General features: G+C 69.0%; 54 protein-coding genes, 1 tRNA gene and 2 pseudogenes (1 of these 57 only partly in view). 31 read left to right on the forward strand and 26 right to left on the reverse strand.

Annotated elements, in window-relative coordinates:
- Positions 1-126 precede the first annotated feature (126 nt).
- The 3 genes and pseudogenes from ACZ7IB_RS11795 to ACZ7IB_RS11805 all read left to right on the forward strand — a co-directional run.
- Positions 127-495 (forward strand): annotated as a pseudogene (locus tag ACZ7IB_RS11795) (pyruvate formate lyase family protein); the annotation flags it as partial.
- A 193-nt stretch (positions 496-688) separates the two neighbouring features.
- Positions 689-1,483, forward strand: a complete 795-nt coding sequence (gene pflA / locus ACZ7IB_RS11800; RefSeq protein WP_470911660.1) for a pyruvate formate-lyase-activating protein — start codon at positions 689-691, stop codon at positions 1,481-1,483.
- Between the two features lie 261 nt (positions 1,484-1,744).
- Positions 1,745-1,954: a hypothetical protein gene (locus ACZ7IB_RS11805; RefSeq protein ID WP_470911662.1), complete on the forward strand. Its 210-nt coding sequence runs from the start codon at positions 1,745-1,747 to the stop codon at positions 1,952-1,954.
- A 185-nt stretch (positions 1,955-2,139) separates the two neighbouring features.
- On the opposite strand, the gene ACZ7IB_RS11810 is transcribed toward ACZ7IB_RS11805, so the two are convergent.
- The 5 genes from ACZ7IB_RS11810 to ACZ7IB_RS11830 form a co-directional block, all read right to left on the reverse strand.
- Positions 2,140-2,670 carry a hypothetical protein gene (locus ACZ7IB_RS11810; RefSeq protein ID WP_470911664.1) on the reverse strand — a complete coding sequence of 177 codons (531 nt, stop codon included), beginning with the start codon at positions 2,668-2,670 and terminating at the stop codon, positions 2,140-2,142.
- Between the two features lie 279 nt (positions 2,671-2,949).
- Positions 2,950-3,783 (reverse strand): S-methyl-5'-thioadenosine phosphorylase, encoded by an 834-nt coding sequence (locus ACZ7IB_RS11815; RefSeq protein ID WP_470911667.1) that lies wholly within the window; start codon positions 3,781-3,783, stop codon positions 2,950-2,952.
- Positions 3,784-3,864: 81 nt separating this feature from the next.
- Positions 3,865-4,221 (reverse strand): FmdB family zinc ribbon protein, encoded by a 357-nt coding sequence (locus ACZ7IB_RS11820; protein WP_470911670.1) that lies wholly within the window; start codon positions 4,219-4,221, stop codon positions 3,865-3,867.
- A gap of 66 nt (positions 4,222-4,287) precedes the next feature.
- Positions 4,288-5,571: an MFS transporter gene (locus tag ACZ7IB_RS11825; RefSeq protein WP_470911671.1), complete on the reverse strand. Its 1,284-nt coding sequence runs from the start codon at positions 5,569-5,571 to the stop codon at positions 4,288-4,290.
- A 347-nt stretch (positions 5,572-5,918) separates the two neighbouring features.
- Positions 5,919-7,490 carry a potassium/proton antiporter gene (locus ACZ7IB_RS11830; protein ID WP_470911866.1) on the reverse strand — a complete coding sequence of 524 codons (1,572 nt, stop codon included), beginning with the start codon at positions 7,488-7,490 and terminating at the stop codon, positions 5,919-5,921.
- A 256-nt stretch (positions 7,491-7,746) separates the two neighbouring features.
- Here ACZ7IB_RS11830 and ACZ7IB_RS11835 point away from each other — a divergent pair, with 256 nt between their 5' ends.
- Entirely contained in the window at positions 7,747-10,497 is a 2,751-nt protein-coding gene (locus ACZ7IB_RS11835; RefSeq protein WP_470911674.1) for a penicillin acylase family protein, read from the forward strand.
- Here ACZ7IB_RS11835 and ACZ7IB_RS11840 read toward each other — a convergent pair.
- Positions 10,487-11,086, reverse strand: coding sequence for a 5-formyltetrahydrofolate cyclo-ligase (locus ACZ7IB_RS11840; protein WP_470911676.1), 600 nt, complete (start codon positions 11,084-11,086; stop codon positions 10,487-10,489). The two genes, ACZ7IB_RS11835 and ACZ7IB_RS11840, sit on opposite strands and share 11 nt — an antisense overlap.
- A 93-nt stretch (positions 11,087-11,179) precedes the next feature.
- On the opposite strand from ACZ7IB_RS11840, the gene galU reads away from it, so the two are divergent.
- The 8 genes from galU (at position 11,180) to ACZ7IB_RS11880 (ending at position 17,836) form a co-directional block, all read left to right on the forward strand.
- Positions 11,180-12,082 (forward strand): UTP--glucose-1-phosphate uridylyltransferase GalU, encoded by a 903-nt coding sequence (gene galU, locus ACZ7IB_RS11845; protein ID WP_266360870.1) that lies wholly within the window; start codon positions 11,180-11,182, stop codon positions 12,080-12,082.
- A gap of 4 nt (positions 12,083-12,086) precedes the next feature.
- The gene (gene glp, locus ACZ7IB_RS11850; protein ID WP_470911678.1) at positions 12,087-13,397 is read left to right on the forward strand and encodes a molybdotransferase-like divisome protein Glp; all 1,311 of its coding nucleotides are present in this window, start codon (positions 12,087-12,089) and stop codon (positions 13,395-13,397) included.
- 123 nt (positions 13,398-13,520) lie between these two features.
- Positions 13,521-14,021, forward strand: coding sequence for a cyclic pyranopterin monophosphate synthase MoaC (gene moaC, locus ACZ7IB_RS11855; RefSeq protein ID WP_470911680.1), 501 nt, complete (start codon positions 13,521-13,523; stop codon positions 14,019-14,021).
- The gene (locus ACZ7IB_RS11860; protein ID WP_470911682.1) at positions 14,018-14,560 is read left to right on the forward strand and encodes a MogA/MoaB family molybdenum cofactor biosynthesis protein; all 543 of its coding nucleotides are present in this window, start codon (positions 14,018-14,020) and stop codon (positions 14,558-14,560) included. The genes moaC and ACZ7IB_RS11860 overlap by 4 nt, the downstream gene beginning before the upstream one ends.
- 17 nt (positions 14,561-14,577) lie before the next feature.
- Complete coding sequence (locus tag ACZ7IB_RS11865) at positions 14,578-15,189, forward strand: GNAT family N-acetyltransferase (RefSeq protein ID WP_470911684.1); 612 nt, start codon at positions 14,578-14,580, stop codon at positions 15,187-15,189.
- Positions 15,190-15,347: 158 nt separating this feature from the next.
- Positions 15,348-16,460 (forward strand): divisome protein SepX/GlpR, encoded by a 1,113-nt coding sequence (gene sepX, locus ACZ7IB_RS11870; protein WP_470911685.1) that lies wholly within the window; start codon positions 15,348-15,350, stop codon positions 16,458-16,460.
- Between the two features lie 97 nt (positions 16,461-16,557).
- Positions 16,558-16,631: transfer RNA gene (locus ACZ7IB_RS11875), tRNA-Ala, on the forward strand.
- 143 nt (positions 16,632-16,774) lie between these two features.
- Positions 16,775-17,836 (forward strand): hypothetical protein, encoded by a 1,062-nt coding sequence (locus ACZ7IB_RS11880; protein WP_470911687.1) that lies wholly within the window; start codon positions 16,775-16,777, stop codon positions 17,834-17,836.
- 697 nt (positions 17,837-18,533) lie between these two features.
- On the opposite strand, the gene ACZ7IB_RS11885 is transcribed toward ACZ7IB_RS11880, so the two are convergent.
- Genes ACZ7IB_RS11885 through ACZ7IB_RS11895 form a run of 3 tightly spaced genes read right to left on the reverse strand, consistent with a single transcriptional unit; the run spans position 18,534 to position 24,297 of the window.
- Positions 18,534-23,270 (reverse strand): putative T7SS-secreted protein, encoded by a 4,737-nt coding sequence (locus tag ACZ7IB_RS11885; protein ID WP_470911689.1) that lies wholly within the window; start codon positions 23,268-23,270, stop codon positions 18,534-18,536.
- On the reverse strand, positions 23,270-23,917 hold the full coding sequence (locus ACZ7IB_RS11890; protein WP_470911691.1) for a hypothetical protein: 648 nt from the start codon (positions 23,915-23,917) through the stop codon (positions 23,270-23,272). Before ACZ7IB_RS11890 ends, ACZ7IB_RS11885 begins: the two co-directional genes overlap by 1 nt.
- Positions 23,914-24,297 (reverse strand): SseB family protein, encoded by a 384-nt coding sequence (locus ACZ7IB_RS11895; protein WP_470911694.1) that lies wholly within the window; start codon positions 24,295-24,297, stop codon positions 23,914-23,916. The genes ACZ7IB_RS11890 and ACZ7IB_RS11895 overlap by 4 nt, the downstream gene beginning before the upstream one ends.
- Positions 24,298-24,897: 600 nt before the next feature.
- Here ACZ7IB_RS11895 and ACZ7IB_RS11900 point away from each other — a divergent pair.
- Entirely contained in the window at positions 24,898-25,044 is a 147-nt protein-coding gene (locus ACZ7IB_RS11900; RefSeq protein ID WP_470911696.1) for a hypothetical protein, read from the forward strand.
- A 76-nt stretch (positions 25,045-25,120) separates the two neighbouring features.
- Here ACZ7IB_RS11900 and ACZ7IB_RS11905 read toward each other — a convergent pair whose 3' ends face one another.
- The 5 genes and pseudogenes from ACZ7IB_RS11905 to ACZ7IB_RS11925 form a co-directional block, all read right to left on the reverse strand.
- Entirely contained in the window at positions 25,121-25,333 is a 213-nt protein-coding gene (locus tag ACZ7IB_RS11905) for a DUF397 domain-containing protein (RefSeq protein ID WP_470911698.1), read from the reverse strand.
- A pseudogene (locus ACZ7IB_RS11910) lies at positions 25,330-25,713 on the reverse strand (DUF5753 domain-containing protein); the annotation flags it as partial. The gene ACZ7IB_RS11905 and the pseudogene ACZ7IB_RS11910, both read right to left, overlap by 4 nt.
- Positions 25,674-25,796 carry a hypothetical protein gene (locus tag ACZ7IB_RS11915; protein ID WP_470911876.1) on the reverse strand — a complete coding sequence of 41 codons (123 nt, stop codon included), beginning with the start codon at positions 25,794-25,796 and terminating at the stop codon, positions 25,674-25,676. The gene ACZ7IB_RS11915 and the pseudogene ACZ7IB_RS11910, both read right to left, overlap by 40 nt.
- 384 nt (positions 25,797-26,180) lie before the next feature.
- Positions 26,181-26,498: a hypothetical protein gene (locus ACZ7IB_RS11920; RefSeq protein ID WP_470911700.1), complete on the reverse strand. Its 318-nt coding sequence runs from the start codon at positions 26,496-26,498 to the stop codon at positions 26,181-26,183.
- Positions 26,499-26,543: 45 nt separating this feature from the next.
- Positions 26,544-26,828, reverse strand: coding sequence for a GntR family transcriptional regulator (locus tag ACZ7IB_RS11925; protein ID WP_470911703.1), 285 nt, complete (start codon positions 26,826-26,828; stop codon positions 26,544-26,546).
- A gap of 168 nt (positions 26,829-26,996) precedes the next feature.
- On the opposite strand from ACZ7IB_RS11925, the gene ACZ7IB_RS11930 reads away from it, so the two are divergent.
- Positions 26,997-27,356 (forward strand): hypothetical protein, encoded by a 360-nt coding sequence (locus tag ACZ7IB_RS11930; RefSeq protein ID WP_470911704.1) that lies wholly within the window; start codon positions 26,997-26,999, stop codon positions 27,354-27,356.
- A complete protein-coding gene (locus ACZ7IB_RS11935; RefSeq protein ID WP_470911706.1) occupies positions 27,356-27,739 on the forward strand; it encodes a hypothetical protein in 384 nt (127 codons plus the stop codon). The genes ACZ7IB_RS11930 and ACZ7IB_RS11935 overlap by 1 nt, the downstream gene beginning before the upstream one ends.
- 295 nt (positions 27,740-28,034) lie before the next feature.
- On the opposite strand, the gene ACZ7IB_RS11940 is transcribed toward ACZ7IB_RS11935, so the two are convergent.
- The 4 genes from ACZ7IB_RS11940 to ACZ7IB_RS11955 form a co-directional block, all read right to left on the reverse strand.
- Positions 28,035-28,439 (reverse strand): hypothetical protein, encoded by a 405-nt coding sequence (locus ACZ7IB_RS11940; protein ID WP_470911708.1) that lies wholly within the window; start codon positions 28,437-28,439, stop codon positions 28,035-28,037.
- Positions 28,440-28,643: 204 nt separating this feature from the next.
- Positions 28,644-28,787: a hypothetical protein gene (locus tag ACZ7IB_RS11945; RefSeq protein WP_470911710.1), complete on the reverse strand. Its 144-nt coding sequence runs from the start codon at positions 28,785-28,787 to the stop codon at positions 28,644-28,646.
- Positions 28,788-29,239: 452 nt separating this feature from the next.
- Positions 29,240-29,491, reverse strand: a complete 252-nt coding sequence (locus tag ACZ7IB_RS11950; RefSeq protein WP_470911711.1) for a hypothetical protein — start codon at positions 29,489-29,491, stop codon at positions 29,240-29,242.
- Positions 29,492-29,758: 267 nt separating this feature from the next.
- The gene (locus ACZ7IB_RS11955; protein WP_470911713.1) at positions 29,759-30,106 is read right to left on the reverse strand and encodes a LuxR C-terminal-related transcriptional regulator; all 348 of its coding nucleotides are present in this window, start codon (positions 30,104-30,106) and stop codon (positions 29,759-29,761) included.
- Positions 30,107-30,340: 234 nt separating this feature from the next.
- Here ACZ7IB_RS11955 and ACZ7IB_RS11960 point away from each other — a divergent pair, with 234 nt between their 5' ends.
- Together ACZ7IB_RS11960 and ACZ7IB_RS11965 are read left to right on the forward strand one after the other, a co-directional pair.
- Complete coding sequence (locus tag ACZ7IB_RS11960; protein ID WP_470911714.1) at positions 30,341-31,297, forward strand: TIGR01777 family oxidoreductase; 957 nt, start codon at positions 30,341-30,343, stop codon at positions 31,295-31,297.
- A gap of 327 nt (positions 31,298-31,624) precedes the next feature.
- Positions 31,625-32,167 (forward strand): DUF4232 domain-containing protein, encoded by a 543-nt coding sequence (locus ACZ7IB_RS11965; RefSeq protein ID WP_470911715.1) that lies wholly within the window; start codon positions 31,625-31,627, stop codon positions 32,165-32,167.
- 367 nt (positions 32,168-32,534) lie between these two features.
- Here ACZ7IB_RS11965 and ACZ7IB_RS11970 read toward each other — a convergent pair whose 3' ends face one another.
- Complete coding sequence (locus tag ACZ7IB_RS11970; RefSeq protein ID WP_470911868.1) at positions 32,535-32,888, reverse strand: beta/gamma crystallin domain-containing protein; 354 nt, start codon at positions 32,886-32,888, stop codon at positions 32,535-32,537.
- A 518-nt stretch (positions 32,889-33,406) separates the two neighbouring features.
- Here ACZ7IB_RS11970 and ACZ7IB_RS11975 point away from each other — a divergent pair.
- From ACZ7IB_RS11975 to ACZ7IB_RS11995, 5 genes are all read left to right on the forward strand, one after another.
- Entirely contained in the window at positions 33,407-33,970 is a 564-nt protein-coding gene (locus ACZ7IB_RS11975; RefSeq protein ID WP_470911716.1) for an RNA polymerase sigma factor, read from the forward strand.
- Positions 33,967-35,115: a CU044_5270 family protein gene (locus ACZ7IB_RS11980; protein WP_470911719.1), complete on the forward strand. Its 1,149-nt coding sequence runs from the start codon at positions 33,967-33,969 to the stop codon at positions 35,113-35,115. The genes ACZ7IB_RS11975 and ACZ7IB_RS11980 overlap by 4 nt, the downstream gene beginning before the upstream one ends.
- Before the next feature lie 232 nt (positions 35,116-35,347).
- Complete coding sequence (locus ACZ7IB_RS11985; RefSeq protein ID WP_470911722.1) at positions 35,348-35,482, forward strand: hypothetical protein; 135 nt, start codon at positions 35,348-35,350, stop codon at positions 35,480-35,482.
- Positions 35,483-35,789: 307 nt separating this feature from the next.
- Entirely contained in the window at positions 35,790-36,575 is a 786-nt protein-coding gene (locus ACZ7IB_RS11990; protein WP_470911725.1) for an SAM-dependent methyltransferase, read from the forward strand.
- 86 nt (positions 36,576-36,661) lie between these two features.
- Positions 36,662-37,813, forward strand: a complete 1,152-nt coding sequence (locus ACZ7IB_RS11995; protein WP_470911728.1) for a serine hydrolase domain-containing protein — start codon at positions 36,662-36,664, stop codon at positions 37,811-37,813.
- 21 nt (positions 37,814-37,834) lie between these two features.
- Here ACZ7IB_RS11995 and ACZ7IB_RS12000 read toward each other — a convergent pair whose 3' ends face one another.
- Positions 37,835-38,314, reverse strand: coding sequence for a GNAT family N-acetyltransferase (locus ACZ7IB_RS12000; protein WP_470911730.1), 480 nt, complete (start codon positions 38,312-38,314; stop codon positions 37,835-37,837).
- Between the two features lie 50 nt (positions 38,315-38,364).
- Here ACZ7IB_RS12000 and ACZ7IB_RS12005 point away from each other — a divergent pair, with 50 nt between their 5' ends.
- The gene (locus ACZ7IB_RS12005; protein WP_470911733.1) at positions 38,365-39,180 is read left to right on the forward strand and encodes an exodeoxyribonuclease III; all 816 of its coding nucleotides are present in this window, start codon (positions 38,365-38,367) and stop codon (positions 39,178-39,180) included.
- A gap of 69 nt (positions 39,181-39,249) precedes the next feature.
- On the opposite strand, the gene ACZ7IB_RS12010 is transcribed toward ACZ7IB_RS12005, so the two are convergent.
- Positions 39,250-39,900, reverse strand: a complete 651-nt coding sequence (locus ACZ7IB_RS12010) for a MerR family transcriptional regulator (RefSeq protein WP_470911870.1) — start codon at positions 39,898-39,900, stop codon at positions 39,250-39,252.
- A gap of 168 nt (positions 39,901-40,068) precedes the next feature.
- Here ACZ7IB_RS12010 and ACZ7IB_RS12015 point away from each other — a divergent pair, with 168 nt between their 5' ends.
- The 4 genes from ACZ7IB_RS12015 (at position 40,069) to ACZ7IB_RS12030 (ending at position 43,757) form a co-directional block, all read left to right on the forward strand.
- A complete protein-coding gene (locus tag ACZ7IB_RS12015) occupies positions 40,069-41,592 on the forward strand; it encodes a flavin-containing monooxygenase (RefSeq protein ID WP_470911735.1) in 1,524 nt (507 codons plus the stop codon).
- Positions 41,589-42,539, forward strand: a complete 951-nt coding sequence (locus ACZ7IB_RS12020) for an alpha/beta fold hydrolase (protein WP_470911738.1) — start codon at positions 41,589-41,591, stop codon at positions 42,537-42,539. Before ACZ7IB_RS12015 ends, ACZ7IB_RS12020 begins: the two co-directional genes overlap by 4 nt.
- On the forward strand, positions 42,536-43,429 hold the full coding sequence (locus ACZ7IB_RS12025) for an SDR family oxidoreductase (RefSeq protein WP_470911740.1): 894 nt from the start codon (positions 42,536-42,538) through the stop codon (positions 43,427-43,429). The genes ACZ7IB_RS12020 and ACZ7IB_RS12025 overlap by 4 nt, the downstream gene beginning before the upstream one ends.
- 85 nt (positions 43,430-43,514) lie before the next feature.
- Positions 43,515-43,757: a hypothetical protein gene (locus ACZ7IB_RS12030; protein ID WP_470911744.1), complete on the forward strand. Its 243-nt coding sequence runs from the start codon at positions 43,515-43,517 to the stop codon at positions 43,755-43,757.
- Between the two features lie 500 nt (positions 43,758-44,257).
- Here the strand turns inward: ACZ7IB_RS12030 and ACZ7IB_RS12035 are convergent, their stop codons facing one another.
- Complete coding sequence (locus tag ACZ7IB_RS12035; protein WP_470911748.1) at positions 44,258-45,289, reverse strand: threonine/serine dehydratase; 1,032 nt, start codon at positions 45,287-45,289, stop codon at positions 44,258-44,260.
- Between the two features lie 259 nt (positions 45,290-45,548).
- Entirely contained in the window at positions 45,549-46,022 is a 474-nt protein-coding gene (locus tag ACZ7IB_RS12040) for a MarR family winged helix-turn-helix transcriptional regulator (protein WP_470911751.1), read from the reverse strand.
- A 57-nt stretch (positions 46,023-46,079) separates the two neighbouring features.
- Between ACZ7IB_RS12040 and ACZ7IB_RS12045 the strand changes: the two genes are divergently transcribed.
- Positions 46,080-46,856 (forward strand): alpha/beta fold hydrolase, encoded by a 777-nt coding sequence (locus ACZ7IB_RS12045; RefSeq protein WP_470911753.1) that lies wholly within the window; start codon positions 46,080-46,082, stop codon positions 46,854-46,856.
- Between the two features lie 70 nt (positions 46,857-46,926).
- Here the strand turns inward: ACZ7IB_RS12045 and ACZ7IB_RS12050 are convergent, their stop codons facing one another.
- Entirely contained in the window at positions 46,927-47,328 is a 402-nt protein-coding gene (locus ACZ7IB_RS12050; RefSeq protein WP_398631032.1) for a DUF8189 domain-containing protein, read from the reverse strand.
- 258 nt (positions 47,329-47,586) lie between these two features.
- Entirely contained in the window at positions 47,587-50,877 is a 3,291-nt protein-coding gene (locus ACZ7IB_RS12055) for a S41 family peptidase (protein WP_470911756.1), read from the reverse strand.
- A gap of 171 nt (positions 50,878-51,048) precedes the next feature.
- On the opposite strand from ACZ7IB_RS12055, the gene ACZ7IB_RS12060 reads away from it, so the two are divergent.
- Both ACZ7IB_RS12060 and ACZ7IB_RS12065 read left to right on the forward strand, forming a co-directional pair.
- Complete coding sequence (locus tag ACZ7IB_RS12060; RefSeq protein WP_327274728.1) at positions 51,049-51,624, forward strand: TetR/AcrR family transcriptional regulator; 576 nt, start codon at positions 51,049-51,051, stop codon at positions 51,622-51,624.
- A gap of 145 nt (positions 51,625-51,769) precedes the next feature.
- On the forward strand, positions 51,770-54,007 hold the full coding sequence (locus tag ACZ7IB_RS12065; protein ID WP_470911762.1) for an MMPL family transporter: 2,238 nt from the start codon (positions 51,770-51,772) through the stop codon (positions 54,005-54,007).
- Between the two features lie 179 nt (positions 54,008-54,186).
- Here ACZ7IB_RS12065 and ACZ7IB_RS12070 read toward each other — a convergent pair whose 3' ends face one another.
- On the reverse strand, positions 54,187-54,552 hold the full coding sequence (locus tag ACZ7IB_RS12070) for an SsgA family sporulation/cell division regulator (protein ID WP_470911763.1): 366 nt from the start codon (positions 54,550-54,552) through the stop codon (positions 54,187-54,189).
- Between the two features lie 183 nt (positions 54,553-54,735).
- On the opposite strand from ACZ7IB_RS12070, the gene ACZ7IB_RS12075 reads away from it, so the two are divergent.
- A protein-coding gene (locus tag ACZ7IB_RS12075; RefSeq protein ID WP_470911765.1) for an energy-coupling factor ABC transporter permease crosses the window boundary here: on the forward strand, positions 54,736-55,690 show its 5' portion. Its footprint extends 104 nt past the window's final position; 955 of the gene's 1,059 nt are visible here — the first part of the coding sequence; it begins with the start codon at positions 54,736-54,738; the stop codon falls past the right edge of the window.

The following is a 55,690-nucleotide window of genomic DNA, read 5'->3' on the forward strand; positions in this document are numbered from 1 at the left end:
TGCCGGACTGCCGGACTGCCGGACTGCCGGACTGCCGGACTGCCGGACTGCCGGACTGCCGGACTGCCGGACTGCCGGACTGCCGGACTGCCGGACTGCCGGACGCCCACGGCCGCATCATCTATCACGGAGGAGCGGGCACAGGAGTTCATCGACGACTTCGTCATCAAGCTCCGTATCGTCCGCTTCCTGCGCACCCCGGAGTGCAACGAGCTGTACTCCGGCGACCCGACCTGGGTCACCTGGTCGATGGCCGGCATCGGTGAGGGCGGCCGCCCGCTCGTCTCCCGTACGACCTTCCGGGCCCTGCAGACCCTCTACAACCTGGGCCCGGCCCCCGAGCCGAACCTCACGGTCTTCTGGTCGCAGCGACTCCCCGCCGGATTCAAGGAGTTCGCCTCGAAGGTCGCCATCGACACCTCGGCGCTCCAGTTCGAGTCGGACGAGCTGATGCGCCCGGAGTACGGCGACGACACGGCGATCGCCTGTTGGGTGCGGCTGAACCGCGAGCAGTAGATCGACGTCATCAACCGTACCTTCCACGGCTCGCTCCGATCCTCCCCGATCGTTCCGAGTCCCCTGAACCGCGCGGCGTCGGGAGCCCATCCCCCGTAGGGCCCCGGCGCCGCGCGCTCCCTACCCGTCGCGCCCGGCCACCGAACGCCCCGTCCGCACAGGAGGCCCTGCCATGGCCACACACATCGACAACATCGGCACCTCCGTCACTCCGGCGGGTGCGGCCACCCGTCGGCCGGTCTCCGGAGCGGTCCACTCCTGGGACCTGTCGACGGGCGTCGACGGCCCCGGCACCCGCTTCGTCACCTTCCTGGCCGGCTGTCCGCTGACTTGCCTCTACTGCCACAACGCCGACACCCTGCGGATGCGCAGCGGCACCCGGATGTCGGCGGACGACCTCGTCGCCGAAGCGGGCAAGTACACGACGTTCATCCGGGCTGCGGGTGGCGGCGCCACCATCAGCGGCGGCGAACCACTGCTGCAGCCGGTCTTCGCCGGTGAGCTCTTCCACCACTTCAAGCACGGGCTGGGGCTGCACACCGCCCTGGACACCTCCGGCTTCCTGGGTGCCCGCGCCACCGACGCCCTGCTGCGCGACGTCGATCTGGTCCTGCTCGACATCAAGTCCTGGGACCGAGCCACATACCGCAAGGTCACCGGCCGACCGCTGGAGCCGACCCTGGACTTCGCCCGCCGCCTCGCCGACCTCGGCAAAGAGGTGCACGTCCGCTTCGTACTGGTGCCGGGACTGACCGACGACCCGGCCAACGTCGACGGTGTCGCCTCCTTCGCCGCCTCCCTCGGCAATGTCTCCCGTGTCGATGTCCTCCCTTTCCATAAGCTCGGCGAGGCGAAGTGGCAGGCGCTGGGCAAGCCCTTCACCCTGCACGACACCCCGTCACCCACCCCCGAGCAGGCCGCCTCGGCCCGCGAGATCTTCACGTCCCACGGACTGCGGGCGGTCTGACGCACTGAGAGCCGTCCGACGCACTGCGAGCCGTGCGACGGGCTTCGAACCGGTCGGGCGAACGGGCTCACCCCGCCGAGCCGTAAAACAGGCCCAACCGCCCCGTACGACCCCACAGCGACGGGGTGACCGAGCCACCAGACTCACTCATGCACACTGGCTAGGAACGGTGCCGGCTTCCTCTGTGTCTCGTTCCTCGTCGTCCTCGGGCTGTGGGCGCTCGACCCGAAGGATCGCTGACCACGGCCGTACCCTTGAGATATGAGCACCGCCCCCGCCCCCGGCCCGCGCGATTCGAAGCCAACCCAGCCGGAACAGAGGAAACCCAAACCGGCTCTGGTCTTCGACGATCCGCTGGACCAGCAGTCCGCGGACGATACGGACCGGGGCTGGGGCGAGCGGGCCCCGGCCGGCGGCAGCGCCGCCGATCTGGCGCGCTTTCTCGACGAGAAGCCGCCCCACCACATCTGAGCCCCCGCTCCGTGGTGGTCCGACGATGCTGCTGCCGGTCTTCCTGCAGCTCCTCCCGCTACTGGTCGTGACCTCGGCCGGGGTCCTGCCCGCGGAGCAAACTCCTCCGCAACTTACGTCAGTAAGCGATGGAACCACCCGATCTGCGCCTTTGGTCAAGTGACGTGACAGCTCATCAGTACGAATCAGCACAGGGTCACCGCCAGCCTGGCCGAGATCCCCGCACCGGCCAGCGATGCGGCCGTGCCCCGGGGGACTGACAGCACGATCAGCGCACCGTCCTCCGCGGGGCCTTCGGCCGAGGTCTGCGGTACATCTGCCACCCGTGCGCCCTTCGCCAGCACCCGGGCATCGGCTCCGGCCCCCTCGGCGGCGATCACGTCGACGCGGTCCCCCGGTCGTAACAGCCGCACCGTTCCGGCATCCGCGATCCGGACCGGCGCGGACACCAAGGGGACCGGCCGCGCCCGCTCCGGCGCCGACCCGGCCGTACCCCCCGCCCCTGCCCCATGCGCCGCATCGCCGCCCGCGCCGCTCCCGCCCAGCCCCGTCGCGGCCAGCGCGGCAGCCGTCAGGGCCAGCCCAGCGGCCAGCGTGCGACGCCGGCGCCACAGAGCCTGCCGCAGCCGGTGCCCACCACCTCCGCGCACCCGCAACGGCTCGAACGCGGGCACACCACAGGGCGGGGGAGCCGACGCCGGAGGCCCCGGAGCCATGGCCGGAGCGGATCGTTCAGAGGGCACACACGGGGACGACGGGGACGACGGGGACGACGGGGACGACAGGGACGACGGGGACGACGGGGACGACGGGGACGACGGGGACGACGGGAACATGGCCAACACCACCTGCCGTGAGGAGTTTCGGGCGAACACCCCTCACGATCCACCGTCCACGAGTTCCCCGCCGAAGCCTGTGGACGGCCCCGCCGTTGTGGACAACCCCGTCACCCACCCACGCCGCGACCGTCACCCACCCCCCATTTGCCGGTCGGTCTAAGGAAGCTCGATCCCCGTCTCGAGCCCGTCCAGCGCATGCGAGCACGGGCAGTCGCGGTCCGCCTCCGCAGGCAGCGCGGCCACCACGTCGAAGAGCACCGCGCGCAGCCGGTCCACGTTGGCCGCGAACACCTTCAGCACCTCCCCGTGCGAGACGCCCTCCCCGGCCTCCGCGCCCGCGTCGAGGTCCGTCACCAGAGTCATCGTCGTGTAGCAGAGGCCCAGTTCACGGGCGAGGACCGCCTCCGGGTGCCCGGTCATCCCGACCACCGACCAGCCCATCGCCGCATGCCAGCGCGATTCGGCCCGGGTCGAGAAGCGCGGCCCCTCGACCACCACCAGCGTCCCGCCGTCCACCGGCTCCCAGCTCTTCGCGCGAGCCGCCGCCAGCGCGGCCCTGCGCCCATCGGGGCAGTACGGATCGGCGAAGCCCAGATGCAGGACGTTCGGCTCCGCGCCATCGGCCCGGATCTCTCCGTCGTAGTACGTCTGCGTCCGGGCCTTGGTGCGGTCCACCAGCTGGTCGGGCACGAGCAGGGTGCCCGGTCCGTACTCCGGACGCAGGCCTCCCACCGCGCACGGGCCGAGTACCTGACGTACGCCGACGGAACGCAGCGCCCACAGGTTGGCCCGGTAGTTGATGCGGTGCGGCGGCAGATGGTGGCCGCGTCCGTGGCGGGGCAGGAAGGCGACCCGGCGGCCGCCGACCTCGCCGAGGAACAGGGAGTCGCTCGGCTGTCCGTACGGGGTGACCACACGCACCTCTGTGACGTCCTCCAGGAAGGAGTACAAGCCCGAGCCGCCGATGACACCGATCTCTGCGTTCGCCATGCGATCACACTAGCGGCGCGGGAAAACGCCGAGGACCCCGCCGAATGGATCGGTGGGGTCCTCGGGGAAGTGCGGTTCGGCTCAGGCGGCCGACGTGCCACTCGTCGAGGACGACGAGGAGGACGAAGAAGACGCGGTGGACGAGGAGGAAGCGGACGACTTCGTGTCCGAGCCCGAACCCGACCCCGTCGACGACGAATCGGACGAAGCGGAACCGGACGCCTTCGCCGAGGCCGACGCCGGCGTGCTGCTCGACGAGGAGCCACGGCTGTCGTTCCGGTAGAAACCGGAACCCTTGAAGACAATGCCGACCGCCGAGAACACCTTCTTCAGGCGTCCTTCACAGCTCGGGCACACGGTCAGGGCATCATCGGTGAACTTCTGCACCGCCTCGAGGCCCTCGCCACATTCGGTGCACTGGTACTGATAGGTCGGCACTTGCTCCTCCTGGCACTCTCACTCAATGAGTGCTAACGACGCTCCATACTGACGTATTCCGCTGGATCAGTCCACCGTGACCGGCTCCCGGTGACCGACACCACGTGCCACGGTCCGTCCCGAAGCGGCGGGTGCGAGCCTGGAGCGCAGTGACACCAGGGTGACCAGCGCCAGTACGGTCCCCACCAGCGGCACCACGAAACCGGTGCTCGCGCCATGGGCGTCGGCGAGCCGCCCGGCGACCGTCACCGCGGCCGCCTGGCCGAGGGCGACCGAGCCCGTCAGCCAGGTGAACGCCTCGGTCCGGGCGGACCCCGGCACCAGATCCTCGACCAGCGTGTAGCCGCTGATCAGGGCCGGGGCGATAGAGAGTCCGACCAGCAGTCCGAGCCCGGCCAGCAGGGGCACGGAGTGCACGGCCCACAGTCCGGACGCGGTCAGGGTCAGCGCCGCGTACCCGACGATCAGACGCCGCCGCGGCCCGCTCTTCCAGGCGATGGCGCCGCAGGCGATCCCGGCCAGCATGTTGCCGGCCGCGAAGACCCCGTACAGCAGACCGTTCGCCCCGGGCCGGCCGATCTCCTCGGCGAAGGCGGTCAGCGAGACCTGCATGCCGCCGAAGACCGCGCCGATGCCCAGGAAGGCCACCGCGAGCACCCGTACACCCGGGACGGACAGGGCGGACGCATGCCGCTGGGAGGTGCCGGACCCGGTGCTGCGCACCGCGGGCTGCGTGCGGCGCTGCGCGGCGAAGAGCAGTCCGCCGACCAGGGTCAGCCCGGCCTCCGTGATCAGACCGGCCGCCGGGTGCACTCCCGTGCACAGTGCGGTGGCGAGCACCGGGCCGATGACGAAGGTGAACTCGTCCGTCACCGATTCGAAGGCGGCCGCGGTGGACATCAGCGGTGAGGCCTTGCGGCCCGGTGCCGCGCCCAGTACGGCCGCCCAGCGCGCCCGTACCATCGGCCCGATCTGCGGAACGGACGCACCGGTCGGCACGGCCGCCACGAACAGGGCCCACAGGGGCGCGTCCGCCAGCGCCAGTGCCGTCAGCGCCGATACGGACGCCGTGTGCACCAGGACGCCGGGCAGCAGCACGGCGCGCTGGCCGAAACGGTCGGCGAGCTTGCCGGTCTGCGGTGCGAACAGGGCCATGGAGACACCGGTCACGGCGGCGACGGAGCCCGCGCTGCCGTAAGAGCCGGTGGTGTGCTGAACCAGTAGCACGATGCCGATCGTCAGCATCGCGAAGGGCTGCCGTGCGGCGAAGCCCGGCAGGAGAAACGTCCACGCACCGGGGGTGCGCAGCAACTGCCCGTAACCGGGGCGGTCGGAGACCGTGGACGCCACGGTCCATGCCTTTCTGCCGCCTGGTGGCCGAGCTCCCGCAGGTCCGGGCCGGCACAGGTGGTGCGGGCTCGTGCGGGTGCTGCCGAGAGCTGTCCTCTTCGCGCGGAACTGCGGTAGATGCCGGGCGCTCAGCAGAGGCAGAGGACGCCACGACCGCCATACGGTCGCGCCAGCTCTGCATCAGGCAGAGTTGGTCGTTCGGGTTGGTCGATCGGGTTGACCGACCCCACTACGGGGGACGATCAGGTTTCCTTCATGATACAGGCGGACGTCCTTGCACACCTCTGATTGTGCGCAAGGCGTCCACCCCCGCCTCGGATCGGCAGCATGCAGCCCCCGCGGCCCTCTCAGCGGTGCGCTTTCGGCCCGTCGGCCTTCCCCGGTTTCTTCACAGCCTTCAGCGCGTGCGCCACATCATGTGCCACATGAGGCCCGGCGAGGCTCTTGCCACCGCGGCCGCTCGTCCCCAGCCAGCCCGCGAGCTTGCCGCCCTCGCCGACCGCGTGCAGCCGTTCCTCCGCCGCGTCGCGCACCGGGTCGGTGGTGACCACCAGCAGTTCGTCGCCGCGTCGCAGCACGGTCGACGGCGCCGGTACGAAGCTCTTCTCGTCCCGTACGACCAGGGTGACCGCGGCCCCGGCGGGCAGCCGCAGCTCCCCGACCTCCACGCCGTGCATCTTCGACTTCCCGGGGATCGCCACCGACAGCAGATGGCCGCGCAGCCGCTCCAGCGGCGCCGACTCGATACCCAGGTCGGCGGCCTCGGCCGGATCGTCGGCGATCTTCAGGGCCTTCGCCATCCAGGGCAGGGTCGGTCCCTGGATGAGGGTGTACACGACGACGAGCACGAAGACGATGTTGAAGACCCGGGTGGAGCCCTCGACTCCGGACACCATCGGAATGGTCGCCAGGATGATGGGTACGGCGCCGCGCAGTCCCGCCCAGGACATGAACACCTTCTCCTGCCAGGGCAGCCGGAACGGCGCCAGCGAGATGAAGACCTCCAGCGGACGCGCCACCACGGTCAGTACCAGTCCCACGATGACCGCAGGCCAGAAGTCGTCGTACAGATCGTGCGGGGTGACCAGGAGTCCGAGCAGCACGAACATGCCGATCTGGGCCAGCCAGCCGAGCCCGTCGGCGAAGCCGCGGGTGGCGGGCCAGTGCGGCAGTTTGGCGTTGCCGAGGATCATCGCGGCCAGATAGACGGCGAGGAAGCCACTGCCGTGGGCCAGGGCGCCCGCCGCGTACGCGGACACCGCGATCGCCATCACGGCGATCGGATACAGACCGGACGCGGGCAGTGCCACATGACGCAGTCCGAACGAGCCGAGCCAGCCGACGGCGAGACCGACCGCCGCACCGATCGCGAGCTCCAGGGCTATCTCGCCGACCAGTACGTACCAGCTCTCCACCGGTCCGCTGGTCGAGAAGGCCACCACGAGGATCACGACGGGCGCGTCGTTGAAGCCGGACTCGGCCTCCAGTACCCCGGTGACCCGGGCGGGCAGCGGCACCTTGCGCAGCACGGAGAAGACGGCGGCGGCGTCCGTCGACGAGACGACCGCGCCGGTGATCAGCGACTGCCGCCAGTCCAGGCCGACCAGGTAGTGCGCCCCGGCAGCGGTTACGCCGACGCTCACCGCGACGCCGACGATCGAGAGCATCGCGGCAGCCGGCAGTGCGGGTTTGATCTCTTTCCACTTCGTGCCCAGGCCACCCTCGGCGAGGATCACGACAAGTGCGGCATAGCCGATCACCTGGGTCAGTTCCGCATTGTTGAACTTGACGTCGAAGATGCCGTCCTGCCCTATGGCGATCCCGATGCCGAGGTACAGGAGCAGGCTGGGGAGCCCGCTGCGGGACGAGATGCGTACCGCCACTACGGCGACGAGCAGGACGAGTGAGCAGACGAGCAGGAGTTCGTTGAGCGTGTGGACAGTCAGTGGCCGTTCCTTCCCTGCGTACGCCTGCCGAATTCGACTCTCGGCATCGGCCGTTGGCGGCCGGTACTTCGTTACCTTACCTAATCTTTAACGTTTTCTTGACGCGTTCGATCGTTCGTACGATCGCTGTGCAATTCGAACCATGCCGATGCCGCGTCAGAGCCGCCCGGGCGCTGCGCCTATGGTTGCTCCTGCACTCCCAGGACCACCTGCCCCTCGAAGGACAGCGATGCCCGCCAACACAACCGCCTCTTCCGGCACCACTGGTTCCGCCGGTGGGAAGACCGGCAGGAAGAAGGGGCGACGTGCCCGCCTGATCGTGATCGTTCTGGTGCTGGCGCTTGTCGCGGGTATCGGTTACGGCGCGTTCTGGTCCGTATCGACCGTGCGGGCCTCGTACCCGCAGACGACCGGTTCCATCAAGCTCGACGGCCTCGACGGCAACGTCGACGTCAAGCGCGACAGCTACGGAATCCCGCAGCTGTACGCGGACTCCGATGCCGATCTCTTCCGCGCCCAGGGCTTCGTGCAGGCGCAGGACCGCTTCTGGGAGATGGACGTCCGCCGCCACATGACGGCGGGCAGGCTCTCCGAGATGTTCGGCTCCGGACAGGTCGAGACGGACTCCTTCCTGCGCACGCTCGGCTGGCGCAAGGTCGCACAGGAGGAGTACGACAACGTTCTGTCCGCGGACACCAAGAAGAACCTCCAGGCGTACGCGGACGGCGTGAACGCCTACCTCAAGGGGCGCGACGGCAAGGACATCTCCGTCGAGTACGCCGCCCTCGGCTTCACCAACGACTACAAGCCGGCCGAGTGGACCCCGGTCGACTCGGTCGCCTGGCTCAAGGCGATGGCCTGGGACCTGCGCGGCAACATGCAGGAAGAGATCGACCGCTCGCTGATGACCAGCAGGCTCGACGCGAAGCAGATCGAGGACCTCTACCCGCCCTATCCGTACGACAAGCACAAGCCGATCGTCGGCGGGGGTGCGATCTCCTCGGCCACCGGGAAGTTCGACCCGGAGGCGACCCCGTCCGGCAACATCGGCTCGGACACCGTGGCGGACGCCACCGAGGGCGTGAACACTCAGCTCTCCTCGCTCTCCGACACGCTCGACCAGATCCCGGCGCTGCTCGGCCCGAACGGCAACGGCATCGGGTCCAACTCCTGGGTGGTCTCCGGCAAATACACGACGACCGGCAAGCCGCTGCTCGCCAACGACCCGCACCTGGCGCCGCAGCTGCCCTCGCTCTGGTACCAGATGGGGCTGCACTGCCGCGAGATCACGAAGACCTGCCAGTACGACACCGCCGGCTACACCTTCGCCGGGATGCCCGGCGTGATAATCGGCCACAACCAGGACATCGCCTGGGGCTTCACCAACCTCGGCGCGGACGTCACCGACCTCTTCCTGGAGAAGGTCTCCACCGACGGCTATCTCTACGACGGCAAGGTCAAGCCGTTCACCGTCCGCGAGGAGACCATCAAGGTCGCGGGCGGCAAGAGCCGGGAGATCACCGTCCGCGAGACCAACAACGGTCCGCTGGTCTCCGACCGGAGCAGCGAGCTGGAGAAGGTCGGCCAGAAGGCCCCCGTCACCAACGCGGCTCCGGACCGGGCCGACGGTTACGCGGTCGCTCTGAAGTGGACCGCTCTGGAACCCGGCAAGTCCATGGACGCGGTCTTCGAGCTCAACCGGGCCAAGGACTTCCCGTCCTTCCGCAAGGCGGCCGAGAACTTCGAGGTTCCCTCGCAGAACCTGATCTACGCCGACACCAAGGGCCACATCGGCTACCAGGCGCCCGGAAAGATCCCGGTTCGCGCCAATGGATACGACGGGTCGGTTCCGGCACCTGGTTGGGACCCGAGGTCCCAGTGGAAGGGGTACATCCCATTCCGTGAGCTGCCGTATGAGGAGGATCCCCAGCAGGGCTACATCGTCACCGCCAACCAGCCCGTCATCGACGAGGAGAAGTACCCCCACCTGCTCACCAAGGACTGGGGCTACGGCACCCGCAGCCAGCGGATCACCGACCTCATCGAGTCGAAGATCAAGGGCGGCGGGAAGATCTCGACCGAAGACATGCAGAAGATGCAGATGGACAACACCAGCGAGATCGCCGCGCTGCTGGTGCCCGAGCTGATGAAGATCAATGTCTCGGACAAGAGCGTCCGCGAGGCACAGAAGCTCCTGGAGGGCTGGGACTACACCCAGGAGGCCGACTCGGCCGCGGCCGCGTACTTCAACGCTGTCTGGCGCAACATCCTGAAGCTGGCCTTCGGCGACAAGCTGCCCAAGGAGCTGCGGGTCGAGGGCGAGTGCCTCAATGTGCCCCGGGCCGACACCTCCGGCCCGGTCGACGAGCAGCACAAGCTGGTGCGCGAGTGCGGCCGGCGCGACGCGGACACGGCACAGCCGGACGGCGGTGACCGCTGGTACCAGGTGGTCGCCAACCTGATGGACGACCAGAACAGCGACTGGTGGAAGTCGCCGAAGACCGGCCGGGACGAGGCGACCGGGAACCGGGACGAACTCTTCGCCCGTGCCATGGAGGACGCCCGCTGGGAGCTGACCGCCAAGCTCGGCAAGGACATCAGCACCTGGAGCTGGGGCCGGCTGCACCAGCTGACCCTGAAGAACCAGACCCTCGGCACCGAGGGCCCCGGTCTGCTCCAGCGGGTCCTCAACCGCGGCCCGTGGAACATCGGCGGCGGCGAGGCCGCGGTGAACGCCTCCGGCTGGAACGCGGCGGGTGGCTACGAGGTCGTCTGGGTTCCGTCGATGCGGATGGTCGTCAACGTGGGGGACTGGGACAAGTCCCGCTGGATCAACCTCACCGGCGCTTCCGGGCACGCGTTCAGCGCGCACTACACCGATCAGACCGACAAGTGGGTCAACGGTGAACTGCTCGACTGGTCCTTCGGGACGAACGCCGTCGCCAAGTCGACGACCGACACCCTGACCCTCAAACCGTAGGGCCCATCCGGCGGGTCACGGCCGGTGTCACCACCACGTCGACGGGGTGGTCGTGCGGTTCCTCAGGGACCTGCGCGACCACCTCGTTGTCGTACAGCAGGACGACCAGCGCCGGATGCGCCCCCGCCGCGGCGAGCCGGGCCAGCACCCGGTCGTAACTGCCGCCGCCACGACCGAGCCGCATGCCGCGCGCGTCCACCGCGAGGCCCGGCAGCAGGACCGCGTCGGCGTCCAGGACCGCGTCGGGACCGAGGCGCTCCCCGTCCGGCTCCAGCAGCCCGCGGCCGGCCCGGACCAGACGGCCGGCTCCTTCGTACGGCGCCCAGTCCAGATCGTTGTCCGCGAGGAGCACCGGCAGCAGTACCCGTACCCCCCGCTCACGCAGCGCGTCCAGCAGAGCGCGGGTGCCCGGCTCGCTCCCCACCGAGACGTACGCGGCGACGGTTCGGGCCCCGGACAACTCCGGAAGACTCAATGCGCCCCGGGACAGAACCAGCGCGGCGTTTTCCACGTCCTCCCGAGACAGGAGGCGTCGCACGGCCAGCAGTTCACGTCTGAGAAGCGCCTTTTGGGGCATATTGCTATTCATTGGGCACCTTGAATCTCTTGTATGCGCATATAGGCGTACAAAGTTAACTGGAGCCTCATCTTCCGCCCATGCGCACCGGTTATGGTTCTGCGCATGACTCAGTCGCACCCCAGGATCAGCAAGGCTGTCATTCCGGCCGCAGGCCTCGGTACCCGTTTCCTGCCGGCCACCAAAGCCACTCCCAAGGAGATGCTGCCTGTCGTCGACAAGCCTGCGATCCAGTACGTCGTCGAGGAAGCGGTGGCCGCCGGTCTCTCCGACGTCCTGATGATTACCGGCCGCAACAAGCGCCCCCTCGAGGACCACTTCGACCGCAATTACGAACTGGAGTCCGCGCTCACCCGCAAGGGAGATGCCGAACGGCTCCAGAAGGTCCAGGAGTCGAGCGACCTGGCCACCATGCACTACGTCCGGCAGGGCGACCCGCGCGGCCTCGGCCACGCCGTGCTGTGCGCCGCACCGCACGTCGGCGACCAGCCGTTCGCGGTCCTCCTCGGCGACGACCTGATCGACCCGCGCGACCCGCTGCTGGCCCGCATGGTCGACATCCAGGAGCGCGAGGGCGGCAGTGTCATCGCGCTGATGGAGGTCGCGCCGGAGCAGATCCACATGTACGGCTGCGCGGCCGTCGAGCCCACCGCCCAGGGCGATGTGGTGCGCGTCACCGGCCTGGTCGAGAAGCCCGACACGGCCGAGGCGCCCAGCAACCTCGCCGTCATCGGCCGCTATGTCCTGGACCCGGCCGTCTTCGACATACTGCGTAAGACCGAGCCGGGCCGCGGCGGCGAGATCCAGCTCACCGACGCCCTTCAACTCCTCGCCGAGGACGAGAAGATCGGCGGCCCCGTGCACGGCGTCGTCTTCAAGGGGCGCCGCTATGACACCGGTGACCGGGGCGATTACCTCCGTGCCATTGTCAGACTCGCGTGCGAACGTGAAGACCTGGGCCCGGACTTCCGGACCTGGCTCCGCAGTTACGTCACCGAGGAGATGTAGCACTTTGAGCAGCACGATCTGGTCGGTGGACGAGCACCTGGAAGACATTCTCGGAGCAGTGCGACCGCTCGAACCCATCGAGCTGCAACTGCACGACGCACAGGGCTGCGTCCTCGTCGAGGACGTCATCGTGCAGATCGCCCTGCCGCCCTTCGACAACAGCTCGATGGACGGGTACGCGGTCCGTGTGGCCGATGTCGAGGGCGCCGACGAGGAGTTCCCTGCGGTGCTCACCGTCATCGGTGACATCGCGGCGGGCAGCGACGGGCTGCCCGGCGACCGGAGCGTCGGCCCGGGCGAGGCCGCCCGCATCATGACCGGCGCCCCGCTGCCGGCCGGCGCCGAAGCCGTGATCCCGGTCGAGTGGACCGACGGCGGTACGGGCGGCGGCGCCGCCGACACCATGCGTGCCCATCGCGACGCCCCCGAGGGTGCGGGCGGCGAGGTCCGCGTGCACCGTCCCGTCGAGGCCCGCGCCCATGTCAGGGCCCGCGGCAGCGACGTCAAGCCGGGCGATCTGGCCCTGCGCGCCGGATCGGTGATCGGCCCGGCGCAGATCGGGCTGCTCGCCGCGATCGGACGCTCGACGGTGAAGGTACGGCCCCGGCCGCGCGTCGTCGTCATCTCGACCGGCAGCGAACTGGTGCAGCCCGGCGAGGAGCTGACCGGCGGCCGGATCTACGACTCGAACAGCTTCGCGCTCACGGCCGCCGCCCGGGACGCCGGAGCGATCGCCTACCGTGTCGGCGCCGTCACCGACGACGCCGACACGCTCCGCGCCACGATCGAGGATCAGCTGATCCGCGCCGACATCGTCGTCACCACCGGAGGCGTCAGCGTCGGCGCGTACGACGTCGTCAAGGAAGCCCTTTCGTCGGTGGGCGACGAGGACGAGCCCGGCAGCGGCATCCACTTCCGCAAGCTCGCCATGCAGCCCGGCAAGCCGCAGGGCTTCGGTTCGATCGGCCCCGAACACACGCCGCTGCTGGCGCTCCCGGGCAACCCCGTCTCGTCGTACGTCTCCTTCGAGCTGTTCGTACGCCCCGCGATCCGCGCCCTGATGGGACTTCAGGACGTGAACCGCCCCACCGTCCGGGCCAAGCTGAACACCGGCAAGGCACTCACCTCGCCGTCCGGCAGGCGCCAGTTCCTGCGCGGTACGTACGACGCGGAGGCCGGCACCGTCACCCCCGTCGGCGGCTCCGGATCGCATCTGATCGCCGCTCTCGCCCAGGCGGATGCGCTGATCGTGCTGCCCGAGGACGTCACCTCCGCCGAGCCCGGAGTGGACACCGAGGTGATCCTGCTCCGCTGATCCCCGGGCGGTGGCGGTACGGTATCTGCCGCTGTGCCTTCCCGGGGACACCCCCGGGCCCCCGGCCCGCACCCCGGTGCGGGCCGAGCGGGCAACCGGCGCCCTACCGCGAGGCGGAGTTAGTTGAGTACGCAGAACAGGCTGACGCACATCGACGAGGCGGGCGCGGCCCGTATGGTCGACGTCTCGGAGAAGGACGTCACCGCGCGGGTGGCCCGCGCGAGCGGCCGGGTCCTCGTCTCGCCGCGCGTCGTCGAACTGCTCCGCGGCGAAGGAGTCCCCAAGGGCGACGCCCTCGCCACCGCCCGTATCGCCGGGATCATGGGCGCCAAACGCACCCCCGACCTGATCCCGCTCTGCCACCCGCTCGCCGTCTCCGGCGTCGAGGTCGGCCTGAGCATTGCCGACGACGCGGTGGAGATCACCGCCACGGTGAAGACCACGGACCGCACCGGCGTCGAGATGGAGGCCCTGACCGCCGTCTCGGTCGCCGCGCTCACCGTGATCGACATGATCAAGGCGGTCGACAAGGCGGCAGTCATCACGGACGTACGGGTCGAGTCGAAGTCGGGCGGCAAGTCCGGCGAGTACCGGCGCACCGCATCGGACGGAGCGGACGCGTGACCGCGCCCGGCGAAGCGGCGGGGGTCCGCGACGACGCCGCGGCGTCCGCGTACCGCGCACTTGTGGTCACCGCATCGAACCGGGCCTCCGCCGGGGTCTACGCGGACAGGGGCGGCCCCCTGATCTCCGAGGCGCTCACGCAGCTCGGTTTCGCCGTCGACGGCCCCCGGGTCGTGCCCGACGGCGACCCGGTCGAACAGGCCCTGCGCGACGGGGTGGCCGCCGGGTACGACGTCATCATCACGACCGGCGGTACGGGCATCTCGCCCACCGACCGCACCCCCGACGCCACCCGCCGCGTCCTCGACCACGAGATCCCCGGCATCCCCGAGGCGATCCGCGCCGAGGGCCGCGACAAGGTGCCCACCGCCGCGCTCTCCCGTGGCCTCGCGGGCGTCGCCGGCCGCACACTCATCGTGAACCTGCCGGGCTCCACCGGCGGGGTGCGCGACGGCCTGGCCGTCCTCGCACGTCTCCTGGTGCACGCCGTCGACCAGCTTCGCGGCGGCGATCACCCCCGACCCGGGAGCCCGAGCTGAACGTCCCGACCTGGCCGGTGGTCCTCAACGACGGCGAGATCACCCTCCGTCCGGTAAAGATGCGCGACCAGCGCATGTGGCGCGAGGTCAACCGGCGCAACCGTGACTGGCTGCGCCCCTGGGAGGCGACCGTTCCGCCGCCCGCCCCGGGCGGCCCGGTGGCCCAGCGCCCCACCTACCGCCAGATGGTCCGTCATCTGCGCTCCGAGGCCGCCGCCGGCCGGATGCTGCCCTTCGCCATCGAGTACGAGGGCCGTCTGGTCGGTCAGCTGACGGTTGCCGGGATCACCTGGGGCTCGATGTGCTCGGGTCACATCGGCTACTGGGTCGACCAGGACGTGGCGGGCCGCGGTGTGATGCCGACCGCGGTAGCCCTCGCTGTCGACCACTGCTTCCGCAGGGTCGGACTGCACCGCGTCGAGGTGTGCATTCGGCCGGAGAACGGGCCCAGCAGAAGGGTCGTCGAGAAACTGGGATTCCGTGAGGAAGGTCTGCGTCCGCGCTATCTCCACATCGACGGTGCCTGGCGGGACCATCTGATCTACGCGCTCACCGCGGAGGAAGTACCCGACGGGCTGCTCCGGCGCTGGCACCAGGCACGACCCGGAACGACACGGGAAATAAAATAAGTGTTCGATATTGATCGGCATGTGACCGCAAACGGACGCGCAAACACCCACTGCTGATCTGAACAATCACAAAAAAAGTCCTTGATATCAGCCGGATCGTGCGACACACCGGGCCAATTGGCGGATGCCCCCGCGCAAACCCCTCTACGGTGTGAGACGTGAGCAGCAGCGGCCTCATCTATGCAGTCATCGTCGGGGCCTGGGCCGCCTACTTGGTGCCGATGTGGCTCCGCAGGCAGGACGAGCTCAATGAAGCCCGTCCGACAGAACGCTTCAGCACCGCCATCCGGCTGCTGTCCGGACGGGCGGCCATGGAGCGCCGGTATGCCAAGGAGCTGCGGGAGCGCACCACCGAGGAGGCGGGGCCCGACGCCGACCCGGACGTCGTCACGGACCGAATGGATTCCGTGGACGTCCGGGCCTTCGCCGCGCCTGAGGCGCATACCGAAGCCCGGGTGTACGACCCGGCGCGCCCGGACCGGGAACGCCCCGAACCCGGTCCCGCGCGGCGCGCACGTCCGCGCACCGGCGGGACGGACGCCGAGCGCGTCCGGCGTGCCCAGCGACTCCAGGTCCTCGCGCGTCGTCGGCGTACCACCGTCGTCCTCTTCCTCGCCTTCACCCTCGGCGCGGTCGTCGCGGCGGTCGGCGGCCTCGGCTTCCTTTGGGCACCCGCGGTTCCGGCGGTGCTGCTGAGCACGTACATCGTGCATCTGCGCGCCCAGGAGCGACGCCGGTTCGCCTTCACCATGGACCGGCGCCGGGCCGAAGTGGCGGCGCAGCATCTGCGCGAGAGCCGTCCCCGCAGGCACCAGCCGGCCGCGGCGGCCCCCGCCGAGGCCGACGAGGAGCCCGAAGGGCGCCGCCCCGAGCCCGCGCCCGCACCGGCGGTCTCTCCGCAGGAGGCCGGCCGCCGCGCCCTGGTCGAGCAGACGGACCACGCGGAATGGGTCGACCAGCAGCGCGAACGCGGCCGGGTCCAGGGCGACAGCTGGGAGCCGGTCCCGGTTCCCCTGCCGACGTATGTCACCGCGCCGGTCGCCCCGCGCGCCACGGGCGGCGTCGAGGTCGGCAACCCGGAGACCTGGAGCGCGGCCCGCTCCAGCACCGCCGAGCCCACCCAGACGGGTACCTCGCACCCCGTGGCACCCCCCGTCGACCCGGCGCCGCGCCAGCGCACCAACCAGTCCCGCCGCGCCCGTGACCGCGGCCGGACCCCGCTCTTCGACCAGTACGAGGACGGGGAACGCCCCCGTGCCGCCAACGAGTGAGCCCCTTCGGGCCCCGCTGCGACATCGACTCGGCTGACCAGCACGGACCGGATTTCCGAGCACCCCCGTGGGGGTGCTAAAGTTTCACTCGTTGCAAGGGCCTGTGGCGCAGTCTGGTAGCGCACCTCGTTCGCATCGAGGGGGTCTGGGGTTCAAATCCCCACAGGTCCACCGCACACACAAGATCCCGGTTCGACGATTTCGTCGGACCGGGATCTTGTCGTTTCAGGCGTGGTTGGTACGCAAGTCTGCTCACCCACTCACTGGGGCGATGCCCGTGGAGCCGGCGTCTTCGTCCCGCTTGCGGGCCCCGGGTGACGGTGCTGCGGGAACTCCGCGCGGTCGGTGCACCCGAGGGCATGATCCCGCTGGCCGGCACCCGGCTCGTCGACCTGGCTGCTGCCATGGCACGGGGCGTCGGTGTCTCTCCGCGACTGGAGCTCTACCCGCTGGACCTGGATCTGGTCCAGGCGCTGCGCATCTCGCAGGCCGCCGCAGGGGTGCGGCCCGACACCGGGATCGGCACCGACGACCTGCTGGCCCGGGTCCGTGCCCGTTTCCCCGCGCTTGCGGTGCTCGCCGACACCACGTACGTGGAGTTGGAAGAGGCCCTGGACCGGGCCGGCTTCCCGCTCGCCTACGGCCAGCAGCGCAAGCGTTTCCTGCCGCGCGCCCGGGAGACCGTCACCTGGCACACCGAGCAGACGGTGTCCGCGCCGGCCAGTACTCGGACGCTGATCGAGGACGCGCAGAGCGAACTGGCGCTCGGCCGCGATCCCCGACGGGTCCGGGCTGCCCGCCTCCAGGCGGCACGCCGACGGGGCGGATTCGTCGCTCTCACGGTCAAGGGGCCCGAACTCCCCGGTGTGGCGGAGCGCTTGGCGGAGCGCTTCGATGTGACGCCGCTCGCCCTGGACGAGCTCCTCCTCACGACGCTGCGGGAGCTGGCTCAGGAGCAGCGGGCGCCCTGGCAGGCGCTGCTGAAGGCGGATGCCGCGTTCGCCGCCTCGGGAAGCATCGGCGCGGGCCTCGCCTCCTACGCGCGGCTGGCGTTGGAGCGAGTCGTGGCCCGTGCCGCGGAGCTGGCGGCCGCTTCGGGCCCGCGCACGGTGCTTCTCGCTCACCGGGCCGGGCTGGTCGCCCGCTACTGGGAGGTGGAGGGACGGGAGTTGCTGGTCGCGTTGCAGAACGCCGCAGGGCGCCCAGCCGCTCCCCCGCACGGCCTGTGGCTCCTCGTCCCCATGGAGGACCCCGAGGCCTCGCCCGCCCTGGACGGCCGGACGGTGGACGTGGTGGACAGAGCGGCCGGGTTGGTGGTGCTTGACGGGCTGTTCCTGAAGGAGCTGAAGTCGGGGACGTGGGAGAAGACGGACTGACAGGGTTTCCTGGTCTGGCAGCCCCCGTGCCGGATGTGAAGCGCCCCGGGTTCGGTAGAGACCTTGCAGGTCGTGTTTGGACCTGGGGTTTCGCGATGGCGAGATAGTAGTTGGTCTCGTATTCGGAGGATGGGATGCGCCCTTCACAACTCCTCTTGGGCCTCCTCGATTTACTTCAGATGCCAATCTCGGAAACGGTTGATGAGGCGCAGTGTAATCATGTCGCAAGCCGGCGGACGACGATCCAGTACTCGTCGTCCTCCTCGGAAACCGCGAACAGGCATTTTCCGTCTGCTGACAAGCTCAGGAACTCGGGTGAACCAGTTGCTGCGGCGATGCGGGAGGGGAGGTTTACTCCGTTGGTGTCTCTCACCCGAACCCAGCCGATAGAGGCGCCCCCGCCTCCAGGTGGCAGGATAATGAATTCACCGGGTCCTGAAGGATCGAGTCGGCCGGAAGTCTGAATTTGCCATTGGTGGTCGACCTCGCTGAGGGCAGAGGGTCGCGCCTGTGCAATGGTATTTGTCGGCTCTACATCTACTCCTGTCACGAAACGAATGGCCGTTACGGGAGAGGGTGCCGAAGCGGGCACTGCTCCCTCGATTACTGTCAAACTGCAAGCGTGCAGGATGTGTAGCCAATCCGGGGCCATATCTTTGGGCATCCCCGAGCCTTCTTTCTGAAATGATAGATGTGTTCAGTTTCCTTCATGGAAGAAGTGGTGATCCCCTCCGGGCTTATTTATTTTTCCGTACCGCTCCATATCTTCAGGATACCCGAAACTTCCATCGGAACGCTGGACCCTACTGTTGTCCCAGCCGAAGTTCACCAAGCTGCGAGTGTCGTCGATCTTAGGCTTCCCAGCATGAAAATGCGTACCCGCCGGATCAAAAAGATGTTCCACGACGACGCGAGATCCCTGAGGTGTTTCAAATTGCCGAAAATTTCCCCAGTGACTCTCGTCCTTCGAGTACGTGTACCCGGGAGCGTGTTTCAGGTTCTTGTCCCCGGTCACTGTCCACTCGGCAATCGGCGTCTCGCCGTAGGGCACGCCTGCGGCTTCGAATGCAGCTTTCTCTGCGTCCTCCCTCTTCTTGAACGGGTTGCTCCGTTCTCCCTTCGGCGGGCAAGGCGACAGTCCTAGGGGGTCCGTCGAAGTACGCGGATCAGAGACATACGTGGTTGGATTGGGAGCGGGTGCGAGCCCCAGTGGGTCGGCTGTGAGGAACCTCGCTGTTGCGGGGTCGTAATACCGGAAGTAGTTGTAGTGCAGGCCTGTTTCGGGGTCGAAATACTGACCGGGGAAGCGGAGCGGTGTATAGGTGGTGCTGGAAGTGGCCCAGGTGGTGGTGCCCCACAGGGTGCTGCGGGTGTGCCAGGCCAGGGTTCCCGATTCGTCGACGAGTTGGGTGGGAGTACCGATGAGATCAGTGATGACGGCAAAGAAGCGTTCGTCGACCGCTTCACTATCGGTCGAAAGAATCCGTTCTGTCTGTGTCAGAGGCCGGAAGCCGTCGTGATCCCAGGTGAGGGCGACCTTGTGGGGCAGCGACTCAGTGCTGGTGATCTGTTCGCACAGGGTGGTCCCGTCCCAGGTGAACGAGGTTTCCTCCGCCACTTCCCCACCCTCGGCCGACACCCGCTGTTTGGTGACGCGGCGGCCGAGTGGGTCGTACACGTAGCGCCAGCAGGTGCCGTCAGGAGTGATGACTGACGTGAGCCGGTCTTCGGAGTTCCAGGTGTATCGCCAGGTTTCCGGTGCCTGTGACAGGCGGGTCTTCTGACGCAGGGCGACGCGGCCCTGAGCGTCGTGTTCGTAGCGCACGCGACCGGCACGAGTGATGCGGGTGCCGGTGTAGGTGCGTTGCCCTGTGGCTTCGTGGCCGGGGTGACTGGTGGGCCAGTCCGCTTGGGTCTGGTTGCCCGCTTCGTCATAGGCGTAGGTTTCGGTCCAGCCCGCACCGCTGACCCGGGTGACCCGCCCTGCGGAGTTTAGGCTGAACCGGCGGTTGCCGGATAGGGCGTCCTGGATCCCGACGAGGCTGCCATCCGCCCGGTAGGTGTAAGCACGGTGCTGGAGGCCTTGGCCTCGTACGGATACGCGTTCATCCACGAGGCGGCCCACGATGTCGTACTCGTGCCGGACGCTGATTGCCTCATTGATGTGCCGAGCGGTCTCCTGCCCGGCTGAGTCATGGGTGAAGGCCAGGGTCCGGCCCGAGCTGGTGAGTGTGCTGCGGCGCCCGGCGGCGTCATAGGTCCAGGTACTTCTTGTGCCCGTGGGGGTTGTGCGGGAGATGCGTCGGCCCAGAACGTCATGGTCGTAAGTGAGTGTGCGTCCGTTCACGCTCTCGGATCGCAGAAGACCCCGCCGGTCGCGCATGCGGGTAAGCGTGACATCAGGGCCGACCGCATGTGCGAGCTGGTCGAAAATATCGTATTCGAAAGTGGTTACTGCGCCGTCCGCGCTTTTTCGTAGCAGCTGCCCGAGTTTATTGTGCTCGTAATGGACTGTTTGACCGAGGCCATTGGTACGTGCTGTCAGTCGCCCCGCCGCGTCATGGTCGTAGACGAGTGTGCGCCCATCGAAGTCGGTCTCCGCAGTCAGGCGACCGTTGTGATCGTACGTGTAGTCCCAAGTCAAGCCCTTGGGGTTTGTTACCCGAGTTAGGCGCAAGTTGGTGTCATGAGTGAACTCGTAACGCGCTCCGTCCGGACCGGTGCGCGCCGCGAGCAAGTCAAAATCCGTGTACTCGAAATGACTGACGAGCCCCAAGGCGTTGGTATGTGAGAGGCAGTTGCCTTCGCCGTCGTAGGTCCAGTTCTCCGTGCTGCCATCCGGATCGGCACGCCGGGCCGTCAGGCTCTCGACGGTCCATTGGTAACGGGTGATCGCTCCTAGCGCATCGGTGACCACGACGGGGCGACCGAATGCATCACGCCTGCAACCAGCAGTCGCCCCAAGCGGGTTGGTGATCTCGACAGGCAGTCCTGCCCTGTCGTTGCGCAGGTGTGTGGTGTGACCAAGAGCATCGGTCACCGAGGTGAGATGGCCGGCCTCGTCGTACAGGAACCGGGTGGTCGCGTGTGATCCATCGATGACCGAGGTGCGATTGCCGTGCTCGTCGTAGGTCTGGCGCACGACCGTTCCGTCCATACCCGTAACCTTCACAGGCAGGCCGAGATCGTTGTATTCGGCGGTGGACCGCCGGCCGTCCTGGCGGACAGCAACGATCAACCGGCCGGCTTCGTCGTACGTGTACCGGCTGGTGTGCCCCAGCGGATCCGTTTGTGACAGTAGTCGGTTGTAGCGGTCGTACTCGAAGTGGGTGGTCTGACCAAGAGCATCGGTCTCGGCGACGACCTGGCAAATGTCGTTGATCAGGAACCGACTGGTGTGGCCGAGTGAGTCGGTGAGCGTAGTGATGCACAGGCCTGCGCGCGGGTCGATGTCGTTGTAGGTGAACGTCGAGTTCAGATGACCGTTGGTCCCGGACTGGGCGATGCAGCGGTCCTCATTGTCATAGACGTAGTCGAAACGGCTGCCGTTGGTGTCGGTCCAGGAAGTGATTCGGCCGTGTGCGTCGCAGCCGAACCGGAGCGGGCGCCCGGAGGAGTTGGTGACCTCGGTGAGGTGGCCGTTCGTGTAGCCGTAGCGGAGGATCTCCTGATCGGTGCCGTCCGGTGCCGCGCCCGCCAGGTGCAGGGCGGTGACCCTGCCGTCGTTCGTGGTGAGTTTCAGGTGGTAGCCGCCGTGGTGCACGATCGACGTCGGGGCACCTGTCTCGTCGTACTCGAAGGTGATCCAGCGGCCGTTGCGGTCGTCGATCTGGGCCAGGAGTGCCAGTTCCCCGTCGGGGTGGTCGACGAAGTGCCGGACCTGGCCGGTTTCCGGGTCGGTGACGGTGTAGCCGTCGTCCACCCGGTCAAGCGGCCAGCGCCGCCCGTGCGTCGGCATGACGGGAACGCCGGGCGCGGGATGCGGGTAGGCCAGCAGGCTGCCTTCGTCGCAGTTGAACACCACGCCTTCCGCGTCGATCTCGAGGCGCTGGTCGACCGTGCTCGACCAGCCGGATCCGAACCAGCGGCCGGCTCGGTACGAGGAGTCGAAGACGCGCTCGAAGACAAGCGGCAGCGAGCCCGGTAGCACGATGTCCGTCTGCGGCAGCAGCATGCGTCCGGTCGCAACGTCGACGGGGTCTCCGGCGCACTTGACCTCGCTGCACTTCTTGGCGTTGGAGTCGGGGGCCTTCTCGTGTCCGTGCCGGTTCTTGCCTTTCGGGCGCTCGAGCAGGTCCTTCATCCCGGCCCGCAGGCCGCCCCTGATCAGGCCTCCGCCCTTGGTCCCGACCAGCTCGGGTATGAGCCGGCCCATGAATTCGGCGGGGTCGCCCTTGGCCGCGTCCCAGGCGTTCTTGAGCGCCCGGTCGGGGTTGGCGGCGGTGGAGACGAGGCCCGCGAGCGTCATGTTGACGCCCTTGTAGTACTCGGCGGGGTGAGTCAGGTTGTAGGCGTCGACAGGGTTGACGGATCGGACGAAGTTGGCCAGGCCCGCTGTGCCCTTGACGATTCCGCCGGCCAGGTGCATGCTCTCGAAGCCCGTGCCCAGGCCCTGGTCGACGATTTCGAGCATCAGCTTCTCGCGGCCGGTGGGCTCCTTCGGTGCGTGGGCCATCGCCGCCGTGACAGAGCTCTTCGCGGACTCGGCGGCCTCGTTGCGGGCGCGCCTCGCATCGGTCAGAATCTCCCGTGCTCTGGCTCGCTTGGCTTTGCCGGGGTCGGTGAACTTGCCGGGGTGGGGCAGCGGGGTGTCGCCGTTGCGGGCCGCTTCATAGGCGTCGGCTTTCTTGTTGTACGCCTCGACAGCTGCCTTGGAGTCGTTCTCGCCCTCCTTGTACAGGGCGATCGCCTCGCGGGCCTTGCCCTGGGCGCTGGTGATCGTCTTGGAGTATGTCTCCAGTGCCTTGGCCGCGTCCTCGAACGCGTCGGCGGCCCGGAGCCAGTCCGTGGGCAGCGTCTCGAACTTCTCGCGGAAGGCGTTGGCCGCTTCGCCCTTCCAGTTGCTGGAGTCGAGCCTCTTCATCCCGCCGCCGACCAGATCGAATGCGTGTCGGAAGTCGCGCAGGTTCTTGACCGTCGCAGCGATCTGCTCGGGCTTGCCGTGGATCAGCTCGTCGGGCTCCTCGGTCTGGCCGAGCTGTTGTTCACCGATCTCCGCGCCGAGTGAGGAGGCTGTCTCATCGCCCCAGTCCTCGACGGCCTCGGCGAAGCCGTCGTATCCGTAGTGCCGCAGGCCGTCACCGGCTTTGCCGGTTGCCCAGTCGACCCCCTCGCCGACAAGTTCTTTGCCCTTGTCGATGCCGGTATCGATCCCGTCGACGACTTTGTCGGTGGCCTTGCCGACGAGGTCGCCTATGACTCCGAAATCCGCCATCAGCGACCCTCCCCCCACCGCGGCTGTTCAGCCTGCGACACCGTCTCCTGGGACGGATCGAGATCATCCTTCAGTTGCTCGTCCAGCAGATCCCGCACCGCCGGGTCCACGATGCCGGAGCGCTCCATGGCATCCATCTCCGCGTCCATGACGTCGTACGTGGTGTCCTTCCACGTCTGCTTGACCTCTGCGTGGGCCTCGGAGAACGACTCGCTACTCCAGTCCGCGTTGTCCCACGTGTGCTGGTCGCGGATCGTCTCCCAGCTCATCTGCTTGACCTCGTCCTCGGTCAAGTGCGGGTTGCCGGTGAGGGAGTTCACGCCGATCTTGAACGAGTCCTTGATGTATTGCTCCTGCTCGGCGAACGAGCCAGCCGAGAGGCCCACCCCCTGCGCGAAGTTGTTCCCACGGAGCGTCAGTGCCCGCACACCCCACTCCCATCGGTTGCAGAACGTCTCGAACTCCGACGTCAGCCCGCCGTGCCCCAACTCCAGCCCCGACAAAGCAAGATCCGAGAAGCCCCGGCCCGTCGACGCCTGGCCGATGAACCCGAGATCCTTCAACTCCGCATGCGCCAGATCGATCCCCTTCGCGATCGCAGCCAACGCCTCAGGCGGCACCTGAAGATCAGAACTCTCCCCGCTCACTGCATCCCCCCGAGATCCACCGCAACCGCATCCGGCACGATGCCCGCCACAGGCGGGAACAACATCCCGCCGTCCGCACTGCCCGCATCCAGCGCCACCCCCGCCGGCCCCGGCAGCATCGGCACCATCACATCCAGCAACCGCGCACCCAACACCGCCTGGTACGTCCACTCCCGCCCGGCATCCCCACGAGCCCGCGCGAACCGGGCCAGTGCCTCTTCGTCCGAGAACGCACAGATCCAGCGCACCCCGTTCTGCTCCGCCGACCACAGATCCCCGGCCTCATCCAGCGGCACCAGCACCGCCGTACGCCGGAACTCACCCAGCAACACAGCAAACTCATGCCGAGCCGCCGCCACCGGATCACCGTCCGGCGTCATGGCACGGGCCGGGTCCGGTACCTCACGCGGTGCGGAAGGCGCCTCGTCAGCAGGCCAGTCGGCCAAGTCGGCGATCTTTGAACGCCGGGCAGGCGGCCCTGCTATGTCATCCCCGTTATCGAACACGCGTCGAATGCTGTCACGGCACGCTTCCCGGGAGCAACGAACAAAAATGGCCAGCCGGCCAGCGTCCGGACCTGCGCCCGCTCCGCGCATGCGGGGAGAGCCGCGCGGCAATCTCCAAGAGGGCCGAGCGGCTGATGCGCGAGTGCAACATCCACCGCATCACTCGCCGCGAGCGCTGCGGTTCGACCCGGTCGTCCCGTGAGCGGCTTCGTCGCCGGACCCGGTCGGACGCGACTTCACCGACGTCGAGGCATCAAGCTGGTCTCGGACATCACCTACCTCCCCATGCTGGCTGGCTGGTGATATTTGGCCTTGGTCCTCGACCTGACCACGCGCGAGGTGGTCGGGTGCAGGATGGCCGAGCACCACCGTGCGAGATGGTTGTGGACGCGCTGAAGATGGCTGCCGACCGCGGTGGCCGTATGAGTGTGACCTCCGGGGCAGGCGGCCGTCGCCGACCCGGATGTACGCGAGGTGGCGCGCGTCAACGACGAGGCGAACTTCGGTGAAGTCTTCGATGAGGTCTTCGTCAACAAGGTGGAGGAGCGCGTGGGCCTCATCACTGACCTCGGCAAGCGGTGCCGGATGATCCGCGAGGAGGGCGTGGACGACGCGGCCTGACGGCCGAGGGTCCGTACGCACGCGTGGGACCTGCCGCCAGTGGTGCGCGGCAGGTCCCACGGGGGTTGCGTACGGCTCAGGCCGAACGGTCGGCGGCAAGCCCGACGAACCCAGCCCAGGCTTGGGGGGCGACGGCCAGGATCGGGCCACCGGGGACCTTGGAGTCCCTGATGTGTACGGAGTCGGTGGCGGCGGCGACCTCGACGCACTCACCGCCGTCACCAGTGCTGTAGCTGCTCTTGAGCCAAGCCGTCTCCGGCACGGTCAACTCGCCTTGGTGAACGGTCATTTCTCTCCCAGCGTCTTCTCAATGAACTCTTCCGACTCACGCGGAGTGAGCGCCTGCGATCGGATGATGCCATTGCGCGCTTCGAGCTCTCGGATCCTTGCCTGACCGGTGTACAGGCGGCTGTCGCCCTGGACCTCGGCGTAGGCAACACGCTGCGCCTGATCTGTTTCGATCAGCGTGAATGGACCGCCGAGCGCCGCGTGATCCTCTCGCTCTGTCGGCATCACCTGAATCTCGACATTGCGCTTCCGTCCGACGAGAAGCAAGTGCTCCCACTGGCCGTGCAGGACCGGCCAACCCCCGATGGGCCGCCGTAGGGCCGACTCCTCGATGACGAAGCTCAGCAAGGGCGCAGGGCGGCGGTCCGTGCCTTCTTCCCGGCCGGGGTGAGTCCGTGGCCGTGATGAGCACTCTTGCCGACGTCCAGGCCGAGGAACACGCCCACGTCTTCGGTATCGAACATCGCGCCCCTCCAGGCGAGTTGAACGTGCCGGCCTCGGCAGTGGTGTCGTACGCGCGCATCCACGCTATGCAGACCTGCCGCCCGCGAGCTGTCCAGCATTGCGCCGGACTGGGCAGTGGCCGGACCTCTCATCAGCGTCTCCGACGGCACCTCCCGGGCCCGGTGACACCACCCCCCAGGTCATCCGTTCGACAGGGGGACACAGTCATGCCGGGCCCGGAGGCCAGCGGCCCTCTTGCAGGACCGCGAAGAACATAACGGGGAGTGGTCGACCCCGGTCTGGATTGGCATGAGTAGTGATTGCAGCCCCGCGAGCGGGCCGGTGACCGCCCCGCCGGCCCCCAGGAGGGGTGAGGTCTTCGACGGCCGGGCCGACGGGGTCGTTCAGTGCCGCGGTGCCGAGTTCAGGACATCGCGCTTGGCCAGCGTCTTCGCTCCGGCTCCGGTGAGCGTGACCTTGCCGGAGTGAACGGTGTCCAGTTGCTCGACCTGCTTGCCGTACCACTCAATGGCGGTCAGCAAGAACCCTGGCGTGGCCGCGCCCGGGCCGACTACGGAACCCGGGTGCTGGAACACCATGCCCAGCCGTGCCGTCCCCTCAACGCAGCGGACCACGCACACGGCCACGTCGTCCGCCGAGTCGGTAACGCCCGGCGTCACGGACTCGTTGGATTCGATGCTCAGGGCTGCTTTCTCCGGCACGTCGGTGTGCCTCCTCGACGAAGTGCGCGATCTGTTCGGGGGCCGTCAGGCGGGGGTTCCGTCTTTGGCGGGCGGCTGTTTCACGACGAACGAGCCCTTGCCACGCACGGTGATGATGAGGCCGCGTTCGCGGAGTTCCTGCGCAGCGCGCCGGGCGGTGAGCCGCGCAACGCCGTACTCGTCGGCGAGGTGGTTCTCCGAAGGGATCGGCCTGTCAGGCGCCAGCTCGCCGGAACTGATCTTGGCGGCGATGGTGTCGGCCAACTGCATGTAGAGCGGTTTCGCGCTCATGGGGTCCAGGGCTGTCTCTACAGCGTCCGCATCGCTCATACCCCCAACGTAGAGAGCGGTCGCCCTGCACGCTCGGGTGAATCCCTCTGTACTTGTATGTAGAGGGCTATAGCCGGATGTAGTCTTCTTGGTGGAAGAGAGCGAAGACCCCGGCAAGGTGGACTAGACCTCCCGGGGCATGGCCAACGCTGAGTTAGGAGCGTCGACGTGTACGACTTTATCCGCCGGATCACTGCATGGCTGCTGAGGCTGGTCCTCGGCCCTTGTGCCGGCCGCCACCGTGCCGGTACCGCCCCCGCGCACCCCGAAACCGCCCCCGCCCCCGCCCCGACCCGCCGTCCCGGCACACCCCGCCCCCGCCTCACCGCCCACCTTCCTGCCGCCCGCTCCCCCTACGGCCTGAACCACGCGCTCGACGGCGGGGCGAGCGCGCTGGTGCGCCCGTATCTCCTCGCCTCGGACCGGGAACGCGCACAGCGACGGCGGCGGATCGCCCTGGTGCTCGCCGCCGACTTCGGGCTGGACCTCGACCTGCATGTGGTCGGCGCGCAGGGGGTGGCGGCCTGATGGACGCCGTACCCAACCCCGCGCCCCCGCTCACCGCACCGGTCGCGCTCCCGCCCCGCCTGCTGCCCTGGCTGTCCCCCGAGGGCAAGCCCTGCTTCCTCGTCTCCGACGACGCGGGCAGCCATATTTCCCGGCTGGCCGACGAGATGGAGGCCGTGCAGCTGGAGATGGGGGCCGAGATCCTCGACCATGCCCGCACGGTGCTGGGGGACACCATGTCCCCGTACAGCGAGATCCGGTACGCCGGGGTCAGGCTCGCCGAATGCCTCAGCGACGCGATGCGGGTCGCCGAGTCCCGAGGGATGCGCCTGCCGTACGAACCCGACCGGGACGAGGGCACCACTGACGAGCACGCGTCCGAGGTCGGCACTTCGCCAGGCTGATGTGCCGGCGTCGAGCCACGAGTGGAGGCAGCGCAGTGTGGGCCATGCACCTGCGCGAGGACGGCTTCCGGCACAGGGGCTCGACGCCTTGCGGCAGATCAGACAGGATCAGGCCGACGTGGACGGTGGGGCAGAGGCCGCAGCTCTTGCCGCTCCCCACACGTCCGCGTCGGCAGCCGTGCCGCGCAGCCGAATCTCCTGCGTGTGATCTTCAGGTGCCGGCCTGCCGGTCACCAGCCACAGAACACGAAACGGTCCGCCGACTCCGTCAACAGACCGTCACGAGAGTTCGAGGCTAGAACTTGCCGTAGTAGCCGGTCAGATCAGCCTCGGGGCAGGCGACCGAACCGATCAGGCACTTGGCGTTCGAGTACTTCCGGGTGTAGACGTTGGTGACCTTGCCGCCGTCGTAGATGTAGATGTGGTGGTTGGGCATCAGGCGGTGCTTGCCGGAGCGGATGGTGTAGTTCCCGCTCGTGGTCAGGTTGATGGTGAAGGCCCCGTCGATGGCCCCCTTGACGCTGCCCAGACCCTTGCAGAAGGGATTGGTGGCGTGCAGGGACATCCGCACGTCCACGTAACTGCTGCCGGAGCCCAGCTTCTTGGCCGACATGTCCTTGGTGGTGGCGGTCTTGGTGGCGACCTTCTTGCCGGTCTTCTTCACGTAGACGTTGGTGGAGTGGATGTCCTTGTTGGCCACCACCTTCTTGGTCTTCCACGTGACTGTGGCGTGCAGGGCGGTGCGGTACTTGCTCGACTTCCAGTCGAAATGGCTGCGTCCGTCGCCGCCGAACTGGAATTTGCTGCCGTAGTCACAACCCGCCAGGGGAGCGTCGATCTTTTTCTGCGGGATGAAGGCGATCCAGGAGAGGGTGGACGTCTTGGCAACGCCTGCGGCGGCTGCTCAGGAAACCGCCTGCTCGCGCAGAGCCGTCAGCGATCCGGAGACCGGGACGGACACCTTCATCCCCCACAGCCGTGTCTGTGGGTCACCGTTCTCCGGCAGCATCGGTGCGACCTGGTAGTGGTAATCGGCGCCCGGTGCCACGTTCGTGTCGCGCGGAAGGAGGTGACCCCTGCGTCCGGACGGGCCACCTCCTTGCCGTCGCGGGTGACCATGTAGCGGGCGTCTTTCGCATACCCCTTCCACGACAGCTCCACGAAGGACTTGCCGGCTGCAGCGGTGATCCCCTCGCGGGCCGAGGAACGGTCGACGACAGCGGTCTCTCCCGAAGCCGCCCGCATGACGCCGAACCCCTGGGCTGCCAGCATCCTGCCCTCGACGCTGTTCGCGCCGACGCCGGACACGTCGTAATGAATGTCATGCTCATGACAGCCGAGAGGATTTGCGCCGTGTGAAATGCAGAGCGCCGAAACGGTACGGGGTGTCCTGCGTGTACGCGGCGTCAAGGGATGTCGGCCGTGCCGCGGAGGCACGACCGAAGGGCACTCTCGGGCAGGCCGCAATGGGGGCCCGCAGGCGCGGAGTTCGTCAGGCGCTCAGACAGCGGTGAGGAAGATCGGGTAGAGCACGCTCAGGGATCCGGTGGCGAGGCCGATGGTGCACTGGCCTCGGTTGAGCTTGCGGGCCAGGCCGAGGAGCGCGAAGGTGACGGCGAGGCTGCCGAACAGAAGCGGGATCGCGATCCCGGTGAAGCCGGCGAACACTGCGGCGATCAGAGCAATGGTACCGAGGACGAGTGAGGCGGGCCCGTAGAGAGTCGCGGGGCTGTCTTCGGATCCGGTGGCCATGTCGTGCTCCTCGCTGCGGCGTGTCGGCCTCTCTGACACGCAGGTATGAGATCCCTGCATTTTCATCATGGCGGTTCTGGTCGTCCCGGATCCGCACCTCACGGGGAACGCCTATGAGATCAAGCTCACGCGCAGGTGTGTTGCTGTCGGCTTCCCCGATGCCCGCACGTGCCTCGGTCACGGCCGCCCGACGGGCGGTGCCCAACGGGGCATCCGTCCGACAGGCCGCGCCCGGCCCCGGGTCAGAGGGTCGGGCGTGGCCTGCGCTCACGCGGCAGGCGCCTTCAGGGTGCCGGGCGGCAGCGCGGAGTGTCGGCACGGACAGGACGGATCGACGCAGAGCGCGCTGTGGGAGAGCGCGGACAGTACTGCAACCTGCAGCCCAGTCTCCTGCCCCAGTTTCTCCGCTATGCGAGCGATATGTTCCTTCACCGTCCGCTCCGCGATGCCGAGCTCACTCGCCAGCTGCCGGTTGCCCAACCCTGTGCCCAGCGGGAGAAGGACTTCCTTCTCCCGATCCGTCGGCTCCTTGAGTCGTCCGGTCGCGCCCACCGGGGCGATTCCGGTTCGCCGGTAGGCGCAGGCCGCATCCGCTGCATCGGACCGTTTGGACATGCTGGCCCCTTCTGATGCCGCTGTTCCCAGCAGAGCCCCGTGCTCTGGGCGCGGCGGCAATCGGGCCCCAACCTATCCCCCGCTACCGACGGGAGCACGCCAGTAACGCGGGACGCGGGACCCTCAAAGGCGGTGTTCCGAAAGGTGATTCAGGTCGACCTGGCCGCCACTCCCAGGAATTGAACATGTTCGATTTTGAGGTAGGGTCGCCCTCGAGTGGAGTGGGAGGGCTGGATGAAGATCGTGATTCCCGGGGGAACCGGGCAGGTGGGTACTGTCCTGAACCGCGCGCTGACCGCGGCCGGGCACGAGGTCGTCGTGCTGACCAGGCGGCCGGTGAGGCCGGGTGAGGTCCACTGGGACGGCAGGACCCCGGGGCCGTGGGCCGAGGCGATCGATGGCAGCGACGTCGTGGTCAACCTGGCGGGCCGCAGCGTGAGTTGCCGCTATACCGCCGCCAATCTCCAGGCCATGATGGACTCGCGGGTGCTCTCCACCCGCGTCGTGGGCGAGGCGATCGGCGCCGCGGCACACCCTCCGCGGGTCTGGCTCCAGATGAGCACCGCCACCATCTACACCCACCGCTTCGACGCGCCCAACGACGAGGGCACCGGCGTGATCGGCGGAGCGGAACCCACCGTGCCTGGCTACTGGTCCTACAGCGTGGACATCGCCAGGGCCTGGGAGCGGGAACAGGAACAGGCCGGCACTCCGCACACCCGCAAGGTGGCCCTGCGCTCCGCCATGGTGATGAGCCCCGACCGGGGCGGCGTCTTCGACGTCCTGTCGTGGTTGGCCCGCCTCGGTCTCGGCGGCCCGGTCGCGGGTGGCACACAGTACGTGTCGTGGATCCACGACCACGACTTCGCCCGCGCGGTCGAGTTCCTGGTCGACCGGGACGATCTCGCCGGCCCGGTGAACCTGGCCGCCCCCGAGCCCCTTCCGCACCGCGCGATCATGCGCGCCCTACGTACCGCGTGGCGTGCACCGGTGGGCCTGCCCGCGATGCGATGGATGGCCGAAGTGGGCGCCTTCGCGCTGCGCTCGGACACGGAACTGCTGCTGAAGAGCCGACGTGTCGTCCCCGGCCGGCTGCTCGAGGCGGGCTTCACCTTCGCATACCCGAGGTGGCCGGAGGCGGCCCACGACCTGGCGCGGCGCCGACGGGGCCCGCAGGATCCGCCTGTCTGATCCAGGGCCCCGGCGCCTGTGGCGGCGGTGTGCCCGACGGGCTGCCTCTGTGCGCCCATGTCCGTGGCCGACGTCGCACGCTGCCATCGGTCCCGCTGTGCTGGACCGGACGCCGAGCGAGGTCGCGGGCCGTTGCGGTGTCCTCCCTACGACGCTGCAACGGCCCGCACCGCATGAGTTCTTGTACGCGGCCACAGTTGGGAGCCTGGGTGTCGGAAAAAGGTTCTCCGGCACACCGAACCTCCCCCGGGCCTTGCACATCTTCAGGTGCGTAGGCGCGCACTGACTTCGCGCGCCGATTCGTATGCGAGGGGAACCCGAAACTTCATGAAGAGCAAGCTGACCGCCGTGGCCCTTGCGGCCGTCGTCGTCGCCGGCACTGCCGCTACCGCCATCCCAGCCTCGGCCGCCCCCGCCAAGGCCGAGCCGACCCGCTGCCACACCGCCGACCTGAAGGCCGGCTTCGCCATGGGGGATGACGCGAAGCCGGAGATGGAGCAGACCGAGAAGCAGACCCAGGCGTACATCTGGTTCACCAACCAGAGCGAGCGCACCTGCACCCTGTCCGGCTTCGCCGGTGTCGACATGATCGGCGCTCAGACGACCGACGGCACCTGGTCGCTGGCGCGCTCCTCCAAGAAGCCCGAAAAGATGATCCTGAAGCAGGGCGACACGGTGGACTTCAGCATCAACCTGCTCCCGGTGGCCAAGTCCACGCCGCAGAAGGAGAAGTTCGTTCCGGCGAAGTTCCTGGTCACCCCGCCGAACGAGACGGAGCACTTCACCCTGACGTGGCCGTTTGGCGGCCAGATCCTCAAGCAGGACGGCGCCACCCACCCGGCCACCTACCTCAACCCGGTCGGGCTGTAACCAACTGGACAGCCTCTGAGCTTCCCTTCAGCGTCGCGGTGGCCACCGCAGGACTCCCGGAATGAGTTGAAGCCTCCGGGTGGTGCGGTGGCCACGTCTGACACGCGGCACGCCCGGCCTTCTCGCCGGGGCCTGGAGGTTGTGTTTCCGGCACCAGATCTCCTGAAAGGGCCATCAGCCCGCCGACGGGCCGACAGCGGCAGACCGGCGATACGCCGAAGCTCCGGCGATTCGGGGCGACTTGGGGGTCGCCCCGTTCGACCGGAGCTTCGTTGCGTTCATGACGGGCCGGCACGGACTTCTCGCCCTGCCACGGCCTGTGGACTCATCGCCCACCGGGACTCCGAAACGTCCCCGGGAGAATTCCTTACAGGATTTCGATGGCGTTGACCTTCGGCACGTTCCGATACTTGATGTTACTCCACCGGGGGATTTTCACCACATCACCATTGGCGTCGTAGTACTTCACATCGTTGTTCCCCGTCGAGATCTGGTCGACCCACCACCCGCCGAAGTCGGTCTTCCCGCCGTTCGCATAGCAGTCCACGCTGTCACGACCGCTGCCGTTGTGCGACCAGATCTTCAAGAAACCCGCGTCGGGGTCACAGGTGACGTGGTCGATGGCGGACGCCGTTCCGGCCGGCCCGGCCAGGGTGAACGCGACGGCCGTGGCAAGCGCCGCTGCCATGGTGCGCGCAACATTCATCGTTCTCGAAATCATATTTTTCCCCTTCAGTCGAAATGCCGAACCGGAAAGCCACTTCGTCATTGCGAGCGCATCGGCATTGAACGAGCATCTTAGGGAACCAGCCATCCATGCCCGGAGATCCCGATGGGAAATCACCTGAACGAGATTCTCCGACCATATGCACCCGGACTCGACGCGGCCATGAATTGCGATTGCAGGCAAAAACATACGGTTTTAATACGTCGAACATCCAGCCTCGATCATTCATGAGGGGCCGTCAGCCCGCTGACGGCCCCTTTTGCCCGGCTGGAGCTGCGGCCCGGGCCGCGCCTCGGTTGAGCAAGGCCGCGCGTCCGCCGCCGGGGCGAGGGCGCCGAGGCTTCCGGGGTACGTCCGGGGCCCCGGCACCTGCGGCGGCGGTGCGCCCGAGCCCCCTGATGTGACGTACGCCTCGTCTCTCGGGCGTGTTTCCTGGCATGCCGCTGTAACGATCAGCCCGTTCGGCCCACTACTCAACGACAGAGCACACCAGGAGGGACAGGAGGTGGGCAGTGCCCGATTACGACGAAGATCGTTTCACCGCCATCTACGACGGCTGCCGGCAACGCGTGTGGGCCTACGTGGTCAGTCGTGCGGGACGGCAGGTCGCCGATGAGGTGGTGAACGAAGCGTTCACCGTGGCTTGGCGCAAGCTGGACGACGTTCCCGAGCCGCCGCTGCCATGGCTGCTCGGGGTTGCCCGCAACATCCTGCGGGACAGCATCCGGGCGGAGGCCAGGCGCGCGTCGTTCGCCGCAGAGCTGCGCTCCTGGGCGGAACCCGCCGAGGCGGACATTGCCGAGGAGGTATCCGAGCGAAGCGCGCTGCTCAAGGCGCTGGCCACGCTGCCGGAGGACGATCGGGAACTGCTGATCCTTTCCGGGTGGCAGGGCCTGACCCCGGCGCAGGCGGCCGCGGTGGTCGGCTGCTCGCCCATCACCCTGCGAGTCCGTCTGCACCGGGCGCGCAAACGTCTCACCCAGGCCGCGTCGGCCTCCCCGCTCATGGAGGAGGCCGCAGCCGCGCGGCGCGTGCCCACCCGAGCCCGGATCACCGTAGGAAAGGAAGCCCGGTGAAGAACGACATCCTGCACCGCCTGACAGCCGCCCGCCCCGCCCACCTCGACCCCGACCGCCCCACGCCGTCGCCGGTTCGGGAAGAGGAGCTCGCAACGGTCATGACCCGTCCGCGCGCGACGCGCAGGGCTCGCGCCACCGCCCAGCCGCGGAGGGTGGGCCGCCCTCTCGTCTCGGGTCTCGCCCTGGCCACGGCGATGGCGGCGGCGGCTGTGCTGATCACTGACACCGTGCCGGAGAAGCCAGGACCTGCGCCCTCCGCGACATCGGGCTCCGGCAGCCAGGTGCTTCTCGCTGCCGCCTCCCACGTCAGCCAGCAACCGGCCGGCTCCGGCACCTACTGGTACGTGGAGGAACACCTCGGTTCCCTCCACAAGGTCCCCGGCAAGAACTACACCGTCGACGTCCTCAGCGAACGGCGGTACTGGACGGCCGCCGCCAAGAACAAGCAGTGGTCGCAGATCCTGGACCCGGGGGCCCGCCCGGCCACGAAAGCCGACGAGGCGGCATGGAAGGCGGACGGTTCCCCCACGTCGTGGAACCTGACGGGTGAGACCGTCACCTACGCCGGCAGGGGCGAGATCCAACACGACGCCCCCGGCGGAAGCGCGGACATCCAAAAGATGGGCGACCTCCCTCTCCGCCTCCTGGTAACGCTCCCCACCGATGAACAGGCCCTCCGCAAGCGCCTGTTCGCCCTGGTCGACAAGGACTACAACGCCCCCGAGAAAATCCTCGACCGGATCGTCGTCGACACAGCCGTCCAACTCGCCACGACCCTCCCGTCCACCCCGGCCCTGCGCGCCGCCGCCTACCGCCTCCTCGCCGCCGAACCCGGCGTGCGCTCCCTCGGCGACGTCAAAGACCACACAGGCCGCACCGGCTACGCCGTCGCCCTCCCCGGCCCCTACGAGCAAGCCCCCGAACTCCGCCTGATCTTCGACAAGTCCACGGGCATGCCGCTCGGCACCGAGACGGTCGCCACCCGGAGCGGTGACGGTGTGAGCAAGGGCGAGCTGCAGGACTACACGACGATCACGTCGATGAAGTGGACCGAGGAGGCACCGCCGTTCGACACCGACACCAAGGACCCGGGCCCGGGTTCCGCTCCGGTCGAAGAGCCGGATGCCGAGGCGGTTCGCTGAGGCTGTTTTCGTCGGCGAGCTCGCCGACGACACATCGGAGCTGCACATCGCGGACCGGCTGAGAGCCTGTCGCGCACGCCGTGGCGCGGATGCCTGTGGTTCCGCGACTCGTTCGGTACTTGGGCGTTCGCCGAAAAGGTGCCGCCGAAGGCATATTCGGGCGCGCGTCAACGACGAGGCGAACTTCGGTGAAGTCTTCGACGAGGTCTTCGCCAACAAGGTGGAGGAGCGCGTGGGTCTCATCACTGACCTCAGCAAGCGGTACTTCGCCCCGGACAAGGGCTTCCGGTCCTTCCTCAACCGCAGCGCCCGCCGCGCGGCGTGGCGGATGATCCGCCGTGAGGAGGGCGTGGACGACGTGGCCTGACGGCCGGGGTCCGGACGCACTCGTGGGACCTGCCGCCAGTGGTGCGCGGCAGGTCCCACGGGGGTTGCCTACGGCTCAGGCCGAACGGTCGGCGGCAAGCCCGACGAACCCGGCCCAGGCTTGAGGGGCGACGGTCAGGATCGGGCCAGCAGTCGTCGACAGTTCCCCGGCGCCGAGGGCGGGACGGTGCGGGCGGGGCCAACTACGCTGGCACTGCTCGCCCGTTCCGTGGGTCCTGCCGGGGGGTGCTCCCATGCCGGGCCGGGTTCTCAGCTGCTCGTGATTTCCCCGTACGGAGGAGTGTCCTGTGACGGCCGGAACGCCCAAGCCCCAGATCGACACCAGCAAGCCCCACCCCGCACGCGTCTACGACTGGCTGCTGGGCGGCAAGGACAACTATCCGGTCGACCAGCAGGTGGGGGAGACGCTGCCCGAGGAGGCGCGGGGCAACGCGGCGCGGAACCGGGCCTTCATGCACCGGGCCTCCGCCTGGCTGGCGCTGGGCGGGGTCGACCAGTTCCTCGACATCGGCACCGGTATCCCCACGGCACCCAATCTGCACCAGGTCGTCCAGGCCATCACACCGGCCGCCCGGATCGTCTACGCGGACAACGACCCGATAGTCCTGCGCCACGCGGAAGCGTTGCTGATCAGCAGCCCACAGGGTGCCACCGACTACATCCACGCGGATGTGCGGCAGCCGAAGGCGATCCTCGAACACGCCCGTGAGCGGCTGGACTTCAGCAGGCCCATCGCGCTGTCCCTGATCGCCCTGATGCACTTCCTGCCTGACGACCAGGACCCGTACGGCATCACCCGCACCCTGGTCGACGCCCTGCCCGCGGGCAGCTTCCTGGTGCTCTCGCACGGCACGGCAGACCAGCATCCCGAGCTCCAGCAGGAGACCGAGACCGCGTACAGGAAGGGGGCGATCCCGCTGCGGATGCGTACCCGAAGCGAGGTCGAGCCCTTCTTCGACGGCCTGGACCTCGTCGAGCCCGGGCTGGTGTTCGCCACGGAGTGGTACCAGGAGGAGCCCGCGCCGGTGCGGGAACGCAGCGGCTTCTACGTGGGTGTCGGGCGGGTGCGCTGAGCCGGGGGGAGTGACGTCCGGGACCGATGAGTCCGGGGGCGGTGCGGCAGTCCTGCTTCTGAGCACACCAGCGAGAGGGTGGACCGATGAGCAATCTGCACGACCTCCTGGAGAAGCATGTCGGCGGCGGGGCGGCGCCGGGAGCCGTGGGCCTGGTCGCCCGTGGTGACCGGGTCGAGGTGACGGCGGTCGGCTCCGCCGATGCGGACGGCACGGTCCCGATGGCCAGGGACTCGATCTTCCGCATCGCATCCATCACCAAGCCCGTCATCGCCGCGGCCGTCATGATGCTGATCGAGGACGGCCGGATCGCGCTGGACGACCCGGTCGGGCAGTGGCTGCCGGAACTGGCGGCACCTGAGGTGGTCCGCACCCCGGCCTCCCCGGTCGACGACGTGGTCCCGGCTGTCAGGGCGATCACGGTGGCCGATCTGCTCACCTTCCGGGCCGGGTGCGGATTCCCGTCCGACTTCTCGCTACCGGTGGTCGGACTGCTGTTCAGCGAGCTGAGACAAGGACCGCCGCAGCCCCGGCTCATCGAGGCGCCGGACGCGTGGATGGTCACCCTGTCCCGCATTCCGCTGCTGCACCAGCCGGGCGAGACCTGGCTGTACAACACCTGCTCCGACATCCTGGGCGTGCTGATCGCCAGGGTCTCGGGCCGGCCGTTGCCCGAGTTCCTGGCCGAGCGACTGTTCGCGCCGCTGGGCATGGCCGACACCGGTTTCGCGGTACCGGCCGACAAACTCGACCGGTTCACCAGTTACTACCGGACCGACCCGGAGGGCGGCGGTCTCCAACTGGTCGACGCGCCCGACGGGCAGTGGAGCAGCGTGCCGGCGTTTCCGTCCGGTGCCGGCGGACTGGTCTCGACCGTGGACGACTGGTACTCCTTCGCCCGGATGCTGCTCGCCGAGGGCAGTGCCGACGGACGCCGGCTGCTGTCGGCCGAGTCGGTGCGTCAGATGACCACCGACCATCTGACGCAGGCGCAGCGCGACGACAGCACGCTGTTCCTGGAGGGGCAGGGCTGGGGCTTCGGCGGCTCGGTCGATGTCGAGGCCATCGACCCCTGGAACGTACCGGGACGCTACGGCTGGGTGGGCGGCACCGGAACGACGGCGCACCTCACGCCGTCCACCGGAACGGTCACCGTCCTGCTCACTCAGCTGGAAATGGCCGGACCGACCCCGCCCGCGGTGATGCGGGAGTTCTGGCGGTATGCGGCCGGGGCCTGAGGCCCGGGGCGGTGAGACCTGCTATTGCAGCGGTTTCGCGAAGCAGATGCTGTTCTCGTACGTGCGGTAGTAGCCGAATTTCTCGCATGGGGTGTAACCGCTGGACGTGTACAGCGCGATCGCCTCGGGCTGCTTGTCCCCGGTCTCCAGCACCATGCGACTACGGCCCGCCGCCCGCGCGTCGGCTTCCAGGGCGGCCAGGATGCGGCGCGCCAGCCCGTTGCCGCGGCCCTCGGGTATGACGAACATCCGCTTGATCTCGGCGTCGCCGTCGGAGTAGCCCTCGTCGTTCCGCTCCTGGGAGCGCCAGCCACCGGTGGCGACCGGGCGGCGCTGCGCATCGTAGGCGAGGAGATACAGACCGTTCGGCGGCTCGAACATCGACGCGTCGAGCGGTGTGACATCGCCCTCGTCGCCGTATCGCTCGGCGTATTCGAGCTGCACCTGGTCGTTGAGTTTGACGGCATCGGCGTGATCGAAGGGGCGAGAGTGGATATTCATTCGGAATATGGTACAGGTATGCGTCCACTGGGTGTCGGTATCGTGCCGTAATGCTCACTGTGACCAGCGTCAATGTAAATGGGCTCCGCGCCGCCGCCAAGAAGGGCTTCGTCGAGTGGCTTGCCCGGACCGAAGCCGATGTGATCTGCCTGCAGGAGGTGCGGGCCGAGCCGCAGCAGCTGCCCGACGAGGTGTGCGATCCCGAGGGCTGGCACACCGTGCACGCACCGGCCGCCGCCAAGGGGCGAGCCGGTGTCTCCCTCTATACGCGGCGGGCGCCCGAGCGTGTGCAGATCGGGTTCGGCGGCTTCGGGGATGCCGGGAGCGAGGAGTTCGACGCGAGCGGCCGCTACATCGAGGTAGACCTGCCCGGCGTCACGGTCGCGAGCCTGTATCTGCCCTCAGGTGAGGTCGGCACGGAGAAGCAGGACGAGAAGGAACGGTTCATGGCCGCGTTCCTCCCGTATCTGAAGGGCCTCAGGAAGCGGGCGGCGGCCGGCGGTCGTGAGGTCGTGGTGTGCGGCGACTGGAACATCGCCCACCAGGAGGCCGACCTGAAGAACTGGAAGGGCAACAAGAAGAACTCCGGCTTCCTCCCCGAGGAGCGGGAGTGGCTGACCCGGGTCTTCGACGAGGCCGAGTACGTCGATGTCGTGCGGGCGCTGCATCCGGAGGAGGAGGGGCCGTACTCGTGGTGGTCCTACCGCGGGCGGGCCTTCGACAACGACACGGGCTGGCGGATCGACTACCAGGTGGCGACGCCGGGGCTGGCCGGACGTGCGGTGAAGGGCTGGGTCGAGCGGGCCGCGACGCACGGCGAGCGGTGGAGCGACCATGCGCCGGTGACGGTGGTCTTCGACCTGTAGGGCGTGCGGGGCGCGGAATGGTCGGGGGTCCTCCGTCAGGTGTGTTCAGGGGGCCCTTGGCCCGTCCTGTCAGGAGGCGGGTCCCCGCGGCGGGCGGTCGGTGTTCTCGCGGCGCAGGCGGCGGTCCAGGGCCATGGAGAGCTCGGCGTCCACCACCGCGCGGGCCAGCGGGCGCAGTTGGGGCGGCTCCATTTCGTCGCTGTGGGCTTCGAAGGCGCTCACGAAGAGTTCGGCGAGTGCGTCCGCGTGCTCGCGGACCCGGCGGGCGGCCGAGAGCACCGTGGCGAGCGGCACCCCTTCCCGTACCAGCTCAGCCGACACCTCCAGGAGACGTCGGCTGATGTGGACGATCTCGTCGCCGTCGGTGGCCAGATAGCCCAGGTCGAGGGCGGCGGCCAGATTCTCCGGGGTGACCTCGCCCTCGAAGTGGTCCGCGAGCTGTTCCGGAGTGAGGCGGACCGGGGTCTCCTCGGTCGGTTCGCCCAGGCCCAGCACCTCGGCGACATCGCGGCCGCTCTCGAAGGTGCGGGCGAGATCGGCGATGCCGGTGAGGGTGTGGCCGCGCTCCAGCAGGCCTGCGATGGTGCGCAACCGGGCCAGGTGGTGGTCGTCGTACCAGGTGATGCGCCCCTCGCGGCGGGGTGGCGAGATCAGGCCGCGCTCCCGGTAGAAGCGCACGGTCCGCACGGGGATGCCGGCCTCCTTCGCCAGCTCCTCCATCCGGTATTCACGGTGCTCGCGTCCTTCAGTCACACCCGCACCCTATGTTGTACCGCCGGTAACTTTCCCTCGTCGCGACCCTACCCATCGGTACGGAGCTGCTCTACTCTCCCAACAATGCCAGTGATTGCTGGCAGAGTCGTGTGACGTACCGCGGGAGGCGGCAGCATGGCCCAGCACGAGCACGTACGAGTGGCGGTGATCGGATCCGGATTCGGGGGCCTCGGGGCCGCGGTCCGGCTGCGCCGCGAAGGCATCACGGACTTCGTCGTCCTGGAACGGGCCGACTCCGTCGGCGGCACCTGGCGCGACAACAGCTATCCGGGCTGCGCCTGCGACGTACCGTCCCATCTCTACTCGTTCTCGTTCGCCCCCAACCCCGAGTGGCCGCGCACCTTTTCCGGGCGGGAACACATCCGTGCCTACCTGGAGCATGTCGCGGACACCTTCGGGCTGCGTCCGCACATCAGGCTGGGCCATGAAGTGATGATGGTGCGTTGGGAGCGCGACGAACTCCGCTGGGTCATCGAGACCGCGGGCGGGGCCACGTTCACCGCCGATGTCGTCGTCTCCGCGACCGGCCCGCTCTCCGACCCGAAGATGCCGGACATACCCGGGCTCGACGGCTTCCCCGGCCAGGTCTTCCACTCGGCCCGCTGGGACCACGACTACGACCTGACCGGCAAGCGCGTCGCGATGATCGGCACCGGAGCCTCCGCCATCCAGATCGTGCCCTCGATCCAGCCGAAGGCCGCCAAGCTGACGCTCTTCCAGCGCACCCCGCCGTGGGTCATGCCGCGCATGGACCGCAGGATCAGCGGCGCCGAGCGCCGGCTGCACCGCACGCTCCCCTTCACCGGTACCGCGCGCCGCGGACTGCTCTGGGGCATAAGGGAGTTGCAGGTCAGTGCCTTCACCAAACACCCGAACGAGCTGGGCCTGGTCGAGAAGATAGCCAAGTCCAACATGGCGCGGTCCATCAAGGACCCGGCACTGCGGGCCAAGCTGACCCCCTCGTACCGCATCGGCTGCAAGCGCATCCTGCTCTCCAGTGCCTACTACCCGGCGCTCGCCCAGCCCAACGTGGAGGTGGTCGCCTCCGGTCTGGCCGAGGTGCGCGGCTCCACCGTCGTCGCCGCCGACGGCACGGAGGCCGAGGTCGACGCGATCATCTTCGGCACCGGCTTCCGTGTGACGGACATGCCGATCGCCGACCGGGTCGTCGGCGCGGAGGGCATCACGCTCGCCGAGTCCTGGAAAGACGGCATGCAGGCGCTGCGCGGTGCGAGCGCGTCCGGCTTCCCCAACTTGATGACGATCATCGGCCCCAACACGGGGCTCGGGAACTCCTCGATGATCCTCGTGATCGAGTCCCAGCTGAACTACATGGCCGACTATCTGCGCCAGCTGAACGTGCTGGGCGGCCGTGTCGCACTCGACGCGCGGGCCTCGGCGGTCGGGGCCTGGAACCACCGGGTGCAGGAGCGGATGAAGCGCACCGTGTGGAACACCGGCGGCTGCAACAGCTGGTACCTGGACGCCAACGGTCGCAACACGACGGTCTGGCCGGGCACCACCTCCGAATTCCGCAAGGTGACGCGGTCGGTCGACCTCGCGGAGTACGAGGTCGTTCGGGTACCGAAGCAGGCCGCTGCCTCCGAGCGGTCCGTCGTCGAGGAGATCGTGGGATGAGCCGGCTGCTGCGGCGCGACGACGCCCCGCCGGTCCCCGCGCGCGAACTGACCGCGATCTCCGCCGACGGCGCCCGGATCCATGTCGAGGTGCACGGGCAGGACGGCGCCCCCGCGGTGGTCCTGTCGCACGGCTGGACCTGCAACACCCATTTCTGGGCCGCGCAGATCCGGGACCTCGCGGTGGACCACCGAGTCGTCGTCTACGACCAGCGGGGCCACGGCCGTTCGCCCGCGGCCGGCCGCGACGGGTACAGCACGAACGCCCTCGCCGACGACCTCGAAGCGGTGCTGGCCACCGCCCTCGAACCGGACGAGAGGGCCGTGCTCGCCGGGCACTCCATGGGCGGGATGACGATGATGGCCGCCTCGCGGCGGGCCGGGCTGCGTGAGCACGCGGCCGCCGTACTGCTGTGCAGCACCGGCAGTTCGCGACTGATCAACGAGTCGTTGGTGGTGCCGTTGCGGGCCGGGGCCGTCCGCACTCGGACGACCCGCGCGATTCTCGGGGCGCGTGCCCCGCTCGGGCCGGTCACGCCGGTCTCCAGGCGGATACTCAAGTACGGCACGATGGGAGCGGGTTCGGCACCCGAACGGGTCGAGTTCTGCGCCAGGATCGTGCACGCGTGCCCGCGGGCGGCCAGAGTCGCCTGGGGGCATGTTCTCGCGGAGCTCGATCTCGACTCGGGAGTACGGGAGTTGCGGGTACCCACGGCGGTGATCGCGGGTACGGAGGACCGGCTGACGCCGCTCGTGCACGCCCGTGCCATCGCGGCGGCGTTGCCCGACTGCCTGGGGCTCACCGAGCTGGCGGGCATGGGTCACATGACACCGGTGGAGGCGCCGGAGGCGGTCACCGCGAAGATCCGGGAGCTCGTCACCGCGTACGTCCCGGTGGGCGGCGCGGACGGTGTGGACGGTACGGCCGAGAAGGAGGATGTCGCATGAGCGACAGGCGGAGTCTCGAAGGACAGGTCGTCGTCGTCACGGGCGCGGCGCGTGGCGTGGGTGAACTGCTGGCACGCAAGCTCTCGGCGCGCGGCGCCAAGCTCGCGCTGGTCGGCCTGGAGCCGGACGAGCTGAAGAAGGTCTCCGAGCGGCTGCACTCGGACAGCGACCACTGGTACGCGGACGTCACCGACCACGAGGCGATGGCCCGCGTCGCCCAGGAGGTCAAGGAACGGTTCGGGAAGGTCGACGTCGTCGTCGCCAACGCCGGAGTCGCCTCCGGCGGACTGTTCGTCGACTCGGACCCCGAGGCCTGGCGGCGGGTCATCGAGGTCAACCTGATCGGTGGCGCGGTGACCGGGCGGGCGTTCCTGCCGGTACTCATGGAGAGCCGTGGGTACTTCCTCCAGATCGCCTCGCTCGCGGCGATGACGCCCGCGCCGATGATGACCGCGTACTGCGCGTCCAAGTCGGGTGTGGAGGCGTTCGCGCACAGCCTGCGGGCCGAGGTCGGCTACCGCGGGGTGAAGGTCGGGGTCGGCTATCTGTCCTGGACCGACACGGACATGGTGCGGGGCGCCGACCAGGACGACGTGATGCGGGAACTGCGGCAGCGGCTGCCCTGGCCGTCGAACCGTACGTATCCGCTGGGCCCGGCGGTCGACCGGATCGTGGCCGGTATCGAGCGGCGGTCGGCGCATGTGTACGCGCAGTGGTGGCTGCGTGGGATGCAGTCCGTGCGGGGCTGTCTCCCCGCGGTGATCGGCGTCGTCGGACAGCGCGAGATGCGGCGGTTCGGGGCGCGGCTGGAGGGCGTGAGCAAGGGACTCGTGGGCGCGGGGGGCGCGGCGGACCGGGATGCGCGGGCGGTGCGTACGCAGAGTAAGTGATCGAAATGCGATGAATGTGGGGGCATGTAACTCTGGTCGAGGCCGTTACAGGCCGTCCCCCACGCACCCACTAGGAGTGAACAGCATGGGTATCGCAGACCAGTTCAAGGACAAGGCGCAGGAGCTCGCCGACCAGGCGAAGAAGAAGGCGAACGAGGGCCGCGGCGAGGGCCGGGAGCGGGCGCAGGGCGCGTCCCAGCGGGCCTCGAAGCCGGCCTCGAAGCCAGCCTCGAAGCCGGCCTCGAGGCCGGGCTCGAAGACGTCGCAGCAGGGCCGTGACAGGGTCCAGGACGCTGCGGACGACACCCGCGAGCGCTTCGACCGCTGACGCGATTCGCGACTCCGCGCGTTGTCTGGTGAGGGGCGTGCCCGGGTTTCCGGGTACGCCCCTTGCGCGTGGCGCGGATCAGGGCTTCCGGGCTCGGAGCGCCCGCCGCGAATCGCGGGGCGGACGTGTCGGAGTGGTGGACGGCCTGCCCCTGGGCGCCCGGGACATGGTCTGCCGCTGGGCGCCGGGGAACGGAAGGCCGGACGCTCGGGCGGATCGCGGCGTACGGCTCCCCGGCCCGCGCCGCGGAAGCGGGCGCAGGGGCGTCGGTGTCAGATGCCGGCCGTCTGCCTCTACTCGCCGGATCGCCTCGGCAGCCCACGAGTTGGGATGTTCCGTGGTCATGACCGGACCCTGCTGGAGCCGCGGCACCACGAGCGGACATCGGCCCGTGCGGACCCGCTGGAGAACGGGCAACACTCCTGGGATTTGCCGTAGAACCTGCCCCACGGCACGGTTCGTGACGCGGTGCGGGGTACGGCCGGGCCGGCGACCGGAGGTCAGCTCCCGGCCGGGTGCACCAGGTCGCTCGGGTCGGTGTTCGCCCCGCACAGCACGACGGCGACCCGCTCTCCGTTGCCCGGCCGGTAGCCGCGGCTCGGTGCCGCCGGCCCGGTCGGGAGGCCCGGGGCGGTGAGCGCGGCCAGTGCGGTGGCGGCGGCGTGTTCGACGGCGACGCGGCGGTGATCCCACAACTCCTGGCGGGCGCGGACGATTTCGCCGTCCGGTACCAGAACGGAGCGGACGTCGTCCCGGCGGGCGGCGTCCAGGGCCAGCACGGTGGCGCGGCGGGCGCCGAGGGCGTCGATGGCGACCGAGTCGACGGGGACGTCGACCGGGCGACCGGCCTCGATGGCGGCGTTCAGTGCCCGGCAGTTCTCCGGCTCGACGGCGACCGTGCGGATTCCGTGGTGCTGCGCGGCGGTGGCGACACCGGCGAACAGGCCGCCGCCGCCGACCGAGACCACCACGGTGTCCAGACCGGGGATCCGGGCGTGGATCTCCTCCAGCAGGGTGCCGGCCCCGGCGGCGATCAGCGGGTGGTCGTAGGCGTGGGCGGCGAGCGCGCCGGACGAGGCGGCGAACTCCTCACACGCTTCGAGGGCTTCGGCGTACTCGGCGCCGACCAGCCGCACGTCCGCCCCGAAGCTGCGGAGCTTGGCCACCTTCACCGCCGGGGCGACGGTCGGCAGGAACACCGTGGCGCGCACGCCCTGCTGCTGGGCGGCCCACGCGCAGGCCAGCCCGGCGTTGCCGCCGGAGGCGATGGTCACCCCCGCGTCCGGCAGGGTGCCGGCTTCGCGGTGGGCCTGGATGAAGTTCTGCGCGCCGCGCGCCTTGAAGGAGCCGGTGTGCTGCATGAACTCCAGCGCGAACCAGACCTCGCAGGGCTCCTCGGACCGGGCGTCGAGGGCGCCGCCCTCGGCTGTGCGGATCGTTCCCGGGTCGACGGGGGCGACGGCGACCGGGCGGACGTGCCCGGCAATCCGGTCGGTGGCGGCCTTGATGTCGTCGTACGTGAGCTGGTGCACGTCGTTTGCTCCTGCCGAGAGAGGATCGCGACCGGGCGACGAGCCGGCCGGCGGAACGGTTCGGGCCTCCGGACCCGGCAAGTACACCATGGCCACCGTCCCGGTCCCACGGTCCCGCCGGGCCTCACCGCGGACCGCGTCTTCCCAGGTCAGTTGGCTCGTGCGAAGAAGGACGGCGGTCTGCTTCGCACGGGCCGCCGGGTGGGGGTGCCGCAGGCCGTAGGGAAGCGGCCCGGCCACCGCTGGGCGGCCCGGCTCGTCAGTCGACGTCGTCGTCGCCCATGAGGTCGAGGAGGCGGGAGAGGACCCGGAGGCAGGCATCGACCTCGGTATCAGTGAGGTCGCCGCCCACCTGGCTCAGAATCGCGCGTTCGCGGTCGGTCACGGCCGTGATGGCGAGTCGGCCCTGTTCGGTCAGCCGGTTGAGGGAGGACCGTTTGTGGGCCGGATTGGGTGTGGACTCGACGAAACCCAGAGCGGTCGCGTCGTTGACCATGCGCTGCACGAACTGGCGGCTCAACGCCTGGGCCCGGCCCATCTCGGGAACGGTCATGGGCCCGTGCTCGCGGAGCAGGCTCAGCACGGCCCGCACTCCCACCGACAGCCCCTGGACGGACACGTCCTGCTCCACCTTGCGCTGGGTTCGCCGGTACAGCGGCCCCACCAGGTCGAACACCTCGGTCAGCCGGTCGATCTGCTCTTCGGACGCGCGGCTCCGGTCTGTCTCACTCACCTCACCATGATGACATCTGGGTTGTCATTCTGTCGCGACAATGACACCTTGGTTGTCATGAATGATCTGTTCTGGCTCGACACCGGCACCGGCCGTCCCCTCGTCCTGCTGCACGGCGGCTTCCTGGACCACGCGATGTGGGACGACCAGATCCCGTTCTTCGCTCCGCGGTACCGCGTCATCGCGCCGGACGCCCGCGGCCACGGACAGTCCGCCAACGCCGCCGCGCCGTTCCGGCACACCGACGATCTCGCCGCGCTGCTGCGCCACCTGGACACCGGTCCGGCGGTCCTGGTGGGCGTCTCCATGGGCGCCAGCGTCGCGGTCGACACCGCGCTGGAGCACCCGGAACTGGTCAGCGCCGTGGTCGTCAGCGGCGCCGGGACCAGCGAGCCGTACTTCACCGATCCCTGGACCACCGGCGCCTGGGCCGCGTGGCAGGCCGCAATGGCCGCCGGTGACCTGGACGCCTCGGTCGAGGCGTTCACGCTGTTCGCGGCGGGCCCGCACCACACTCTCGACGACCTCGACCCCGAGGCCGTCGGCCGCCTGCGCAGGATGACGCGGGGCACGTTGTCCAAGCACACCCCCGACGAGCCCAACTGGCTCGTCCCGATGACTGACACCTGGGATCGTGCCGCCGGGATCGACGTCCCCGTGTTGGCCATCAACGGCGCCCTCGACTCACCCGACCACATCGGTATGGCCGAACGCCTCATCCGCACCGTCCCCGACGGCCGCGCGATGTCGATCGAGGGCACCGCCCACTACCCCAACGTGGAACGCCCGGACGCCTTCAACGCGGCCCTCGAAGACTTCCTCCGCACGGTGTGACCGCGGCGGCCGAGGGCGGGAAAGGGAAGGGCCGGCGTCCCACGCATCTGCCGCCCGGTGCTCGCTCGGCTCAGGTCGGGTCGGGAAGGTGGGACCAGCCGGTCCAGTTGCCTCCGTAGTCACGCCAGTTGGCCCACAACCAGCCGTCGGATCCCTTGAGGACGAGGGCGAAGAGGTAGGGGTGCACCTGCTGCGTGCGGATGCCGACCGAGCTGTACCACTCTCCGCCCATGGACGTCCACGAGGTCCAACCCCCGGAGGAGTTTGTCCAGCGCGTCCACACGGCCCGGTCGGTACCGATCGCGAATTCCTGCTTCGTGCCGTCGGGGAGCGTCGTGGTGCTCACGCCGTACTCGCAGATGATCGTGCCGCCACCCACGTTGCAGTAGCTGACCGCCTGCGCCGGGGTGGTTGCCACGGCCATACCGGCGACGACGGCGGCCGTGAGGACAGCAGCCTTGATCCTCTTCATCCTGAATCCCTTGTTCGCTCGAACGCAACGCTTGTTTGCCGGGCCCGGCCCGGCCGTGAACCGGCCCGACCTGTCGGCGCTCCCACTCTCCAGCTCGCCGCTGACGTCCTGCTCACGTTCCGCTTACGTCCACGAACTACGGCTGCCCGCCCGGAGGTTCTTCGGGACGCTGCGGCGGGTCAGGACGCCTTGACGGCCTCGACGAACGGCGTCCAGGCGGACGCGGGGATGACGAGGTCCGTTCGGCACAGGGGCCGGTTACCGTGGCGGCAGGGGCGGACGCCGTCGGTCCGGGACCGACTCGTAGGTCGGAGGGGTCGCCGCCGGGTGTGCTTCCAGGAGGTCCAGGGCCACCCGCACCGCGTCGTCCAGTACCGCGTACCGGCCCTCGGCCCAGTCGAGCGGGGTGCGCAGGGCCTCCAGGTCCGGTTCGACGCCGTAGTTCTCCACCGACCAGCCGTACGCGTCGAACCAGGCCGCGTTCATCGGCACCGTGATCACCGTGCCGTCGCCCAACCGGTGCCGGCCGGTCATGCCGACCACGCCGCCCCACGTCCGCTGGCCCACCACCGGGCCCAGTTTCAGCAGGCGGAACACGGCGGTGATCATGTCGCCGTCGGAGGACGTCGCCTCGTCGGCCAGGGCGACCACCGGGCCCCGGGGGGCGTTGGAGGCGTAACTGACCGGCTGGGCGTTGCGCGTCAGGTCCCAGCCGAGGATCGTGCGGGTGAGTTTCTCGACCACCAACTCGCTGATGTGGCCGCCCGCGTTGCCGCGTACGTCGACGATCAGGGCCGGGCGGGAGACCTCCATGCGCAGGTCCCGGTTGAACTGGGCCCAGCCCGAGCCGCCCATGTCGGGGATGTGCAGATACCCGCACTTGCCGCCGCTCAACTTCCGTACGACTTCACGGCGTTTGGCCACCCAGTCCTGGTACCGCAGAGGCCGTTCGTCGACCAGCGGGACGATCGCGACCCGGCGGGAGTGGCCCTCACTGCCGGACGGGCGAAAGGTGAGTTCTACCGTGGTGCCGCCTGCTGCGGAGAGGAGGGGGTAGGGGCCCGTCACCGGGTCGACCGGGCGGCCGTCGATATGGGTGAGGACCGCGCCCTCCCGGATGCCCGTACCGGCCAGTGGGGAACGGGCCTTGGAGTCGGAGGAGTCACCGGGCAGGATGCGCCGGATCGTCCAGTCGCCGTCCCGGCACACCAGGTTCGCGCCGAGCATCCCGATCGCCCGCTGGTAGTGCGGCGGGCCCTCGTTGCGGCGGGCCGGTGCCACATACGCGTGCGAGGTGCCCAGTTCGCCCAGGACCTCGCGCATCAGATCGGCGAACTCGTCGGGGGAGGCGACCCGTTCGACCAGCGGGCGGTACTGGTCGAGCACGCCGTCCCAGTCGATGCCGCACATGTCCGGCTCCCAGAAGTACGAGCGGATGATGCGGCCGCCCTCCCCGTATGCCTGCCGCCACTCGGCCCCCGGGTCGACCTCGTGCAGGATGCGGCGCAGATCGATGTAGACCGTCGAGTCGCTGTCGCCGGTCTCGGCGGCGGGGACGGCGCGCAGCTCGCCCTCGTCCATGACGACCAGCCGCGTCGCGTCGCCGCTGACCGCGAACCAGTCCAGATGGCCGACGAGTTCGGTCTTCCTGGCCTTGGAGATGTTGAAGTGTTCGAGCGTGGGGCGACCCGACATGTCCGCCGGGTTGGCGAACGTCTCGCCGAGCGCGCCCGAGATCGGCCAGCGCAGCCAGACGAGCCCGCCGCCACTGACCGGATGAAGGGCCGAGTACTTCGACGCGGAGACCGGGAACGGTGTCACCCGGTTCTCCAGGCCCTCGAACTCGACCGTGACCGTGGACGGCCCCTCACCCGTACCGGGCTCGACGACGACGTCGTCGGCCGGGTCGAGACCGCCCGCCGCCGGGCGGCCCTCCGGCGACAGGGCGAACGGGGAGGGCGTGGCCGAGGAGAGCGGCACCAGGTACGGGCGGCAGCCCAGCGGGAAGGAAAGGTCCCCGGTGTGGACGTCGTACACCGGGTCGAAGCCACGCCAGGAGAGGAAGGCGAGGTAGCGTCCGTCGCCCGTGAAGACGGGATTCTCGTCCTCGAAGCGGCCGTTGGTGACATCGACGATCACCGGGGCGCCGGACCCCAGGATGCGCGCCAGTTTGATCTGCCGCAGCGAACGGCCGATCCCGGGGTGCGACCAGGTCAGCCAGGCGCCGTCCGGTGAGAACGCCATGTCCCGGACCGGGCCGTTGACGGAGCGGATCAGTTCGGTGGGTTCGCCGGTGGACTCCTCGTCCGTGTCCAGGAGCAGCAGCCGCCCGTCGTTCGTGGCGATCGCCAGGCGCTCGCCGTCCGGGTCGGCGATCAGCTCCTGGACCCTGCCGACCTGTCCGGAGGCCAGCCGGCGCGGCTCGCGGTCGCCGCTGGCGCGCGGCAGGTAGGCGATCTCGATCGCGTCCTCGCCGTCCGCGTCCGTGACGTAGGCGACCTGGCCGCCGCTGCCGAGCATCTCGGGCAGCCGGACCCGGACCCCCGGGGTGCCGGAGATCGTCCGGGCGGGGCCGTCGCGGTGGGTGAGCCAGTACAGGCTGCCGCGTACGGAGACGGCGCTGGCCCGGCCCGTCTCGTCCACGGACAGCGAGTCGACATTGCTGGCGGCCGGCACCTGGTACGTACGCCGTCCGGCACGCGGACCGCCGAGCCGTACCTCCAGCTTCCGCGGCACGGCGTCCGGTGACTCCAGGTCGTCCACCAGCCACACATCGCCCGCGCACTGGTAGACGACCCGGCTGCCGTCGCTGGACGCGTGCCGGGCGTAGAAGGCGTCGTGATCCGTGTGGCGGCGCAGATCGCTGCCGTCGGGCAGGCAGGAGTACAGATTGCCGACGCCCTCGTGGTCGGAGAGGAACGCGATCCGGCCGCCGACGAACATGGGGGAGTCGAGGTGGCCGCCGATGTCCGGCAGCAGCCGCTTGCCGTGCAGCCACAGCCGCCCCATGGCGCCGCCCCGGTACCGCTTCCAGGAGGCCGGTTCGTGCGGTGGTTTGCCGGTGAGCAGCAGAGTGCGCCGCTCGCCGTCGATGTCGGCGACCGCGATGTCGGAGACCGGCCCCCAGGGCAGCTTGCCGCCGGGGCTTCCGTCCGTGGGGAGGCCGTAGGCCCAGGAGACGTACGAGAACGGCTGGTTGTGCGAGGACACGGCGAGGATCTGGGAGGCGTCGCCCGGATCGGGGGTCCAGCCGCAGACCCGGGCGTCCGTCGACCCCCAGTAGGTGAGCCGGCGCGCCGGGCCGCCTTCGACCGGCGCGAGATGGATCTCGGGGTCGAGGCTGCGCCAGGTCGTGTACGCGATACGACTCCCGTCGGGGGAGAACCGCGGGTGGCCGACTCTGGTCCGGTCGGCGGTCACCCGCCACGCGCGGCCGGGCCGCTGTCCCTCGGCGGCGAGGGGAGCGACCCAGAGGTCGTCCTCGGCCGCGAAGCAGAGCAGATCCTCGTGGAGGTGCGGGAAACGGAGATACGCGACGTCGTCACTCACCCTCCAATGCTTTCCGCGCTGGAGGGCCCCGGCAACTTGTGGTGCGGAACACAAGCGAAACGATTTCGTTTCGCTGAGCGGGCGGAGTACCGTCGATGTGTACGAAACAGTTTCGTTCGATTGACTCCTGTACGGGAGTCGCGAACGGAAACGCGAACAGGAGGTCGGCACATGGCGCGCACCCGGCTCACGCCCGAGCGCGAGAGCGAGCTGTACGCCGCCGTGCTCGACCTGCTCCGCGAAGTCGGCTACGACGCCCTGACCATGGACGCCATCGCCGCCCGCACCCGTTCCAGCAAGGCCACCCTCTACCGCCAGTGGGGGAGCAAGCCCGAGCTGGTCGTCACGGCCCTGCGGCACAACAAGCCGGTGTCCCTCGCAGAGATCGACACCGGATCGCTGCGCGGTGACTTCCACGCCGCACTGAGCCGTACCGACGACTGCCAGATGGAGAAGAACTCCGCGCTGATGCGGGGTCTGAGCCATGCCGTCCACGACAATCCCGATCTGCTCCAGGCCCTGCGCGAACTGCTGATCGAGCCGGAGATGACCGGCCTCAACACACTGCTGCGCCGAGCCGTGGACCGGGGTGAACTGCGTCCGGATCATCCGGCGCTGAAATATGTATCGCACATGCTGATCGGTGCGTTCACCGCTCGGCAGCTGGTCGAGGACCGCCCCGTCGACCAGGCGTTCCTCACCGACTACGTCGACTCCGTGATTCTCCCCGCACTCGGAGTCGGCTGAAGATCCTGGCCGGCTCCGGAGTCCGACCCTCCCGTCCCCTTCGCACGGCCCCCTCCCCAAGCCCCACCTGACACGCCGCTCTCGTCGTCGGGCTGGTTCCTCACGCCCTTTTCCACTCACACGACCTGACCGGGAGTACGCCTCCGTGGCCACATTCCTCTACAAGCTCGGACGGCTCGCCTTCCGGCGCCGCCGCTATGTCGCCCTGATCTGGGTGGCACTGCTGGCACTCGCCGGATTCGGCGCGGCCTCCGCGTCCACCGCCACCTCCAGCTCCTTCTCGATCCCGGGTACGGAGGCGCAGAAGGCCTTCGACCTGCTGGAACAGCGCTTCCCCGGCGCCGGCGCCGACGGCGCGACCGCACGTGTCGTCTTCAAGGCCTCCGACGGCCAGAAGATGACGGACCCGGCGAACAAGGCCGAGGTGAACAAGATCGCCGGCGAGCTGAAGTCCGGCTCGGACCAGATCGCCTCGGTCACCGACCCGTACACCGGCAACGCCGTCAGCAAGGACGGCTCCACGGCGTACGTCTCCGTGTCCTACAAGGTCAACTCGATGGAGCTGACCGACGCGACCCGGGACGCACTGGAGGACGCGGGCCACGCGGCGCAGAAGAGCGGGATGACCGTGGAGATCGGCGGTGACGCGCTCCTGGTGATGCCGGAGACCGGGGTCACCGAGATCATCGGTGTCGCGATCGCCGCGGTGGTGCTCGTCATCACCTTCGGCTCGCTGATCGCCGCCGGGCTGCCGCTGCTCACCGCCCTGATCGGGGTCGGCATCGGCGTCTCGACGATCACGGCCCTGGCGAACGTGCTCGACCTGGGCTCCACCACCTCCACCCTCGCGATGATGATCGGCCTCGCGGTCGGCATCGACTACGCGCTGTTCATCGTCTCCCGTTACCGCGCCGAGCTGGCCGATGGCCGGGAGCGTGAGGAAGCGGCCGGACGGGCCGTCGGCACGGCCGGTTCCGCGGTCGTCTTCGCCGGTCTCACCGTCGTGATCGCCCTGGTCGGCCTCGCCGTCGTGAACATCCCGATGCTGTCGAAGATGGGCTTCGCCGCGGCCGGCACGGTCGCGATCGCCGTCCTCATCGCGCTCACCCTGGTCCCGGCGATGATGGGCTTCGCGGGCAAGCGGGTCATGGGACGCAAGGCGCGCAAGGCCGCCGAGGCGGAGAGCCGGCCCGAGGCGAAGCCGAACATGGGCACCCGCTGGGCGCGGTTCGTGCTGCGCAAGCCGGTGTGGGTGCTGCTGGTCGGAGTCATCGGCCTCGGTGCGATCGCCGTACCGGCCGCGTCCCTGGAGATGGGCCTGCCCGACGAGGGCTCCCAGCCCACCAGCACCACCCAGCGGCGCGCCTACGACCTGCTCTCCGACGGCTTCGGCCCCGGCTTCAACGGGCCGCTGATGGTCGTCGTCGACACCGCGGACAGCTCCGACGGCAAGACCGCCGCCAAGCAGGTCTCCGACGAGATCTCCGGCATCCCGGGCGTCGTCGCCGTCACCCCGGCCCAGTTCAACAAGGCCGGCGACACCGCGATGATCACCGTCGTCCCGAAGGACCGGCCGAGCTCCACCGAGACCGAGAACGTGGTCCACGCGATCCGTGACACGGGCAAGGACATCAAGTCCGACACGGGCGCCGAGGTCCTGGTCACCGGCTCCACGGCGATGAACATCGACTTCTCGCAGAAGATGAACGACGCGCTGCTGCCGTACCTGGCGCTCGTCGTCGGCCTGGCCTTCCTGCTGCTGATGCTGGTCTTCAGGTCGGTGCTGGTGCCGCTGAAGGCGGCCCTCGGCTTCCTGCTCTCGGTCGTCGCGGCCCTGGGCGCGGTCGTCGCGGTCTTCCAGTGGGGCTGGCTCGGCTCGCTCTTCGGCGTGGAACAGACCGGCCCGATCATGTCCATGATGCCGATCTTCATGGTGGGTGTGGTCTTCGGCCTCGCCATGGACTACGAGGTCTTCCTCGTGACCCGGATGCGGGAGGCGTACGTCCACGGCGAGAAGCCCGGCCAGGCGATCGTCACCGGCTTCAAGCACGGCGCCCGGGTCGTCACGGCAGCGGCCGTGATCATGATGGCGGTCTTCGCCGGCTTCATCGGCTCCAGCGAGCAGATGATCAAGATGATCGGCTTCTCGCTCGCCATCGCCGTCTTCTTCGACGCGTTCGTCGTCCGGATGGCGATCGTGCCCGCGGTCCTCGCCCTGCTCGGCAAGCGGGCCTGGTGGCTGCCGCGCTGGCTGGACCGCCTCCTGCCGAACGTGGACGTCGAGGGTGAGGGGCTGCGCAAGGAGCTCGGCCAGACGCCCGAGGGCGGCACCGGCCGCGACGGACACGGCGGTGACGCCGAGGGTGAGCTCATCCGCGTCTGAGCCGGGCCCGGCCCGAGTCCGAGCGGTACGGCCGGGCCGTAGAGCCTCCGGGGTCCGCGCCTGAGCGGAGCGCGGCCCCCGGATGCGCCGGTTACCTGTGGGGACGGGGGACCGGGGCAACGACAGAAGCCCCCGTGCGGGGCTTCTGTCATGCGTGTGCGTCATGCATGCGTGTTGTGTCATGCGTGCGTGTGCGTCATGGGTGCGGGACCGGCGGCGTTCTCGTCGTGTGTGCGGTGCAGAAAACGGATCAGTGGCGCGTTGTCGAACTGCACCACCTCCACGCCCTCCTTCGAGCGTCGCTCCACGACCAGCTGCGCCCGTCCGCACGGCCACACCCGGATGCCGCCGCGCTCGGCGGGGGAGCGCAGTCCGCGTTCGAGCAGGTCGCGGCCGAACGCCCAGTCGATGCCGCCGGGGAAGGCGACATGGACGGTACGCGGGTCGTCGTCGGCGTCGTACAGCAGGTCGACCGGCACCGCCGGCAGGTCAGGGGTGTCATTGACGAGCCAGGCCTCGGCCTGCTCATGGATCGCGGGGGGCATGGGCCGACTCCTCCTGTGCGTTCTGCTTCACCAACCAATGTCCCATATTTTCCGATATGAGTACGATGAGCGGCCAGCTGTGACATCCCCGCTCTTGCGATCTGTTTGCAACAAGGCCCTATCATCGAACGGTTCACGACACCGTCCGCGGCAACGCAGGATCGCAGGAAGCGGAGCCTCCCCATGCATGTACCCGACGGATTCATCAACGCTCCCGTCTCCGCCGCCGCTGGAGTCGTCGCCGCGGGTGCCGTCGCCGTCAGCCTGCGGGGCGCCCGCCGTGAACTCGATGAACGCACCGCTCCGCTCGCCGGCCTGGTCGCCGCGTTCATCTTCGCCGTACAGATGCTGAACTTCCCGGTCGCGGCGGGCACCAGCGGGCATCTGCTGGGCGGTGCGCTCGCCGCGATCCTGGTCGGGCCCTACACCGGGGTGCTCTGTATCTCCGTCGTACTGCTCATGCAGGGCATCCTCTTCGCCGACGGCGGCCTCACCGCGCTCGGCGTGAACGTGCTCGACATGGGCATCACGACCACCGTCGTCGCGTACGCCCTCTTCCGGGGGCTGGTCGGCGTGCTGCCGCGCACCCGCCGCTCCGTGACGGCCGCGTCCTTCGTCGCCGCCCTGGTCTCCGTACCGGCCGCGGCCTGCGTCTTCACGCTGATCTACTGGATCGGCGGCACCACCGACATACCGATCGGCAAGGTCTTCACCGCCATGGTCGGCGTCCACGTACTGATCGGTATCGGCGAAGCCGTGATCACCGCCCTGACCGTCGGCGCCGTCGTCGCCGTACGTCCCGATCTGGTCCACGGCGCCCGCGGACTCACCGCCCCGCTCAAGCTCCGGGTCGGCGGCGAGCTCGTCGACGCCCCCGCCCGGCAGTCCGTCGCCCCCGTCGCCGCCCGCTCCACCCGGGGAATCTGGGCCACCGGCCTGGTCACCGCCCTCGTCCTGGCGGGCCTCGTCTCCTTCTACGCCTCAGCCAGCCCCGACGGCCTGGAGAAGGTCGCCGCCGACCAGGGCATCGACAAGAAGACCGAGGAGCACGCAGCCAAGGACTCCCCGCTCGCCGACTACGGCGTCAAGGACGTCTCCGACGCCCGGATCTCGGGCGGCCTCGCCGGAGTGATCGGTG

The sequence above is a fragment of the Streptomyces sp. NPDC037301 genome (assembly GCF_055602785.1).

Bases quoted from the DNA above. Each gene is read 5' to 3' on its own strand.
- pflA (WP_470911660.1), top strand. From the start codon at position 689: ATGGCCACACACATCGACAACATCGGCACCTCCGTCACTCCGGCGGGT.
- ACZ7IB_RS11805 (WP_470911662.1), top strand. From the start codon at position 1,745: ATGAGCACCGCCCCCGCCCCCGGCCCGCGCGATTCGAAGCCAACCCAG.
- ACZ7IB_RS11810 (WP_470911664.1), bottom strand. From the start codon at position 2,670: ATGGCTCCGGGGCCTCCGGCGTCGGCTCCCCCGCCCTGTGGTGTGCCC.
- ACZ7IB_RS11815 (WP_470911667.1), bottom strand. From the start codon at position 3,783: ATGGCGAACGCAGAGATCGGTGTCATCGGCGGCTCGGGCTTGTACTCC.
- ACZ7IB_RS11835 (WP_470911674.1), top strand. From the start codon at position 7,747: ATGCCCGCCAACACAACCGCCTCTTCCGGCACCACTGGTTCCGCCGGT.
- ACZ7IB_RS11840 (WP_470911676.1), bottom strand. From the start codon at position 11,086: ATGAATAGCAATATGCCCCAAAAGGCGCTTCTCAGACGTGAACTGCTG.
- galU (WP_266360870.1), top strand. From the start codon at position 11,180: ATGACTCAGTCGCACCCCAGGATCAGCAAGGCTGTCATTCCGGCCGCA.
- ACZ7IB_RS11885 (WP_470911689.1), bottom strand. From the start codon at position 23,270: ATGGCGGATTTCGGAGTCATAGGCGACCTCGTCGGCAAGGCCACCGAC.
- ACZ7IB_RS11895 (WP_470911694.1), bottom strand. From the start codon at position 24,297: ATGACGCCGGACGGTGATCCGGTGGCGGCGGCTCGGCATGAGTTTGCT.
- ACZ7IB_RS11905 (WP_470911698.1), bottom strand. From the start codon at position 25,333: ATGACCGTTCACCAAGGCGAGTTGACCGTGCCGGAGACGGCTTGGCTC.
- ACZ7IB_RS11915 (WP_470911876.1), bottom strand. From the start codon at position 25,796: ATGTTCGATACCGAAGACGTGGGCGTGTTCCTCGGCCTGGACGTCGGC.
- ACZ7IB_RS11925 (WP_470911703.1), bottom strand. From the start codon at position 26,828: ATGAGCGATGCGGACGCTGTAGAGACAGCCCTGGACCCCATGAGCGCG.
- ACZ7IB_RS11935 (WP_470911706.1), top strand. From the start codon at position 27,356: ATGGACGCCGTACCCAACCCCGCGCCCCCGCTCACCGCACCGGTCGCG.
- ACZ7IB_RS11950 (WP_470911711.1), bottom strand. From the start codon at position 29,491: ATGGCCACCGGATCCGAAGACAGCCCCGCGACTCTCTACGGGCCCGCC.
- ACZ7IB_RS11955 (WP_470911713.1), bottom strand. From the start codon at position 30,106: ATGTCCAAACGGTCCGATGCAGCGGATGCGGCCTGCGCCTACCGGCGA.
- ACZ7IB_RS11960 (WP_470911714.1), top strand. From the start codon at position 30,341: ATGAAGATCGTGATTCCCGGGGGAACCGGGCAGGTGGGTACTGTCCTG.
- ACZ7IB_RS11965 (WP_470911715.1), top strand. From the start codon at position 31,625: ATGAAGAGCAAGCTGACCGCCGTGGCCCTTGCGGCCGTCGTCGTCGCC.
- ACZ7IB_RS11970 (WP_470911868.1), bottom strand. From the start codon at position 32,888: ATGATTTCGAGAACGATGAATGTTGCGCGCACCATGGCAGCGGCGCTT.
- ACZ7IB_RS11995 (WP_470911728.1), top strand. From the start codon at position 36,662: ATGAGCAATCTGCACGACCTCCTGGAGAAGCATGTCGGCGGCGGGGCG.
- ACZ7IB_RS12000 (WP_470911730.1), bottom strand. From the start codon at position 38,314: ATGAATATCCACTCTCGCCCCTTCGATCACGCCGATGCCGTCAAACTC.
- ACZ7IB_RS12005 (WP_470911733.1), top strand. From the start codon at position 38,365: ATGCTCACTGTGACCAGCGTCAATGTAAATGGGCTCCGCGCCGCCGCC.
- ACZ7IB_RS12010 (WP_470911870.1), bottom strand. From the start codon at position 39,900: ATGGAGGAGCTGGCGAAGGAGGCCGGCATCCCCGTGCGGACCGTGCGC.
- ACZ7IB_RS12015 (WP_470911735.1), top strand. From the start codon at position 40,069: ATGGCCCAGCACGAGCACGTACGAGTGGCGGTGATCGGATCCGGATTC.
- ACZ7IB_RS12020 (WP_470911738.1), top strand. From the start codon at position 41,589: ATGAGCCGGCTGCTGCGGCGCGACGACGCCCCGCCGGTCCCCGCGCGC.
- ACZ7IB_RS12025 (WP_470911740.1), top strand. From the start codon at position 42,536: ATGAGCGACAGGCGGAGTCTCGAAGGACAGGTCGTCGTCGTCACGGGC.
- ACZ7IB_RS12030 (WP_470911744.1), top strand. From the start codon at position 43,515: ATGGGTATCGCAGACCAGTTCAAGGACAAGGCGCAGGAGCTCGCCGAC.
- ACZ7IB_RS12045 (WP_470911753.1), top strand. From the start codon at position 46,080: ATGAATGATCTGTTCTGGCTCGACACCGGCACCGGCCGTCCCCTCGTC.
- ACZ7IB_RS12050 (WP_398631032.1), bottom strand. From the start codon at position 47,328: ATGAAGAGGATCAAGGCTGCTGTCCTCACGGCCGCCGTCGTCGCCGGT.
- ACZ7IB_RS12060 (WP_327274728.1), top strand. From the start codon at position 51,049: ATGGCGCGCACCCGGCTCACGCCCGAGCGCGAGAGCGAGCTGTACGCC.
- ACZ7IB_RS12070 (WP_470911763.1), bottom strand. From the start codon at position 54,552: ATGCCCCCCGCGATCCATGAGCAGGCCGAGGCCTGGCTCGTCAATGAC.